We start from the raw sequence: 57671 nt of genomic DNA on the forward strand, positions 1-57671 counted from the left end.
GATCCACTTGGGTGAAAAGCAATTTGGCGGGGGCAGAATCGGTGAGAAGGGCGCAACTGGAATTACTGAGGATTTGGTTGCACTCGGCTTTGAGTCCGGAAGGATGAAGACCGGAACGCCTCCACGGGTGGATGGAAGGTCATTGGATTATTCTAAGATGGAATTGCAAGATGGAGATGAAAACCCAAGCAAGTTTTCTTATGGTAATACGGAAGCGTTAAAAGTTCAGCGTGCATGTCACATTACTTATACCTCTACCCTCACCCATGAATTGTTACGGGAAGGTTTTGATCGTTCACCGATGTTCAATGGGGCTATCAAAAGTAGTGGGCCGAGATATTGTCCGAGTATCGAGGATAAGATTAATCGATTTGCAGATCGTGATAGACACCAGATTTTCGTTGAACCGGAAGGATGGAATACTGTTGAGATCTATGTCAACGGTTTTTCTACCAGTTTACCTGAGGATGTCCAGTTAAAGGCTTTGCGTTCTATTCCCGGATTTGAACAAGCAAAGATGTTTCGTCCGGGTTATGCAATTGAGTATGATTACTTTCCTCCCACACAACTAAAACATACGTTGGAAACAAAATTGATTGATGGGCTCTATTTTGCAGGGCAAATCAACGGGACAACCGGATACGAGGAGGCGGCTTGCCAGGGATTAATGGCTGGAATAAATGCTGCCTTAAAGGTGCAAGAGAAAGACCCGTTTATTTTGTCAAGAAGTGAAGCTTATATCGGGGTGTTGATTGATGATTTGATTACGAAAGGAACTCAGGAGCCATACCGGATGTTTACTTCACGTGCTGAGTATCGTATTTTGTTGCGCCAGGACAATGCAGATGTTCGTTTGACACCTGTTGCATTTGAACTCGGTTTGCAGGATCAGGATGCAATGGACAGGGTAAACAGAAAAGTGAATGCCGCGAAAGAACTGATAGGTGCTTTGCGTAAAGAGGGTGTTAGCCCGGAAGTGGCAAATCCGGTTTTGGATTTGGTTGGAAGCTCTCCGCTTTCTCAGCAGGTCAAATTGGCTTCTGTACTTACCCGACCGCATGTCACGATGGAACATGTGTTGGAAATGAGTCAGAGTGTGCGTGAGTTGGCTGATAGGTTACACGTGGAACATGAGGATGCGGTGGAACAAGCTGAAATCCTTCTCAAGTATGAGGGCTATATTGCGCGTGAGGAAGAAGTAGCGCTAAAGCTATCCAGGTTAGAGGAGGTCTCTATTCCTGCCGGAACAAATTATTCGCTGTTAAAATCCTTATCTACGGAAGCAAAGGAAAAATTAAGTAAGATTAAGCCTGTAACGATTGGTCAGGCATCAAGAGTTAGTGGGGTTTCCCCTAGCGATATTTCAGTTTTATTAATTCATTTAGGAAGGTAGTTTCACGTGGAACATTTAAATCAAACCGCTTGCCCTTCATGTGGAGCGCACTCGTTTAGTACATATTTAGCCGTGAAAGATCATTTTCTTTCGAAGGAAGAATTCAAGTTGGAATTGTGCGATTCCTGCAGTTTGTTGTTTACAAATCCCAGACCAAGTCTGGATAGAATCGGTGATTACTATAAGTCGGAAGCGTATGTTTCGCACAGCTCTACCAAGAAAGGATTCGTTAATAAGGTTTACGGTTGGGTGCGGACATATACCTTAAAGAAGAAAATTGCTCTTTTGAAGGGACTTTCTAATGGAAAGAATTTGTTGGACATTGGTGCCGGGACCGGTCACTTCCTGGCCGCAGCGAAAGAATCCGGGTATACTGTTTTGGGATTGGAGCCAGATGAGGATGCTCGGAGGGTTGCACTATCGGAAAATGGAATTGAGCTGAAAGATCTTAGCTTGCTTCATGATTTGAGTGAATCATTCGATATCATTTCTATGTGGCATGTGTTGGAGCATGTTTATAACCTTCAACCGGATCTGGAGAAGATCACTTCATTGGTAAACCAAAATGGAGTTTTGATTATAGCCGTTCCGAATTATACCTCTTTTGATGCACAATACTACAAAGAGTATTGGGCGGCCTATGATGTTCCACGACACTTGTATCATTTTTCTCCAAAATCAATTATTCCTTTAGTTGAATCCAAAGGGTTGAAATTTGAGAAAATGCTTCCGATGAAATTCGATAGTTACTATGTTTCTATGCTCAGCGAAAAATACCGGGGCGGTTCCTTGCTGAAAGCCATGAGAATTGGTTTTTTATCCAACCTAAAGGCTAAGGAAGGTTTGTCGAGCTCTCAGATCTATATTTTCCGCAAGAAATAGTGTTTTTAAGCCCTTTGAAGGGTTTTTTTTGTGTTTGGAAGGGAAACACCTTGTTACAACAGAGAAGTGGCAGGAAATCAGGTGAAATTTTTAACGTTTTGAGCGGTTTTGTAGTTTGATCCAGATTGAACACTATTTGCCAGATGACTTTTCCGGTTGGGGATTTATTTGTTGAAGATATCGTTTCATGAGTTGTTCTAACAAAATATTTTCGTGTTTCAATTGGTCTATTAGAATTTGGATGTTTTCTGATTCTGATTTTAGTGATTCCAATTCTTTTTCAAGGGATCGAATCCTTAGTTGGGTCCTTATCAGCTCAACTGAATCCAATTTGATCTGTTTTTTGTAAGTGTCGATGGAATTTGTCTGGCTGTATGTGTCGATTGAAATGAACAGAATAAAGTATAGAAATGCTTTCATAACCGTTAGAATTTTTCAGTTTTATTTGTTCGGTTCAATCCAATCTCCGTGTTCCCGGATCAGTTGGATCAAAGCATCGACAGCTTCTTTCTCGGACACATTTTTTTTCACGACGGTTTTTTCTTTATACAAGTTGATTTTTCCGGGACCGGTTCCCACGTATCCGTAATCTGCGTCGGCCATTTCTCCCGGGCCGTTCACAATACATCCCATGATACCAATTTTAATTCCTTTCAGATGAGATGTCCGTTCCCTGATCTTAGCAGTGGTTTCCTGTAGATCAAACAAGGTTCTTCCGCAAGAAGGACATGAAATGTATTCTGTCTTGGAAATGCGTGTGCGTGTAGCCTGAAGAATTCCGAAAGAAAGGCTGTTGAGATCAATTAATGACTGAGGAGCCGTGATCCAAAGACCGTCGGCAAACCCATCAATAAAGTGAATGCCGGCATCGGAACTGGCATATAGTTGTAACATCTCCAGCTCTTCAAGTTCATAACTCAATTTGAGAATAATAGGCACTTGATTTTTTGATTCCGCTAATTCATGTTGAAATTTGCGGATAATCTGTGTTTTTTGATGCTTTTTTGTTTCGATGATGTAGACGGTCTGCTCCTTGGGAAGTTCGGAAACGTTGATTTCTACATCAAGGTCAAGAAGTAAAAAGATCAATCCGACCGGTTTGTTTTGACGGTACTCTTCCAGTGTGCAAAGCGGATAGGCGTCCGGCCTACGGTATTTTTTCCAGGTATTGTAGTTTTGAATGAGGCGCAGTGTTCCGGGAATTTCAAAGTCGATCGATCGATCTCCAAGGTAAACAAAGTCGGCTGCCTGGTCAGAAATGTTCCACTTGTCTAGTTGTCTGGAATAAGTGTAACCAAATCCGAAAAAATTAGTTGAAACGATGTTTTCTTTCTTTGACAGGTCGGAAAAAACAATTGAAGTATTACTTCCACCGATATTTAATAATGGATTGGTTAAGCGTTTGTTATGCTGAAAATAATCCAGTTTTATTTTGGATGAATAATTTAGTTTGTAATCCGGTTTTGACTGAAATTTTTGAACAAGCTTCCGGGCAACCGGAATTTCGAATTCAGGATCTTCGGTTAAAGAAACCCGAATCGTATCTCCCAAGCCATCTTCCAGTAATGCACCGATTCCAACCGCTGATTTAATTCTTCCGTCTTCCCCGTCGCCTGCTTCGGTTACTCCCAAATGTAAAGGATAATTCATTCCCTGCTCTTTCATTGTTTTTACCAGCAACCTGTAAGCTTGGACCATCACCAGGGTATTGCTTGCTTTCATGGAAATAACCAGGTCATGATAATCATTTTTTCTACAGATGTCAATGAATTCCATGGCCGACTGAACCATCCCTTCCGGGGTATCGCCGAATCTGCTGAGAATCCGATCAGAGAGAGAACCGTGATTGGTACCTATCCGCATTGCGGTTCCATGTTCTTTACAAAGCAAAACAAGCGGGGTGAATTTTTCTTCAATTCGTTTTAACTCCGCCTGGTAACTTGCTTCGGTGTAATCAATTTCTTCAAATTTCTTTTTGTCTGCATAATTGCCCGGGTTGACACGCACTTTTTCAATCAGTTTTGCGGCGATTTCGGCAGCGTTTGGGGTAAAGTGAATGTCTGCCACCAATGGGGTGTCGTAACCGCGTCTAACAAGCTCGTTTTTGATTGCACGTAAATTTTCAGCCTCTTTTTTGGAAGGTGCTGTCAAACGAACCAATTCGCAACCTGCATCAATCATCCGGATGGATTCTTCGACAGAACCCATGGTATCCAACGTATCGGTGGTTGTCATTGATTGGATCCGGATAGGATTTTTCCCACCGATAGCCGTTTTCCCGATGATTACTTCCCGTGTCTCGAAGCGCTCGCGATTAAATAGATCGTTACAGAAAGTGACTTGTTCTGACATTCTTAAAGAAATTGTACCATGCAAAGGTACGGAATGAATTTTACTGATAAATCCATTGTACTGTTTGAACGAGTTTATTGTTCAAAAAGAAAAGAAGGTTTATCCGTTACAAGTACTATTTTTTTTCTGTTTCTATACAGTTTGAATTTGTAATAGCAGACAATGTCCTCTTTTCCGTCTATACTTCCCCAACCATAAACGAATATTTCGTATTTCTTTTCGGAGCGGAAAGTGGAATAAGGATAGATCAGATAATGAACCGGGTCATTTTTTTTTGTAAATGTCGAATCCAGCCTGGAAATATACTCCAGGGCTCTTATGTGTGAGATGAATTTTTCTATTAGTTCTTGTTCTTTTTGGGTTTCTTTGTCAAATAGTTGCTGCCAGTTTTTTCCATACTTCAGAGCGATTAAAAGATCTGAATGATGGTTGAAGACTTCTACGCTATCTTTCAGTTCTTTCGATATCAAGCATTGTGCAATACGCTTGAAATGAATACCCCACCTGTCTGCGACAATGTATTTGGCATTTTCATAGATTTCGCCCTTGTTCCTGCCATACTCGAGAATTTCAAAACAGGGAGCCGGTTTCTTTTGTCCATTTGCTGAACAGGTAAAGAGCGCGCCTATCAGAAGAAAAATGCGGTAGAACTTCACAGACGATTTGAGGTTAAAGTACTTCAAATAGGACAAAAACACCCTTACCTGTCTCCGATCAAATGGTAACTGTAGCTTTCACCCAAGGGACCTGGCTGACAAGTATCGTCATTGTATTCGAACTCGAAATGATTAGTAGTGAAACTGCCAATTTCAACAGAATCGCAGAAAAGTATTTTTCCGGATTCGGTCACTTTAAATTCGTGATAGGTGTTATCATTCCACAGAAATTTCAGCGTATTTGACGCGTCTCCAAGCATTACCTGACTGGTATACGTATACGTCGTGTCGAAAGTAAAGCCTGACATTTGCCAGTAAGTGGAATGCCAAAGAGTCGTGTAATTTCCTGTGTATTGTTCGCGGTAATCTACCGGTGGGGAGGGTTGCTCGGGTTCTACCTTTTTTTTGGAACAATTGGCTGCAAAAAGAGCCATGAATGAAAGCATGATGATGGATAACCGGTGCATAAGATTGAATTTATATCCGAAAGTTAACCAATTTCCCGGCTAAGAAAAAGGATTAAGCACCGATTTTTTTTGTATAATGCACGCTTCCACAGCAATGCTTAAATTTTTTGCCACTGTTACAAACACAGGGATCATTTCTTCCGATGGTTTTTGCTCTTCGCGTGATACTTTGGTCGGCTGGTTGCTGATTGAAGATTTTTTCCAATAATGCATACAGTTCCGGGTGCTTTTCCTCCAATAATTTCGGACGTTCGAAAAAGTATTCGCTGATTACGGACAAGAACTCAGCGCGATTGGTAGCTCCGTATGGATTAATGTCCGATTTCCCTTCGTAAATCCGCTCAATTTCTTTGTTCATCAAATCAATCCAGGGAAGAGCATATTTCCTGTCCATCAGCACTTTCGGCAGTCCGTCAATTTCACCGTCCGACTTATCAATTAAGTGCACAAATTCATGAATGGCCGTGTTGTGTTTGTCTGATTCGTTTTTAAAGCCCAATCGCAATGCTTCTTTCGACAGGATCATGATTCCTTCCATGCTTTGGTTTCCTACCATTCCCAAAATTCTGCGGTCCGATTCTCCCTCGAACTGATAGTTTTCATCAAACATTGCCGGGTAAAGCAATACTTCCCGGATATTGGTGTATTTCCAGGAGTCAAAACCAAAGATCGGAATGATTGCGCTGGAAGCCACGAGCAGTTTGTCTGTTAAACTCACCTCGGTTTTTATCCCGGTGATTCTGCAATTGAGTAAAAATTCCTGTACTTTGTATTCAAAACGCGTTTTTTCGCTTTCCTCTAACGAAGCATAAAACAATACTTCCGAGTTCAAAATCCCACGCCATTCTAACGGAAAGGGTTCTTGCGGAACCAGCCATTTCGGGTGAGCGGCCTTGCGATAGGATTTCCATCCCAGAAACAAGAACAAACAAACTATGGAGATAATACCGATTGGGACCATATGAAGAAGACTGGAATTAAAAGTCCTGAATTTAGTATTTTAATCTGCGATAGCTATCGGAATTGGAATTCTATTTACCTTTCCGACATGCATTTTGATGAATTAATCCATTTCTGTTTTCAGCTTCCCGGGGCTACGGAAACTTTTCCGTTTGATAAACGCACGCTTGTAATCAAGGTGCAAAACAAAATGTTTGCGTTGGTGGATGTGGAAGATCCTACGGGAATCAATTTAAAATGTGATCCGGAAAAGGCCATTGAACTGCGTGAGCGTTACGACGGGATTCAGCCGGGTTACCATATGAGCAAAAAACATTGGAACACCGTTTCACTTGAAGGATTGGTCGATGACTCACTCATAAAAGAGTTGATCGTACATTCTTACGATTTGGTGGTTTCGTCGTTGCCGAAAAAATTACAGGATGAGCTTAAGAATAGATAAATACGTGTGGTTTGTGCGCCTGGCGAAAACCCGGACACTGGCCACAGAACTCGTTCAGCGAAATAAGATCAAGTTGAACGATATGCCCGTAAAACCTTCCAAAGAAGTGAAGATCGGTGATACGGTTTCAATTATCAAAAACAACGCAACATTCAGCTACAAGATCAAAGATCTGCTGGATCGGAGAGTTGGGGCGAAATTGGTTGCAGATTACTTGATTGATATTACGGATCCGTTGGAACTGGAAAAATTCAAAACATACCAGGCGGCGCAAAGTGTTTACCGTGAATATGGAACAGGGCGTCCTTCACGTAAAGACCGGGATAACCTGGATTCGTTCTTCGAATGGCTGGAAGAGGATGAAGACGAAGATTGAGATTCATTAACTGCCGATAAACCGCTATTCATGTCAAAACCCATTTACGTCCTGGGAACAGGACTTTCACACAACGGATCTGCTGTTCTGCTAAAGGACGGAGTTGTTTGTGTTGCGATCGAAAAGGAACGCATTACCCGCATCAAGCACGATGGCGGAAACGATACGGATGCCATTCAATACTGCCTGGATACGGAAGGAATTTCCCTGGAAGAGGTAGACTTGGTTGTTCAAACGGCGAATTTTGAAATTCCGGACCGGGATAGGTTTCACGGGAAACGGTTGTTTGCCGGAACAACTCATCCGAAACTAATCAGTATTTCACACCACTTAGCACATGCTTATAGTGCAGTCGGAACGTGTGATTTCGACGAATGTGTGGTGATGGTTATCGATGGTTGCGGAAGTCCTTATCAGCAATGCATGGATGTTTCACACGGAACAGTTTACCCGGAAAACCTGGAAGATTTGGCGCAAAAAAACCTGTGGTGCGAGAAGGATAGCTTTTATCATTTCGACGGACAAAACCTGGTCCCGCTTTTCAAGGATTTCAGCCCGGTTGAGTCCGGTTCTTCCGATGTTCTGAAACTTCCCGTTACCAGCCATTCGATCGGTGGATTTTATGCTGCAGTCAGTCAGTATGTTTTCGGAAACATGGACGATGTGGGGAAGTTGATGGGCCTGGCCCCGTATGGAAAAGAAGGGTTGATTGAAAAAGAAGCCTTCGAATTCAGTGAGGGCTCGTTACTGGTCCGCACCGACTGGCAGGATGCGTTGAAAATGCCTTCAACAGGATATTCCTTTTTCAAAGCGCATTTCCAATATTATGCAGATGTAGCATATTGGGCCCAGAAACAGGTTGAAAAAGCAGTCACAGCCTGTTTTAAAGACCGCCTAAAGCGTTTTCCGCATGAAAAGGTGTGTTATAGTGGCGGTGTTGCCTTAAACGCAGTAGCGAACGCTTTTTTGCTGAATGACGGAATCGTACATAATTTTTACCTGGAACCGGCTGCGGGAGACAATGGTTTAGCTCTGGGTTGTGCATATTATGGCTGGCTGGAAGTTTTGAAAAAAAGGAAAGTAAAGCATCACGGAAATACGTGTTTCGGTAAAACCTATTCGAAAGAAGAAATCCGGAATGCGTTGAAGCTGGTGCCTGAAAACTGGACAATCCGGCAGCTGGAAACAAAAGCAATGCTTGCGGTAACCGCAAAAAGTTTGGCGGCAGGAAAAACGGTCGGTTGGTTCCAGGACTGTTGTGAGTTTGGGCCGCGTGCCCTGGGACATCGCTGTATCCTGGCACATCCGGGAATCGAAGGATTGGGGGATCACATCAACGCAAACATTAAATTCAGGGAAGATTTCCGCCCGTTTGCCCCGGCTGTTCTCCCTGAATTGGCTTCAAAGTATTTTCGTTCGGGAAGGAAAAGTCCGTACATGATTTTGATTGATCACACCAAACCCGAGTACCTGGAAGAGTTGAAAAATGTGACTCACGTAAATGGAACAGCACGTGTACAAACGGTAGATAAAAATTGGAATCCCCTGTTCTACCGGTTGATCCGGGCTTTCCAGGAAGAAAGCGGCACAGGAGTTTTACTCAATACCAGCTTTAACAAAAAAGGCATGCCGATCGTGGAAACTCCGGAAGAAGCAGTGGCCTTATTCCGGGAATCCGCCTTGGATGTATTGGTTCTGAATGATACGCTGGTCAGTAAGAAGTAGTTTTACCAACCGCCACCTCCGCCACCTCCGCCGCCACCTCCGGAAAATCCACCACCGCCCGAGAAAGATCCTCCGGAAGAAGAGCTCGGTGGTGTAGCAGATGAAGAGATTGCAGAAGAAAAACTGTTCGAATTAAAATGAGAGAATCCGTACATTCCCATTCCGGCATACCAGTAACCGGTCATTCCGTAACCCCTTTGCAATTCCACCGGATTAAACTGACCTTCCCATTCTTTGGCTAAACCTAAAACAATGGCATAGGGAAGAAGCCGCTCGAATGTTTCGAAATTGAGGTCCGGAGGATTGTTGAATTGAATGCGTTTTTTATCAGCGTATTGAATGAAGAGTTTCAACCCCAATATGTGATCCATGACTTTCCGGCCCTGCGGTGTCGGTTGCTCCAGCAAATACCCGAAAAGCAAGTTGATCCCGATGCCAAGTACCGCCATAACTCCAATAAGCACATAAGATCCTCCAAACAGGAATTTCAGACCAAAGGCCAAAAGAATGAATCCGAATAAATACAGGTATTGGGTTCCGTTAATGTGTGCATTTAGTTTCCGGTATTTCTCCTTATGACTTTCGGCAATGTTTCTTTGCAGGTCATCCATACCCTTTTTCAAGTGGGCATTGTATGTGTTCTCGTAAAACGTAAAGGAGTCTTTATTTGAGAAAAATGCCTGATACACCTGGTTTTCTGCTGAGGTTAAATTCTGTTTCGGGTCCTCGGATTTGGTAAACGTATATTGGGGTGAACCTTGCTTGTTTTCTTGTTTGATTTTCATCCAGCCTTTTGTTCCCAAAGAAGCGATTTGCCCGGTGAATGCAGTAGAAGTAACTACTCCCCGGTTCATAACCGCGTATACATCTGCCGGTGAAAATCCTTCGGGAGCGTCGTATTGCGGCATAATGGTTCCCGGTTTCGGATCGCGGCCATAACGATGCCATAAAAGCAGGCTGCGCAGTACCATAAAAAACACCATGAATAAGAGTAATACCCACAGTGCATGGGATTTGACCCAATACAGGAAATTATCCATGGGAGTAGGATATGTCAATTTGTTTTTGTCCCAGGAAGCCGCAAAAGTTAATCCTTCGTTCCATAATAGCCCCTTGGTTCTGTAGACCAATTCATTGTCTTTAGTCTGAACCACGGAAAAATTCTTTCCGGCAGCTCCCGCTGTTCCCGTATATGCGGTGAATTTGTTGAATGCGATTCCGGCAGGCAACTGCACGGTTGCGCGCAAAGAATCGATAGTAAATAACCAGCCGTTCCCGTTGGTGTTCCAGTACAATTCGTCGACATCTTTTAAAAGGCGCAACACGTGATTTACTTCGTAAGTAAATTCATAAGTGTGCTTTCCTATGGATAAGGTGGTTTCTTTGCTTCCGAAATAGGTTCGAAGGCCATTATCCATGTTTTCTGTGTGATAATCTTCAGTCTCACCGTCGCGTTTCAGAGAGATGAAGTTAAAATCCACATCTGTTCTTCCTCCTTCATAATCGTAACTCAAAGGGATATCGCGGTAAATTCCATGATTGATTTGGTCTAAACCGCAGTAAATCGTAATCCGTTCTGTAATACGCATACTGCAATTTTGCTGCACCTGGTATACGGCATCGAAATAAATGATGCGTTCTCTTTCTTCATTCTGGGCACTTGCCTGAACGCTTAGCACCAGGAGTAAACCTGTAAAGAGGGATCGAAGAATCTTAAATGGGGTATTTAGGGATCTCATGTTGTTCGGATTTTGCTTGAACGTAATTGCGTTTGGTGTGTTGATTGCTTTTGGCGAACCAACTGTATGGAATTTTTTCCTGCAGGGAGTTATACGCTTCCACAGTACCGTTGTAAAATTGCCGGGAGTAAAGCAGGTGATTTTGTGTTTCTGTGATCTGAAAAAGCAGTTTTTCAAAAGTTTGATCGGCTTTCAAATCAGGATAAGCTTCCTTAATCGCGTTGATTTTAGTTAAAATTTGCGGAAACTGATCGTCTTTGTCCCAAATTCCCGTTCGCTTCTCTGCAAGTTCTTCCAATAAAACAGCTTCGTGTTTGGCATAACCGGCTGCAATCTGAACCAGCTTCGGAATCAATTCATGACGCTTCAGCAATTGCACATCCATGTCTGCGAAAGCCGCGTCCACCAGGTTCCGGGAGCGGATCAGCTGATTGCGTAGAATCAGGAAAATTAGAAGAACGGCGAATAAAAGAGCGCCGCCGGTAAGTAAGAAAATCATACCGAAAAGTACTACAAATAATCAAAAAGCCCCTTAAAAAATGGATAGACATCTTTTAAGGGGCAGTGTGAGATGTGATGTGTGTCCTTATGGTTCTGTGCGTAATTGCTCAAAAACACTCACATATTCCTCTAATTTTTCAAACAATCCTTTCAAATCGCCCGGAATGGCTTGCGGGAAGAGCTTTTGGATTTGCGTAACCCCTTCTTTGGCGGCTTTTTCGGCTCCCGCTTTATCTCCGGAAGTGAATTTTTCGGCCATTAGTTTCATGCTTTGGTTTACGATCGCTACAGCCATCATGCGCTTGTGATTCATGTCAAGCGTCATATCCAGCAAACCGGTTGCCGTGCTCCATTCAGGGGACAGTTCTTTTTCCACCACTTTTTGCTTCTTACTCACCGGATCGGTATAGGTTAAGCGAGCGAGTACTTTTTGTTGCTCGATTGCCGGAGTGGAATGGATGATATCCATTTTCACGAGAGCCATTTTTTGTAAACCCGGGAACAAGTGGTCGATGTCAACCGTTACTTTTCCTGCATTTACTTTCGCATTTTGATATCCCAGCAATTGGCGGTAAACAATTTGATCATTGAACAGGATTTCGAGTTTGACATCTGTCCCGATCGGATCAATAATCCCATCAAAGGTTTTTAAGAATGCCTGGTTGTAGTGTGAAGGATCTCCGGCCATCTGCAAAGTTCCGCCTCCGATGGTTGCCAATTGTTCCAACAGGGCCGCATTGTAATCATAGCCAACACCGATTGCCGAAATTTGCAACCCTTTTGCAGCATAAGTTTTTGCCAGGTTTACAGATAGTTCGGGTTCATCACCGCCATAACCGTCCGAAAGTAAGATCAGGCGATTGACCATGTTTGGTTTTTTATTGGCTTCCAACTGCTTGAGTCCCTCTTCGAAACCAATGGAAATAGTGGTTCCTCCCATCGGCTGCAAAGCACGGATAATATCACAAATAGCTGTTTTGTTGGTGATGAATTGAGAAGGCAGGGGTTTGTACACCTGATCGTCGAAAGCCACAATGCCGATTCGGTCTTGCGAAGACATCCGGCCGATCAATTCAATGAGGGTGTTTTTCAACAATTCGAGCCTGTTGTCATTCGACATGGACCCGGAAACATCGATTACAAGCAGGAGGTTCTTTGGAACGAATGCTTTTTTGTTTTTGGCGTTCACTTTAAAACCAACTTCCAGGACAGCTTCCTTGGAAGAAGCATTGAATTTATTCCCCCATTTTAGGAACAGGTCGACCTCGTTATCACTTGAAGGGTATTGAGCTGTTACAAAATCGTTGACGTCCAAAGCTACCAAATCCTTTACCCGCGGAATGAAGGATTCGATGTTTTCCAGGCGTGGATCGGGAATGTAATTAATCGTTTTTCCCATAGTGGCAAATCCTTTCATTCTGCTTAAATCCAATACACTTGCATCACGTTGAAAAGTAAAATCAACCACGTATTTAGTTTTTAAAGGAAGCATGAATACAACTTTCCCGCTTGCGTCTGTTTTCCCTTTATATTTGATCGAACTGCCGACCGATTTCAAATAAACTGGCTCGTTGGCAATTGGATAACCACCTTTGCGAATGGTTAAATCAACAGTCGCATGGGAACTGCTTGGTTTAATTCCGGAGGGAAGGATTTGAACCGTATACTTTCCTTCCTTTTTTTCTGTAAATGCCTTTTTTTCATAAGTGAGGAAAGCTGTTCGTGCCATAGATTCATCTCCAAAATCTGCCCAATCCATGGAATTGATATCAGCTACGTCAATTTCGTAATCGTTTTTATTCGGAACAAGAAAAATGCATTCTCCGCTGGCATTGGTTGTGCCGGTGAATTGTTCCGCCAATGCGAAGCAGGTGAGACTTACCGGGACATTTGCCTGCGGTTTGTTTTCCCGGCTGGCCACGACGATTTTTAATGCACAATGTGCGGCGTCCGGACGGGGCATAGAAGGATATTTTTGAGGTGTTTTTTTAAACACGATGGTGGATCGATCCGGTAAGATGCGGTTTTCGCGTTCCCAAACTTCCAGGTCGTAGGTGATGTGGCTGCTTGCTGTTCCCTTCCCCCGGGATTCCACCCAAAGGCAATTATTCATCTCACCAATGGACCCGATCCACAATTCGCCATGATCAAAAACCAGGTCCAGTACTCCGGAAGCATTGGTTTTGTTTTCAATGCGTTCAAAAGTGGTCGATTCAACAAACCGGACAGAAAGGTTTGCGGCAGGTTGGTTTTGATTGGTTACAACCTGTAAGTGATAATTGGTCTGGGCGCTGACTACAGGAAGGTAGCAAAGCGTTGCCAGCAGGAGTCGAATTGGTTTCATAAGTTTTGGAAAATGGGTTTGTCTAAATCAAACTCCGGATTCTCGGATTGGTTACAATTTTGCTTTCCCGAGGCATGTTCGCGATATTAAGAATAACCCTTTGCTGAAAAGGAATTCCGAAGGATTTATTCTGTAAAATTTGTCGTCAGTGAACCGCGCTTTTTGCGTTTGGATTCAAGCCGCATTTCTCGCAGCCCGACTGCTTTTTCCGCTGAGAGGTCAAGTAGAACCGGCGAATCAAATAGAAAATCGCTGCGGAAACGGTTACGATGACTAAAACGATTTGCATCAGCTAAATAGATTAAAAGTGATATACGCGCCAAAATAGGCCAAAACCCCCATATACCCAACTTGGATGATGGGCCATTTCCAGGATTTTGTTTCCCGTTTGACAACCGCAAGGGTAGCCATACATTGCATTGCAAAGACATAAAAGACCAATAGCGAGAGTCCGCTGGCTAAAGTATAGGTTGGGGTTCCGTCCGTCCGTTTTTGAGCTTTCAGTTTATCTATCAATTGCTTGGGATTATCGTCTGCTTCGTGCACGGAATAAATGGTGGCCAGCGATCCGACAAATACTTCGCGGGCAGCAAAAGAGGTGAGTAATGAGATTCCCATTTTCCAATCATACCCCAAGGGTTCAATGACGGGTTCAATGAATTTTCCGAGGTGTCCCATGTAGGAATGCTCCAGTTTGACGGAAGCTACCTTGCTTTCATAATCGGCCATTACTTCTTCGGTTTGAGCACGCGGTGCAGGAACTGTTTTTGCATACTTTTCCATGTCTTTTCCGGGACCAAAGCTTGCCAAAGCCCACAGGATAATAGAAATGGCCAAGATGATTTTTCCTGCGTCCAGAACGAAAATTTTCACTTTTTGAAAGACCTCAATCCCCACATTTCCCCAGCGGGGACTTTTATATGGAGGCATTTCCAACAGGAAAACGCTCAATTCCTTCTTTTTGAAAAATTGTTTGATTATCCAGGCAACAAGCAAGGCAGAAACAACGCCAAGCAGATACAATCCGAAAAGGACCAATCCCTGGAGATTCAGAAATCCGGCCAGCGTTTTCGAAGGAATGACCAATGCAATTAACAAGGTGTAGACGGGTAAGCGGGCGGAACAGCTGATCAGGGGTGCGACCAGAATCGTTGTCAGCCGTTCCTGCCAGGAGCTGATCGTTCGGGTAGCCATAATTCCCGGGATTGCACATGCCGCACTTGATAACAAAGGGACCACACTTTTCCCGTTGAGTCCGAATGGACGCATCAGTTTGTCCGTAATAAAGACCACGCGTGCCATGTAACCCGTTTCTTCCAGGATGGCAAGCATGAAAAAGAGCAATGCAATTTGGGGAATGAAGATCAAAACGCCGCCGATTCCGGGAATTACTCCATCAACTATCAGGGAAGTAAACACTCCTTCCGGCATCATTGTCCCCAACCAGGAGGCTAGCGATGAGGTGCCCAGATCGATCCAATCCATCGGATAGGATGCCAGCGTAAAAACAGTTTGAAAGATAGCCAGCAGGATCACCAGGAAAATCAGGTAACCAAAAACCGGGTGGATGAGCCATTTGTCCAGTTTCGTGGAAAAGTCTGCTTCCGATACGTTCTTATTCACCACCTCTTTTACCAGTTCTTTTATGCGCTTAAAGCGGACGTTGGTATCGGCTATCTGGCCTTGAAAATCATCTTTTGCCTTTAAGGTATCCAGCCTGGTTTCACGCGGAACACTTTCTTCTGCCATCCATGCTTTCAGCTCCGTAAGACCGGTTCCGATCCGTGCATTGGTGCGAATGATTTTCGCGTCCGGGAATGCTTCTTGCAAAACAGCGGAGTTGATCTCAAAACCATTTCTCGCTGCAACGTCGGTCATATTCAGGACCAATGCAGTATTGAAACCAAGATCGTATATTTGAGTAAACAGTAAAAGGTTACGTTCTAAGTTGGTGCTGTCTAACACCACAATGGTTTTTTCTGGAAAATTAGGGTCTTTGGTATTGGAAATGACATTGTATACTACTTCTTCATCCTTGCTTCGCGGATATATACTGTACGTACCGGGGAAATCAATTAATTCCAGCTCCTTTCCGTCAACAGTCAAAAAACCGGAATGCTTGTCGACGGTTACTCCAGGGAAATTCCCTACATGCTGACGTAACCCCGTCAGTCTGTTAAACAGGGAACTTTTCCCTGTATTGGGATTTCCGAAAAGAGCGATTTTTTTCATTACTCGACTTCGATCAGGTTGGCTTCAGAAAGACGCATGGATAAAGTGTAACCCGAAATGTCCACAGCGATCGGGTCTCCGAAAGGTGCTTTGAACAGGACTTCCACTTGTTTCCCGGGATAAAGTCCCATTTCCAGTAACTTGGGTTTGAGCTCACCTTCGGCAATGCCGAGCACCGTCATTTTTTTATGCATGGGAATCTGTGCAAGTGTTTTCATGGAATCGAATGGATGTTGAAAATTTTGTGAAGCAAAATTAGTAGAAGTAACTGATAGATTCCATACCGTGTTTGTGGTATATCTTACTGGTCGGATTTGAGATCGTTCAGGATCTGCTGCACGTCGTTTTCGGTGGATGTCAGCTTGTTTTTGCACATTTGGATCAAAGCAGCGGCGCGTTTCACTTTTTCAGAGAGCAGGTCCACGGAAATCTCTCCGGATTCGATGTCCGCAATGATTTGCTGTAATTCTTCGTAAGCTTTTTCGTATGTTACTGCTTCTTCTTTCACAATGCAAATTTACGGAAAAAAAGGAATTTGGGTACCGTGACGTAATATTGCGTTATAACGTCAAATTTAAGGGGTCACTTCACGTCCGCATCCAGCTGTTGTGCTTCCGTCACAATTTTCAATGCTTCTCCGCTCTTGGCCAGGTTTTTTGCTGAAAGCACTCCTTTTTCATTGGTAACGATGGCATAACCGCGTTGCATGACTGTCAAAGGGTCGAGTAATTTCAGGTGGAATTCTGCCTGTTCCAGTTTCGTTGCTTCGGACTCAAGAATCCGGGGAAGGACACGGATCAACTGATTTTCCTGGTTGTGAAGAGTTTGTTTGCGGCTGTTTACCAGGGACTTGCTGTGAATCTGGAGCAGATTAACGGTATTGGTTAATCGGTTTTGCTGAACATCGAACAGGTAAGAAGAAGAAGAACGTATTTGATTACGAAGTTCCAACAACACCTGGTTCGAATGAGTCATTTTGTGCTTTACCCGGAACTCAAAGTCCTTCACGGTATTTAGGAATATATTCCTTTCAGATTGAAGGGCGGTTTGAACTTCTTGCCGAAAAGTGCGGGTTAACTGTCCGAACTGATTGTTTACTCCCTGTATGAAATGCTGGATTTGTTTGGGAAGTTTCCATAAAATCTCATCCAATGGTTCATCGAGTTCTTCAAAAATGCGAAGCAGGAAATAAGCCATGTCGGAAGGAGTAATCCCGTTCCGGAAAGCGATCATTTCGCACACGGTGAGGTTGGTCGAGTGACCGATACCTGTTAACACCGGAAGCGGAAAGGTTGCAATGGCTTTTGCCAGATCGTAATTGTTATAGCAATGCATCCCGATTTCACCGCCGCCACCCCGGATGATCACAACCGCATCAAAATGCTGCTTTACTTTCTCTATGCGCTTCAATTGATTTTGAATGGAAGTAATGGCGGCGTCACCTTGCAGCGTTGCTTCAAACAGGAATGTGTTGAAGTGATAACGCTTGGGGTGTCCGTTCAGCAAGGTCACAAAATCGGAATAGCCTTTGCTGTCGGCTTGGGAAATGATGGCTAAACGTTTGGGGACCAATGCCATTTCCAGGTTTTGGTTGGCATTCAGGATTCCTTCTTTGTTCAGACGTTCAAGAGTTTCCTGGCGTTCACGTTGCAAAGCACCCAGTGTATAATTCGGATCAATATCGATGATTTCCAGCCCGATATTGTAGAGCGGGTGATAAGTGATCTTCACGTGGAACAGGAGTTCCATTCCGTCGTGCAACGGTTCTTTAACGATCTCAAAGAATTTTTGCTGGATGCGTTCGAAGTGCTGTTTCCAAATCGTGCCGCGCATTTCAACGATGATGGATTCGTCTTCTTTCTGGACCAACTCCGGGTAACAGTGTCCTTTGCGGGTTTGGTTGAGTTTGTGCATTTCGGCAGTTACCCAATAGGTGCGCGAATAGCGTTCGGCAATCGTTTTTCGGATTGATTCTGCGACTTGTTTGAGGGTAAAATGCTGCGGGCTTTCCATTACCTAAAAATACAAAAAAGGAGAGTGTCCGGTAAGAAAACAGTTATTGATCCAGCAAATCTTCCTGTTCGCGTTTCTTTAAATAGTGTTTCCGAACCTGTAAAAAAGTAAGTCCATAAGCTGCTGTGAGAATAAATCCGGGGATACCCAGGATCATTCCTTTTCCATGATGTTTATGACCGCCGAACTGGAAAAGAATGATTCCTGAAACCAGGAGGACCGATCCGATGATGAGACGGGTAACTATTTTTTTCATGGGTTGACTTACTTGAATTGAAACGTGTATGTGGTTGTTTTTCCGGATTCCAGGTCGGTTTCCAATACCTTCAACGGAAGCCCGTGATTGTCGTAATAGAATAGTTGTTCGGTGGTTTTTCGCTCTTTTTCTTCCGGTATCGTTTTTGAATAGGTTTCCGTTCGGATTACTTTTCCCTCTTCGTTGTAATACAAATTCAGTCTGTTTCTGTAATCTCTTCTACTGATCAATTTTCCTTTGGGATTGGAGATATAGATGTAAGTCGATTGCGCATCGTCGCTGTATTTATAGGGATAATTCCCGTCCAATTGGTACTGAATGTATTTATCTGGATTTTTTAAACGATCGGCTCTGAATATGGAGTCATCCGTGAATGATTTATCGATCAATGCTTCATAGTTTCCCAGAGTTATCACGGAATTACCGTTTTGATCCGTTCTCCTGATTTTATAAGTAGCAGAAATACCATCCATTTTTCCATTTTCATCAAACGTAACGTGTTCGGAAATCTGCAAAGAATCTCCTTTTTGAACATACCGTGACATTCTTTTTTCTGAAAACGAACTGCTTGCCTGGGTTTCAGTTTCGATAAGCAGAAGTGTGTCTTTTACGTAGGTATAGGCATAAGTTGTTGTACTTAGCAGCTTGATTCCCTGGATAAAGTATTCCTTCTTGAAATTCATGGAATCGGTGTAGGTATAAACCGACTTACTTAATATCATGGACGTGTCTTTTTCATCGTACATAATAAAGGCCGTTAGGTTTCCTGTTGAGTCAAACTCATTTTTGTGGCGTGTCCAGTCTATTCCATTGTAGTGACAGTGTTCTATTCGTAACCCGGCATCATTGAAGGTTTGAATATCCTTTAACGGATTTCCGGCATAACTGCTCCAGGTTTGATTCCAGGTAGTGATCATTTGGTGATAACCCAATTCCTTGAATTTCTTCAACATGACAGAATCCATTTGGTCTTGACTGAAAGGTTGTGCAACTAGTTTTGCACTGAAAACCAGGGTAAAAAGAATGAAAAGTCCGGTTTTTATTATTTGCATATCCAGGAAATGTAGTTATTATTGATAATCGGAATTGTTTACGTTTAACTTTTCGAAAAGTGGATTCTTCGAAAGAATCTCATCCAGCTTCAGGATATCCGCCTGATTGTTTTCACCCATGAGAAAGAAGAAATCCCATACGGTGTCTCGTGAAAGCAGGACGACACCTTGTTGGGATCTGAAAATAAAGGACCATTCGTCATTTTGCCAAATGTCTTTTAATTCGGTTAGTTTGAAACCGTTTTGTTCCAATATCAGAATCAGGTCCGTTTGCAATTCATCGGGTTGATCTTTTCCATCCAATTCGATCAGCAATTCATCGGAACCATAGCCCGGTCGAAGCTTGTAGCTGTATTTTATCGGATTCTCCATGGCGGATTCAAGCGATTTTCTCCTGCAAAAAACAGGATGAGTTGGTTTCCGTCCGGGTCTTTCAGATATGCTTCCCGCCAAAGCCAGGATTTGTCATTGGGAAGTTCGTCGAAATCAATTCCTTTTTGGATGAGGTCCCTGACTTTTTGATCCAGGTCTTCGCATTCGAAATACACAGAAATTCCTGAACCGATTGGAAGCTGATCTGTCAAATGAACGGAGAAAGTGGAAGTCCCGTCCGGGCATTCAAAACGCGCATAATGATCTGATTTGACAATGAGTTTCAATCCCAAAGTTTGGTAAAATGCAATGGATTTTGGCATGTCAATGGAAGGAACCGTTAGTTGGTTTAAGTTCATGCGTTTATGTTATTTGTAGACACCATCTCCATCTGTTTTTGTCATAAAGATACCTTCATTCCGGTTACCCGTCAGAATGTTATCATTCCCGTCTTTCAAAAGGTTTAGAGCATTTCCCCCGGTATAATCGTTAAACTTTTTGAACCAAATCTGATTCCCGTTTTCGTCGGCTTTTACCAGGATTATTTTCGTTGCACCCGTGTTTATATCGTATACGGATCCACAGATGGTAAAAGTTCCGTCCGGGTTTTGCTTAACGGAATTTCCTGTTTCTGAAATACCAAATTGAGTATTTCCGTATTCTTTTTCCCAGATCACGTTACCCAAATGATCCGTTTTTATAAGCATGACCTGGGTTTGCTGAAAAGGAAGGTATTGCTGTCCACAGATTATTAACTCACCGGATGTTGTTTCAATCGTTGAAAATCCCCATTTCCAAATAGGACCTATATTCTTTGTCCATAATTGTTGCCCGGAAGCACTGACTTTCAGCAAGTAAAGCGCTCTGCCACTACCACCTGGATCTTCGTTAGTTCCCGTAACCAGGTATTCTCCGTTTTGGGTTTCCATTAGGTGATAAGCAGTTTCCTGGTCGGGATCGGCATAACTTGCTTCCCAGATCAAATTTCCATTTACATCCACTTTGATCAGGTAAATATCGCCAAATGTTCCGGCTCCGAAACCTTCCGTTCTTGCTGAAATCAACAAGTTCCCGTCAGAAGTTGCAATGATATTATTCCCACGATCTGCCTCTGTTGTCCCATATGTTTTCGTCCAAATAGTGTCTCCGGAGGCATTTAATTTTGTCAATAAGACGTCCATGTTTTGGGACGCATAATTTCTATAGGTATATCCGCAAACAAAAATTTCCCCGTTCTTCTGAGTAATTCCGCTTGCTGAACTCGTGTTTCCGGCGTTAAAATCCGTTCTCCAGATCTGTGTCCCCGATTTGGTGATTTTTAGAACGGAAAGATCGGCCCCATTGTTCCCGCAGATCAATAAATTTCCGTCATCGGATAAACAGGTGGAATTATCTCTGATTCCAATATCCCCGGCAAATGTGTGGTAGTTTGCTGTAGGTTCGGAATTCGAATTCTTTTCTTTTTTACAAGCGGTCAAGGTCAGAAAGACCAATCCTATAAGACTTAATTGCTTCATGAAATATGTTATTCAGGTTGTTGGAGATAAATATAAGCTATTTTGTGGTTTATCTTTTTCGTAAAACGATGGAATGAGGAACATGGAGCTCTTTTCTTTTTTGAAGAAAATCGGTTTGTGAAAGTCCGTTATACACCTCTTTGTCTCCGAAATTGTCTGTGCTGTCTTTGGATACGACTAAAATTGCATACACTGTTTTGGAGGTGTCGTTGATTACCGGATTTATTTTTGCCAGGATAAAATCGTCGTTATACCCATACGAAACAACATCGGGTCCTAAAATAATGCCATAACAGGATGTGCAGCTTTTGGATTGATAACCGATTTGCAGGACCGGCTGGTCGAATGTTTCACTATCCCATACCCGGTAGTAACGGCCGGTTATGGGAGTATTTCTGTCTGAATCCGGGGTAGAAGTAGCGTAGAATGAGAAAACGGAAACACATACGATTACCGGTTTTAAGAATTGGAAGTTCCGGTTTTTTGCTTTTGCCGAATACCAATAGGAGAGTGGTAAGATGGACAATGCTATAAGATCGCTGTAATCGACTACCCGGGAAAATTCCGTGTGAAACAGTTGGTTGGTTAAAAGCAGGAAATCCGTTGAAAGGTCTGATTTCCAAAACACAAAGAATACTGTACTAAAAATGTAATTCAGTTGTATTCGTTTGGCATTGAACAGGCCCAGGAAAATAGGAAAAATGAATAATCCTGCGAAATCACTGAGTTTTCCGGTGAGCCAATTCCCATACGTTTCTTTCAGGTAAAAATCGTTTAATAGCAGGAGAAAAAGCCCGATAAGAAAACCCACAGAAGCAACTTTTGACTGTTTCATATTCGTGTTTTTAAATGGAATTTAGCGATTACCAATCTCTTTTTTCAAAAGAAGTTTGTTGTATTTTAATTGGGATTTGAATATCTCTTCATTTTTAAGATGCCAATTCTTTTCTGTTATAATTCGCTTTCTTTTTTTGTCTGCCATGCAAAAGGTTCCAAAATAATTGGTTCGGCCAATATATTCGTCACTGAACGTATAGTCGCGAATGTCGTATGATTGGTTGGTGCGCAGGTAAAACAGGTGTTTCCCGTTCAATATAAATAACGGATTTTTCAATAAAAGTATTCCGATGCTTTTAAAAATGGAATCGAGCAGCAATAAACCTCCCAAACACATTAAAAAGACAAACCCTAACGTAGCTTCATTTTTACTGTCGCGCATAAAAATGGCTATAACCACGAAAAAAAGGACGCACGCTATTTTCAAGATCAGAGAACTATAATTTCGGACCTTGTTGTAATAAACACGTCTACCTTCATATGAAGTAAGATCTAGCTGATTGAGCCTTTTTGTTTCTTTAATGTGACTAAAGAACATATTTACTTAATTCCTGCATGAATCCTTGCGGCTAACTCTTCTGCTTCTTTCTTGGTAAAGTTTCCGCTGATTTCGGTTTCACCTCCTGTAATGGCATCGTTCACCACCGGGCAGGAAAGCACGTGATCATCGATTGTAATAGCAATCGGCCGACCGATATTCTTGCGCGTCATAATTTCCCAATCGTGAGATCCCTGGTCGTTCATGGAAATCCGGATAACCGGCATCCCATTGTAGTCGGCTATAGCTGTTTCTACCGTTTCAATGTGTCTTCCATCTATTTTTGCTTTACCTCCGTCCGGAATTTTGATTGCATACAAGGAATATGTTTTTGCTCCGCTTCCGTTATCAACACTTTCTGCTTTGAAAGACCACATGAAACGCAGGTCTTTTGGGAACAGGTTCTTAATTTCAGGAATTGCCAGCATGGCATCTACTTTAGACAGATCTTCTTCGTAGACATAGCCAATCATGAATTCAGATGCATGAACCAGCCCGCGCAAACCTCTCGGATCTATTTTTAACATGCTCTCTTTTCCTTTTGAAACAGTGGTGTCGTTACCATGCATTGGATTGCAGGCTGCCTGCCAGTATGGGTAAATCTCCTGGATGTTGTAAGTCTCAAAGAACTGCAGGTTTCCGGGTTTTGCGTTTTTCAGGTTGAGTGGTTTGGAGCCCGATCCGCAGGAAAAAATGATTGATAACAGAAGTAAAGGGATGCATTTCATAACGCTACTATTTCTGCCAAAAATACAAATGATTTGATTTGAATTACGAATGATTGTGCTAAGGCTTGGAAGTATCAGAAACTGTTGCTTTTAATCTTCCGGCATTGATGCGGTCTGATACTTCTCCGGCTTGCTCCATGGTAAAGTTTTGGCTGAGTTTCATTTCACCTGAGATTGTTTCCTGAACAAGCGGGCAGCTGACAACTTTTCCGTCGATCACTACTGCTATGTAACGGTTCTCATTTTTGCGGGTAAAGGCTTCCAGCTTTTGGGATCCTTTTTTGGTCATAATCAGGTTTAGGTCCATGGTTGGGTGTTCCGCGTTGTCGGCTGGTACGGATTCAGAAACGTCGTGTGAATTTACGACTGCTTTTTTGTCTTTCGGAAGTTTGACGGCGTAGAGTAAATAGCCTTTAAAGTTTTCAAGGGGGTCTTCTTTTTCGTATTTCGACCACATGAACTGCAGGTCTTTCGGGAAGAGGTTCGCAACTTCCGGAATTGCCAGCATAGAGTCAACAGCCGGTATATCTTTCGTTTTAACCAAAGCGACGGCATGACTGTAGCCGGTGATCAGGACGGATCTCAATCCTTTAAAGGCAATTTGTTCTGCCCATTCTTTCTCGGAACTGAAATGTGGCCGCTCGGTATCATTTTCAGCAGTCCATTTGAAGGCTTCAAGCCATTCTTCCCTGATATCGTCGATGTCGTAGGTTTCAAACAGCTCCAATGTAACTGGTGCATCGACTTTCTTCTGGGGAACCGCAGGTTCGTTTCCACAAGAAGAGAGGATTACAAGTATTAGCAGAGGAAGGAATTTCATTGGTCAAAGTTTGATTGTGAAAATCATTGGTTAATTGCAAATGCTGAATTCTTATCGTTGACCAAGCTTAAATGTTTACCCGGTTTGTCCAAAAGTAAGCAAATTATTATCCGGGTCGAGGATGGAAAATTCGCGCTGTCCCCAGGGTTTGTCTTCCAAATGACCGTTCGGGTGGATGGCTGCTGTATGCCGTTCTGAGAGTTTCAGATAATCGAGGTCAATATCATTCGATCGGATGTAAACTTGTCCATAGTTTTCCTTCGGATCGAGTTCTTTAAAAAGGAAAAAGTGAATTTCAATTCCCCCCTTTTCCATGATGAGGTAATCGGGGAAATCGACATTGCCAAATTCCTGGAAACCGAGTTTTTGATAGAACTCCCTGGTCGTTTGTTTGCTCCGCATGGGAAGTTTGGGATGTATGGACGTGAGCATTTTATTAATTACGAATTCCGAGTTGTGAATGATTGAAGCTAAGATAAGGAATTTTTTACCGCAGATTCACAGATGTTTTGATGGGCGTTTACTTGTAGCCACTTTCTCCAGTGTCATTCCTGATTTAATAACTTAAGTTGACATGATGATACTCATGTTATTTATGATCTAAAATATTTAATTACTTCAGAATCTGCTTTACTTACTAATTCAGGTAACAAATCTATAAGTTTATTTACTCCTTTTCTTAATATTAAATCTGCAAACTCTAATGCAAAGCATGTATAACCGATTTCGGCTTCATTTTGGTCTCCCATGCCTCTTTCATTACGCATTGTCATAATGGAAAATGCTGTTGAGTGAGTATAATTAGAATAGAATCGATACATTGCAGTTATAGGGGCACTACCAAAGTCAATCTCTCTAAGTATTTCAAAATGACTTTTGAGCATAGAAACTTGTCCTTTTAGGATTTTTTTTCGTTTATCTTTGTGAACTTTAGAGAAATAAGGATGTGTCTCCAAATCCGAAGCTCTTTTCGGCAGTACTTCTTCAAACTCTTTTAAATCTTCATTACAGAATTTCAGTTCTTTATAGAGAGCAAACTTTTCGCAGTCCCAATGAAAAATTGCCATTTTTAATTTAAAATCATCTTCTTCGGGGTCATTCGTTTTGGAACTCATATAATGATATACAGCAAAATTCTCCATTAAGGCTCTTGTTAAGGTTGCAATCGAAAAAAAATCCAGAAAGCCACTTTTATCGTTTGGGCATAGTTTTAAAATGCTCATACAATTTAGAAGCATTTTTGTATACAAATTATGTGAAAATTGTATTTTGAATTCTACTGGAATATTTCTAGAGGATTCAGAGATTCTTACTGCATTTTCAGTAGAATTCATGAATTCCTTATATGCAATTTGGTATTCTTCAAACATGGTAATTATAAAATGCGGGGTGTATAGGTGATCTATTCTTGTTCAACTTGCAATTTGCAAACAAAACAAAAGATGACGATTGATAGAACAAAAAGAGTCATTTGTATTATTATGTGCCATAGTTGAACAGTATCGCTTGTGTAGATCAATGCAAGAATAATTAGACTTGGCACTAATCCCAATAAAATTAAAAGTGCGATTAATGCCCCAACATTATAGTGATAAACATCTGTGCCGTTTTTCCCAAGTTTTACTATGAAATGTGTTAATCTGATTATTGATTGTCCAAAGACGACGGCAGCAGTTAACGCCCATTCAGGTTGCTCAAAAATCTTTGATAAGTTTTTTTCGTTTGCAAAGATTAATGTCATAACTAAAAAGGGGAGAATGATAAAACTTAATTCACCCAGTATGTAACCAAATACTTGGACTTTTTTATTTTCCATTTTGATAGTTTAGTATTCAAGGCAAACCTAACAAGCTTCATTCAAATGATCAACCGTATTTACCACATTTTTTACTGAGAATCAATCGTGTAACACAATTATTAGCTGGTCCGATATTAGCTGATCCGAAGAACAAATGGCTATCCCTATCTTTAGTTTTCCCTCGCCTCTCTGAATCTTTGCGGGTAATTGCATCTGCGAAATTCTTATAATTACCGGGAGAAAAGAGAATCTGGATTATCCTCCTCCCGACGAGTTCCTGCCCAGAGAGGGAAGGAGCAAGCCTCTTTATTCTTCCTTTCTTTACGGTTTATTAAATCCGCGTAATCCGCGCAATCTGCGTGAGCTTTATTTCCTATTTTTGTGTCATGAATAAATCGAAATTTACCGTAACAGCTGCGCTCCCATATGCGAACGGACCCCTTCATTTAGGACACGTTGCCGGTGTTTACCTGCCTGCTGACATTTTTGTGCGCTTCCTGCGTTCGAACGGACACGATGTTGCTTTCATTTGTGGGTCGGATGAACACGGCGCTGCGATCACCTTGCGCGCGAAAAAAGAGGGAATCACCCCGCGTGAGATCGTAGACAAGTACAATAAGATTATCGGTGATTCATTCAAACAGTTCAATATCTCCTTCGATATTTTTCACCGGACCTCAGCCCAAATTCACATCGAAACGGCACAGGATTTCTTCAAGGTGTTGGAGAAGAAAGGGAAGTTTATCGAAGAAACGACAGAACAATATTACGACGAAGAATACCAGCAATTTTTAGCTGACAGATACATCACAGGAGAATGCCCGAATTGTGGAAACCCGAATGCTTACGGAGATCAATGCGAGAAATGCGGGTCGGATTTGAGCCCGACGGATTTGAAGAATCCTGTTTCCACTTTGAGCGGATTGAAACCGGTTTTGAGAACAACTTCTCACTGGTTCCTGCCAATGGACCGTCACGAAGAATGGCTGCGTCCGTGGATCAAGGAAGGAATCCTGGATGGTAAAAAACAGCACGACCCGAAAACGTGGAGAAACCAGGTGATTGGTCAGTGTATGTCTTGGATTGACGGCGGATTACACCCGCGTGCCATGACCCGCGACCTGGACTGGGGAGTTCCCGTTCCACTTCCGGGAGCAGACGGAAAGGTATTGTATGTGTGGCTGGATGCACCGATCGGGTATATTTCTGCTACCAAGCAATGGGCTCTGGATAACGGAAAGGACTGGAAGGATTACTGGTGCAACGAAGACCGTAAATTGGTCCACTTCATCGGGAAAGACAACATCGTATTCCACGCCATCATTTTCCCGATCCTGTTGAAAGATCACGGTGGATTCATTTTGCCTGACAACGTACCGGCTTACGAATTTCTTAACCTGGAAGGTGACAAATTCTCCACTTCCCGCAATTGGGCTGTTTGGTTACATGAATACCTGGAAAGATACCCGGACAAAATCGATGAATTAAAATATACACTGACCTGTATTGCTCCCGAAACGAAGGATGCAGAGTTTACCTGGAAAGAATACCAGGCACGTGTGAACAACGAATTGGCAGATATCCTGGGGAATTTCATCAACCGTGCATTGGTGCTGACTCAAAAATATTACGAAGGGAAGGTTCCTGCATGTGGTGAATTGACACCGGAAGATCAACAAGTGCTTGACGATATGAAAGCCATTCCGCAACGCATTGCAAACCTGGTTTATCAGTATAAATTGCGTGATGCGCAGGCAGAAGCCATGTTGTTGGCGCGTATCGGAAACAAATACCTGGCGGACAACGAACCGTGGAAGTTGGTGAAAACCGATCCGAAACGTGTGGAAACAATTATGAATATTGCGTTGCAAATTACGGCAAATCTTGGTTTGGTGTTGGATCCGTTCTTGCCCGAAACGGCTGCCAAAATTCGCGGATTTGTCGGAACACAACCGCAATCCTGGGATAAAGCAGGAAGCATTTTATTGAATGCAGGTGACCAGACGAATACCCCAACGATTTTATTCCAAAAAATCGATGACGAATTCGTAGCAAAAGAAGTCGAATATTTGCACGCCTCACAACCGCAAGCTGCAACGAATTTCCCTCCGCAAAAAGAGGAAACTTCGTTTGATGATTTCACGAAAATGGATATCCGATTGGGAACGATTACCGATGCGATCCGTGTTCCGAAGGCAGATAAGTTATTGCAACTGACAGTCCATACCGGAATTGATACACGCACGATCGTTTCCGGGATAGCCGAACATTATACTCCGGAAGAAATCATCGGGAAAACGGTGGCAGTTTTGATGAACCTGGCCCCAAGGAAGATCCGTGGAGTAGAATCCCAGGGAATGATCTTGATGGCAGAAAACGAAGATGGAAAACTGAGCTTCATGATCCCTGAAAAAGGATTCGAGGCCGGCGGAGAGATTCGTTAAAGGTTCCCGCAGATTTCGTTAATTGTGCAGATAAACTATTTTGGAGGGTGTGAGTGATTTTTATAGCTTATTTACTTTTCTGATAATATTACTATTTAAGTGAATAGTATTGAAATTGACCAGAATTCCTAATTTTAAGTTTGAAATCTTGAGATAGGTAATTACTTGTTTATGATGTTTTAAACACTTGATTATTAAGTGTTTTTTGATTGTTTTATAATATATAGCTGTGAAAATCTGCGTTATCCCCGTTATCTGCGGGAGATAAGTTAGTAGATTTGCGGTATGACAGAAAGAGAACGGATCATCCTGTATAATGATGTGAAACTGGTCATCGTTTCGATGGGAACAACTTTGATCTGCTGCATTTTGGCTTTTGTGCTGAAGTGGCTGACCGAACTGTTTCAGCATCGTCTTTTTACATTTGTTACAGGAACCAACCTTATCTGGTTCCTTGTGCTGCCGACTTGTGGGATTACCACAATTTACTTTCTGCGCAAGTACCTTTTTCTGAACCGCAAGAACAAGGGAATTACCGAAATTTATAAAACCCTGGACCATCGAAAGGACCATCTGCCCCTGTTCAAAGTCCCTTCTCATTTGATAAATGGATTTTTTACAGTGGTCTTTGGCGGATCGACCGGAATTGAAGTGTCGACGGTTGTTGCAACGGCAACAGTGGGGAATGAGGCTTACAAGCGCGATTTTTCTGCCAAGATGTATAAGCGCGAATTGGTCAGTGCAGGAGTAGTTGCAGGAGTAGGGGTGCTGTTTGAAAGTCCGTTGGTGGGAATATTCTTTGCGCTTGAGGTCATTGCACGAAAGATGAACAAATCTCTTTTGATCAGTTGCCTTTCAGCCGGATTGGTGACCTGGATGTTTATTCTGAGTCAGGATAGTAAGCCGTTACTGTCTTTTGAAGTTCAGCATTGGGCCTGGGAAGCATTGCCATTCTTTGCCCTGTTGAGTTTATTCGGGGCGTTACTTTCGGTTTATTTTACCATCCTGGTTATCCGCGTCAAGGACTTTTTCGCACGTATTCCGAATAATTTCCTGCGTGTGAACCTGGGAGCATTGTTGGTAGGTTTTGCGATTTTATGCCTTCCTTTTCTTTATGGGGATAGTTATCACGGACTCACGGATTTAATCAACCAGGTATTGGACAAAGAACCGGTTTCCCTTCTGATTTTAGCTTTGTTGATCCTGATCAAACCATTGGTAGCGGCACTTACTTTAGGTGCCGGCGGAGATGGCGGCGTATTTGCTCCGAGCATTGTTGCAGGAGCTGTTCTGGGCTTATTTTTTGCGCTGATCTGCAATCAAATTTTCCACACGGAATTGATCCCGCTTAATTTTGCTTTGGCAGGAGTTGCGGCTACGCTTTCATCTGCTATTTCAGCCCCGTTTACTGCATTGATCCTGGTTTGTAACCTGGTCCCTAACGGTTATTCACTGTTTATCCCATTGTTCATCAGCAGTTTTCTGGCACAGCGTATCGCGCGATTCATTCTTCCGTATAATGTGTATACCTATGGGGGATTGGAGAATCCATCGGGAAAGTAGCCTGCTATTCTTCATCTGTTTCCTGATCAAGCAGTCCCGTTTCAGAGAATTTATGCTTCAGGTACCGAATGAGCTGAATAATAAATATGGTTATCGAATAGGTGGCTGCAATGGCCATTAGTCCAAATACCCAATAGCTGATCATCTGCCGGTAATTGTTTTTCTCCCGTGACTTTCCAGGTACGCATTCACCACCTTCGTTTGGGCTTTGCGGTTGCGCTTTACGGACCGCTGATAACTTTTCGTGGAAAGGTGTACGAATGGTTGTCCCAGATTTACAAAGAACCGCTGAATAGGAGGGAAAATCCGCCAGATTGTTTTGGGCAGCTGCATGGTCTCGCAGGAGGCTTTTCCGAGAAAGTACCAATTGTAGCCCAAATGGGTTTTATATACAAGTTTCTTTTGCCAGTTTTTATCCGGGAAAGGTCCGTCGAGGGGTTCGAGAGTCAATGCTAAGGCAAGCGCGAGAGTGTCTTCGTCTGCCGGAGCCTGCGTGATGGTCCAGGCGTAAATCGCACGAATGGCTTCCGATTCGGATTCCGGGAAATAAGATTCGGGTGTTCCCAATAAGTAACCAACGTATTTCCAAAAATGGAACAAGCCCCGAATTTCTTCTTGGGTAGGTTTCATTCCAAGCTTGCGAATACCGTCCAAAAAGATGATCGAAAAACCCAGGTTGGTTGCAAGCATGTCCCATTGGTTGAGCGGTGCTCCCCAATCGCTTTCCCGCCATTTTCCTTCGTCGAGAATGCTTACCCGTGCATAGGCATGCATCAGGCGGATCTTCAAACATTCTTTTAGGCCGTTTTGGGTACTTGTAATGGCATTTTCCCCAACGATCCTAACCCAGAATTCAGTTGTTTCTGTTAAGCGCTTAGCAGCGCCCTTTTTTAATGCTCCTGTAAAAACGAGCGGTTTGTTGATCGCGGAAGATTCGTAACCGCCCATCAAACAGTAATTGCGCAAAACCATTAACCCGATAGAACCCGATCTTCTGCAGAGTGCGGCTCCTTTTTCCAACCATTCCGGATTTAACCAGGAAGGTTTGTGAGTGATCTGAATGATGATTTGATGAAGGGATTCCGGAACATCTTTTCCCTTTTCACCATCCAACAGTTGCGTGATCCATTGGTCAGCCTGTTTAAAGCCGTGGACCTGGTACACTTCCCGGATAACACGGTCTGCGAGCTCGTCTGTTTCAAAAAGCCGGGGAATAAACTGTTCGATCGCTGCCTTTGCGGGAAAATTACCGGTTAGTTTTTCTGCAAGTTTCTTCCCGTTTCCGCTTTTCCAGTATATCGAAAATCCGGGTGAAGGATAGTAAAACCGGGTAGGCGTCATTCGTCTTTCTCTTTATGCTTCGAAAGCAGATCCTTCATTGTGTCCAGCTGCATTTTTTGCATTTCCAATAGCTCCTGTTGCTGGTGAATGATGAGGTGATCGATTTTGTCGTGCAGCAACCGGATCTCCACTTCGGATTTCAGGTTGATCATATAATCTTTCTTTGCACGTTCCCTGTCTTTTTCTTCCTGCCTGTTCTGGCTCATCATAATTACCGGCGCCTGCAAAGCTGCCAGGCAGGACAGGATCAGGTTTAAGAGAATGAAAGGATAGGGATCAAAGCCTTTGTTAAGGAGGAAGAACGCATTGAACGCTATCCAGAGCAGTAAAAAGGCCATAAAAGAAATGATGAAGGTCCAGCTTCCGCCAAAGGTTGCTACTTTATCTGCTACGCGCTGGCCCAGTGTATCCGGATCGGCCTGGTCTTCCAATTGGTCCGAAAGCAGTTTTTTCTCGTTGAGCGAGGCCAGGACTGTTTTGTCCAGGTCGGATAATTCACCCAATTGATCCTGCATCATGTCGGAAAGGTATTTTTCCCGGTAGTTGTTCAGTTCGCTGATAGACAAGTGGCATGTTTCATTGAAGTCAGGATTTTCTTTTTGGATAAGTTCCAATATAGAACCCCGGATGGTCCGTGCTGAAATGCGTTCCGAAAGCGGAAATTCTGTGTTCGAAAGATCGCTGCGAAAAGTACCCATAATTACATCAAATTTTTAGGGGTGAATTTACGCAGAAGAAATCGATTAAACTAAAAATGCCTCGATCCGTGGACTGAGGCATTCATTTTATTGGTAAAAGCAATTACTTTATGTTTTTCAGGATATATGCTGCAAGCATTTTTGCAGCCTTCGCATAAGATTCGGAGATGCGGGTACCGGTGTCGTAATCGTATCCGCCGAATTGAGATCCCGGTACATCCGGCTGCTTCAATTTAGCCATCACTTTGGATTCATTATCTGATTCAACAAAAATGTACTCAAAAGCAACCGCAGCGTTTCTGCGCACAACCCCAATATTGAACCCGGGTTCAATGAATGTTGTTTTTATAATCAGGGTATACTTTGCTTTCTCATTGTTCTGAGCGATGTGAATCTTTCCTGTCAAACCTTTATCAAACAATTCTTCGAATTTATTGGGGAACCGTTCTTTTTTGTCGCGTTCCCACGATTTTTCCCAGGTATCACCCCTTCCGGCTTCCTTTTCGTTGTATTCTTTGATTTTCTTGTTTTTGTATTCGGATTCGCTTGAGAATCCACCCACTTGAAAATCAGAGAAATCATACTTGATATTTAATTCGGTTTCTCCTTTCAAAAAGGAAAGATCCCCTGATTCCGTGCGGATCTTTTGGGCCATGGCAGTTAAATTAAACCCGGCAATCAACACGAACGCTAGTTTTAGTTTTTTCATAAAAGATTTTTTAGGATATTAAATTACAAATTTAGGGTTTAAAGCAAATCATTTGCAAGATTCGCCAGCTCGGAGCGTTCTCCTTTTTCCAGGCGGACATGTGCAAACAGGTTTTGACCTTTCAACCGGTCGATGAGGTAAGCCAAACCGTTACTGTTCTCATCGAGGTATGGTGTATCGATCTGGTGAACGTCACCCGTGAAAACAATTTTAGTTCCTTCTCCGGCACGGGTAATGATGGTTTTCACTTCGTGCGGAGTCAGGTTTTGTGCTTCGTCGACGATGAACAAAATATTGGATAAGCTTCTCCCGCGGATAAAGGCAAGAGGAGTAATTAAGATCCGGCCGCTTTCCTCCATTTCTACAATGTGCTTGTGTCTTTTTTCATTTTCCCCGAATTGGGATTTGATGAATTTCAAATTGTCCCAAAGCGGTTCCATATACGGACCAATCTTGTCTTTTGCATCACCCGGGAGGAACCCGATTTCCTTGTTGGATAAAGGAACCAGCGGGCGGGCGAGAATGATCTGTTGAAAGAGTTTGTGCTGTTCCAATGCTGCTGCCAATGCCAATAGGGTTTTTCCTGTCCCGGCCACACCCTGCAAGGCAACCAGTTTGATGTTGTTGTTCATCAATGCATTGATGGCAAAAGCCTGTTCTGCATTTTTGGGTTTGATCCCGGAAGTATACTCTTTTTCTACCCGCTGAAGAGTGTCGGTGTGCGGATCGAAATAAGCCAGCCCGGAACTTTTCCCGTTTTTGAGGATGTAGTATCCATTGGCCACCTTCTGATTGCCCAAAATACCATCTTCATCGATCGTTCCTTTCAGGAATAATTGCTTGATGGTCTCGGATTCGATGCCTTCAATCGTAGAACTGGAGGTTTGTTCCAATTCGTTGGAATGCACTTTACCTGTTTCGTAATCTTCTGCAAGGATTCCGAGCGCCTTTGCTTTGATGCGCAGGTTGATATCTTTTGTGACCAGGATTACTTCCTTTTTGGGTTCTTGCTCTTTTACTGCAAGGGTTGCATTGATAATTTTGTGGTCATTCTTTCCGGAACCATATACGGCCTCCGCATCTACTCCTTTCGGTTGTGAATCAAGCAGTACTTTGAATGCACCTAAATTTGGTCCCAGGGTAATCCATTGTTGTAAGCCTCCGTTTGCCGAGATTTTGTCAATGAAACGAATTACTTCACGGGCTGAGAAATTTTTGGTGTCATTTCCGATTTTGAATTTGTCCAATTCTTCCAAAACTGTAATTGGAATAGCGACATCATGTCTTTCGAAATGCATGATCGCGTCGTGGTCGTGTAATAGTACAGAAGTATCTAATACGAATAGTTTATTCTTTTTAGCCATGCTGAAGTATTTCTATTAAAGTACTTCTTTCCCAAATCTGTTACACCTTGAAAGAATCAAACTTATTGACAAAGATTTGTGATTAAAAAAGGGAGCTTTTAACTCCCTTTTAATCTTTTCTTTATCGTTCTATCACAAAGCGCTTCAGTGTTTTAGCGCCCAATGAGTGCAGTTCGAGGTTGTAGACTCCCATGGCAAGTTTTCCACAGTCTATTTTCGTTTGACCCGGTACCAGGGTGGAAGCTGAAATAATTCTTCCTGTTTGGTCCAGGATGCGTGCTTCAATCAATTGACTGGAGCTATTCTCAATAGTTAGGAAATCAGTTGCCGGATTCGGATAAACCGTTACCACCTGGTTCAACAATTCAGAGATTGAGTTCGGTTGCCCGGTAGACAAACGGTTATCCCGGTTGGACCTGGTGGTATTGAAATCCTGCGCCATTTTGGTACTTGAACATATGCTCGGAGCATCAACCGTAACTTCATAGTACAAACCATCTGTTGATGTTACGTTGCCATCGGTAAAGGTAAACAGGTTATTCGGCATGGTTTGAAGAGTTGTCCATCCAGCCGCATCCGTATGTTTTCTCAATACGAAGTTCGGGTAGTTAAAGCCTTCGTAGTTGTCCCAGAATAAGTTGATATCGCTTCCCAATCCATGGCTGATCACCAGGTGGATCGTTTTGTGTGTTAAACTTAATTCGGATTCGTTCCCGCAATCATCCACAGAGGAGATTTTGTATCTCCAGGAACGCACATTCGGAGATGCCACCAGATCGTTGTAAATAGATTCGTCTGTGTAAAGCACGGAACCAACCAATTGGTATAGACCGGCCTGGGAAGTTTCCCGGTAGATATTGAAGTGATCAATACCGGTTGTAATCGGCTTTTCCCAGACAACCAGGTTCGTATTGGTCGTGGAATCAACCGTAACCAAACAGATTTCAACCGGGTCCGGTAATGTTGATTCTACCGTTCCACCCAAAACAGTAACACAACCCGAAGCTCCGGTTACGGAAACGGAATAAGCTCCCGGGCTCAGATTGGAAATGTTTTGAGTTGTTGCACCGTTTGTCCACAAATAATCGGTTGGATTTCCGGAGATTACTGTTAATTGAATCTGTCCGTCGCCCGAGCAGGAAGATGGAATGATGGTATCAATTGCCAGCGTTGGTCCGAAATTATTGGATACCAGTGCAGCAGCATTGAATGTACATCCGTTTGCATCAGTTATGGTACAATTATAAGTTCCGGCACCAATATTTGTCAGCGTGGCACTATTGGTACCGACAGCTGCTCCCTGGCCATCTGTCCAGGTATACGTGAACGGGGAAGTTCCTCCGTTGAACGAGGCGACCACTTGTCCGTTTGTTGCAGAACAAGCCGGTTGTGTCACCATCATTTGGTTCAGCATGATTTGTTGTGGTTCATCTATTGTATAGGTTGCAGTAGAGACACACCCGATTGCATCTGTGATCGTTAATTCGTATGGTCCGCCGGTTAATCCGGTAATATCCTCGGAAGTTTCGCCGTTTGACCAGGCATACACCAATGGAGCGGCTCCTCCGGCAACGGTAACGTTAATGGAACCATTGTTTGTTCCGTAACAGGATGCTCCAGCCGTAACGCCGGTTTGGGAAAGCCCGTTGGAACCCACCATGGAAGTAGACGTAGCAAGACATCCGTTTGCATCTGTTACGGAAACCAGGTACTGACCAGGAGCCAGGTCGGAAACACTTGATTGGGTAGAACCGGTACTCCAGTAGATGGAATAAGGCGACTGCCCGTTCGTAATTGCTACCGAAGCGGTTCCTGTATTTTGATTACAGTTTGAAGTGGTTGTCGTAACGTTCAGATCAGGAGTTTGATTGATTGTAAATGGCAGGGTCGCTGAGCTGGTACAACCGAATTGGTTCGTTTTCGTATAACTTACGACTATTGTTGAGTTTGTCGGATAGGAAGGATAAAAGGTATTGTTGAGAATCCCTGTTCCCGACCAGGTCCCGCCGTTTGGTATTACCCAGTTATTCAAATTGATCGGATTTGCGTTTTCACAAACGGCATTGACAGGATTGGTAAAGTTGATAGTCGGTTTTGGGTTTACCGTAATTGGAATCAGAGTAGTACCGCACGAAATACCATTATCAAATAGTTCAAATTGCAAATCAACGATAGTCGGTGAACTAACATCGTTTGTATTGTTGATGTTTAGTGAGAAGCCCAGTGTTCCTGCACCAAAGACATTGATTGCCGAGTTCGGAATAATACCCACGTTTTGTGAAACACAAGTCATGGTTAAACCTTGTTGACTGAAGTTCGGGTCCAGGCAGTAAATGGAGTTGCTCGCTGAATTATTGAATACGGAAGATTCACACATGACAAATACATCGTAATCTTCAATGTTTGCCAATTGATTGTATTCTTTTACGTAGAATTTCCCCCCGTCGATATAAGCAATGACATAAATCCCGTTGTATACTTCCATTCTTAAGCAAGTAGCCGTAGATGGTGCCAAAGTTGATCCGCTGGAAATGGTACTGACTGTAGGGGTTACTGCCGATACATTGGTCACTTTCTTAAAGAAACAGGAAGTCGTCTTGTAGAATATATAAGCATCGGAAAAGTATGTGTCAAAGTCGAAGTCAGCGACTGCTCCGCTGCTGCTGACAATGGTCTGTGTGCCGAAAGTTGTTCCATTGAATGAACGCAATCTTAATGGGTATGGTGATGATGTAACAGACCAAACAGAACTGGTAACAGTAGCACCATTGGTTTTGTCGATCAGCATTTTGTAAGCACCGTCCATGTTATCCAATGTGTTGTTGGAGTAGGCCGCACCATTCACAGAAACATCCATTGGAATATAATCGGACATATCGGCTTCTTCATGAATAACATACGTAGTATTTCCATCTACACAAGAACTTAATCGGCCGGCAAAACTGGTTTGTTCCAAGTTTGGGCTGGCACCTCCAAAAACAGCACTTGTTGACAAATTGACTGTTATAAGTGCGTTATCCGGAAAATAACCGGTTGCCTGTTCATTTTCATTGAAAAATGTTAGGACCAGCTGACCCGAAGAATTTGCTTTCAGGGAATAATCATCGTTGTAATTGAGTATGTTGTAACCACCTGCATAGTTCTGATAAATCCATGAAGTACCGTTGAATTTATAGATATATAAATATTGATCCAATATGGCTGTTCCCTGTTTTGATTTTACAGCAAAAACGGGAGTGGTTTCACCAATTATCAATAGATCAAGGCCGGAAGACGTTCCCGGAATGGTTGCACCCGACATGGAGACCCATGACGAGGTAATCGGGCTCCATTTATAAACAGTTACCACTCCTGCGTTAAGCGCAGCGGCATATAAATTCCCACCGGGAGTAGTTTCTATATCCACTTCAGTGGCATTGGCAATTCCGGTTGAACTTCCAATATAATTCCATCCCTGAGAGAAGGAAAAGGTTGAAACAAAAACAACTAGTAGCGTGAGTAGTTTTTTCATAAGGATTTTTATGTTAGCAATTCATAAGCAGCAAAGGTAACCAAATATAGTTTGGACATTTAAAGATACTCGTGTCTTGCAGTTCTCTTTGAGTGTTTTCGGTCTTTCTACAAATGGTTGGTAAAAAAAGTGTCCCGATTCACCTAAATGAACCGGGACACCTGAATTACTAAATCAATATAGTTTAATATTTACACATACGTTTGATGACTTTCGAATGAGCAGAACGGATCTCAACCAGGTAGATACCGGCTTGAAGATCATTCAATTGGATGGAAATTTTGGATTGAGCGCTTGTCGTCATGCTCACAGCTTTCCCGGAAAGATCTGTTATTCGGTACGTAATGGTTTGGTTCCCGTCCTGGACGAAAGTCACCTCTCCGTGAGTAGGGTTCGGATAGAAGGTTATTCCATTCAAATAGTTCTCGTCTACTCCGTTGGATGAAGCTCCGTCTACTCCGTCTCCGGCTGCAAATTGCCCGCGCTCACGGTTGGAGCGTGTGGTGTTGAAATCCTGTGCTTTTTCAGCTGTACACGGTGAGTTCAACACCATTTCAATGTAATAATCCACTCCGGTTGATCCTGCCGGGGGAGTATCGTTGTAGAAAGAAGTTCCCAATGCGATTGTCGGGCTGACAGCAAGCCAGTCTACCTGGTCGGTTTTTCTCCAGACAACATAGCCATTGACGTTTCCTGAACCTTCGTAATCATCCCACAGGACATCAAAGGACCCGTTTCCGACATTCAAAATGGTATTCAGGTGCAGTGTTTTGTGTTCGATAGAGATCGGACCTTCTGCTCCGCAAGCATTTACCGCGGAAAGTTTATAACGCCAGGAGCGGTTCATCGGTGAAGCAACAACATCATTGAAGTAAGATAAACTGCCTGCATCGACTGTATCGATCAACTGGTAATTTCCTGCCAGGTCGGATTCCCTGTAAATGTTGTAGTGATCAATACCGGAGGTTTCGGTCCTTTCCCAAACAACCAGGTTGGTTGTTGTCAGGGTATCAACCGTCACCAGGCAAATCGGTTGTGCCAATGGAGCTTTCGATCCGACAAAAATTGTTTTTTCGGAGTAACAGGGTTGTGCCAGCGTACCACTTATGGCTGTAATGGTGTAAGATCCTTCGGCCAGGTTGAAATTGCTTTGAGTGGCTGCCCCGTTCGACCAGGACCAGGAAGTTGGGAGGTTTCCCCCGTTCGGATCAGTTACGAAATCAACAGAAATACCACCTGTACTTTGATTGCAGTCTGTCTTTAAAACAGTAGTGTTGATATCCGCTGCAAAATGGTCGTCCAACTGGTACATGAATTGCTTGATACAACCGTTTCCATCTGTTACCTTTAAGGTATATGATCCGTGTCCGACACCGTTTAAGGTAGGACCGGTCTGGCCAGTACCTATCCAGTCGTAAACAGGGGATGAAGCGCTTACAGAGGCAAGAATTCCACCGTCAGTAGCACCGCAAGTCGGCTCAAAACCGAACAAGTTTGCTGTGATAGGAGCCGGTTCTGTGATGGTATAAGAACCGGAAACCTGGCATCCGTTGTTATCCCATACGTTTACGGAATAAGATCCGGGAGCCAAATTGGCAATAGAGGATGTTCCATAACCATTGGACCAAAGGAACTGATAAGCATTCGGGTTCACGATGCTGATCGAAATGGATCCGTTATTCAGGCCGTGACATGTCACGTTGTTAATCGTTGGTGTGATCGTTACTCCAGTTGCTTCAACAGATGTAACCCCGGTGAGGTGACAATTGTAATCGTCCGTTGTGCTGTAATAATAAGGTCCCGGTGCTAAATTGGAAATGGTAGTGGTTGTTTCACCCGTCGACCATTCCAGGGTATAGTTTGTTGAAGCACCTGCTGTGAAGGTAACTGTTGCAGTTCCGGTTGAAGAACCGCAAGCACTCGGTGTAGAAACAACAGAAGTACTCCCGAGAGCCGGAAATGTTAAGGATGCGGATGCGGTAACCATACACCCGTTGATTTCGTCATTTAATGTAATGGACCCGCCTGTAAATCCAACGGACACAACAGTTCCGTCGATGGTTGTTCCCTGCACGGGATTTCCGTTGATCTTGAAGGTTCCGTGATCGTAGTAGTTAACGTAATTCGAAAGATCGATCAAATTGTCGTTGCTGCATAAATTCAGGGGATTGGAAGAAAAAGTCACTACCGGAGCAGAAATTGCTCCGACAAGGATATTGGGCAATGTAACAGGAGTAATACTGTAGCCATCGAACAACTGGAATTGAATATTTGCGTTTCCTCCTGAAGGAATATACCCATAGATCGCATATTTGGTTACCGACGGGGAAACCGAATTATCAAAATAGATCAATTGTGCGGTCATTCCGGTAATGGTCCCGCTTCCATCTGTCAAGTTCAGAAGTTTTAGCGGGCCATCCTTATTGTCATCATAAAACTCCAGCGCATGATAGATCAGGTTTTGGCTATTGAAACAGGTTCCACCGGTGGGAACGATTGAAGCAGGATTGATTTCCGGTTTGGTATTGCAGACTTTGTAATAGTAATAGCCGTCATTTTGATAGTTGATGGCCAGATGTTCTCCGTTTTGGCCCAATGACAGCATGAACAAATCATTCAAGCCGGCTGTAAGCGGGATTTGAATTCCGAGCGTATCCCAGGTTCCCGTTCCCCAGTCTTTCTTGAAAACATAGGAATCTCCCAAAGAGCCGTTTCCGGCGGCACTAAAATTCGAAAGTATGAAGGAGTAACTCGCATTTTGGGTAGTGGCAGAACGGATCGTATCAAAGTTAAAGAACAGAGAAGGATCCGTTGTTGTATTTAATTGCACATTTCCGGTCCCCGATAGTGACTTTTCGTAAGTCTTTTGGTCACTGTAGTTTCGCATGAGGATGCTGGGCTGGCTTTGTCCGTTCCCAACGAGGAAGTAACTTCCGGAGATGAAGTTGGTTCCGGTATTTGTTTTTAACCGCCCGTCGTTTGCTCCGCTTGAATTGTAATAAGTCAGGGCATACGGATTCGTGATGGGTGCAACTGCCAGGCGATTGTTGGCCGCTCCCGAAATCCCGTAGTAAATAGAACTCGATGAAAAATAGATCAGGAATTTTCCGGATGTACTGAATCCCGGATCAAGCAGGCTGTTTACTCCATATTCGGAGTCCCAGGTGTTGGTAGTTGTGTTAAAGGTACAAATACTTGTATTCGTATTTTCCGTAAACATCACGACGATTGTTCCCGATACCGGATCCGCTTTAAATTCCCACGACCCGGGCCCGATGGTAGCAATCAATGAGTTATACCCCACAATTGTATTAGTCGTAAAATCAAACATGTGTACAAACAAACCGCCAAAACCGCCGGTTACGAAATAGGCCTTGTTGCCGATCACTTCCCCTTCGATGCGTGTCATAGCTGAAATGGGAGTGTTTTCGGCATCCAGCCAGATCCAGTTCCCAATTTCCGGATTATACATCGTAACACGGATGTAGTTCCCGATCGAATCACTGAAATGGTATAGTTTGCCCTGGTACATAAGTGATTTCACTTGTCCGGCAGACACATAAGGATCGGCAGGTAGTGCTGAAGACCAGTCATAGGTTTGTCCCTGCGCGTTTACAACACTTAGCAGAAGAACAATTAAGAACAATAACTTTTTCATCATTGTAGAATTAAATAGTGTCAGAAAAAAAATCATTGCACCTGAATGGAACAATGATTTTATATGTTGTTATGTTCGGGCAGCTTAAAGTTTAACTACCCGTTTGATGATTTTAATATCATTCAATTTCAGTTCTACCAGGTACACTCCTGCATTCAATTGGCTGAGGTCAAGAACTGTATTTGCCTGGTTGCTTTGACTTGTTTGCATCAATTGACCGGATAGGGAAAGAATGTTGTACGTAATTTTCTCGTGACCATCCTGTACAAAAGTCAATTTATCAGAAGTCGGGTTCGGGTACATTCCGATTGCATTCAGGTAATTTTCGCCGATTCCGTTGGATGAGGCGTCACCCACTCCTTCTCCTGCTGCAAACTGACCTCTTTCGCGATTGGACCTTACGGTATTAAAGTCTTGTGCTTTTTCGGCCGAACAGAACTCAGTTAATAAAAATTCAACCATGTAGTCCAATCCGGGAGTAGTGTAATCTACCCCATCTGTAAAAGTCAAAGTGGAACTTGGAACTGTTCCTGCTTGTTCCCAACCGTTCGCTGTGGTATATCTCCATACAATGTAATCCGTAAATGCAGTCGTTCCTTCGTATGCATTCCAGTTGACCTGCACAGAATTGCTTCCCAAATCCAACAGATCAAGGTGGATTGTACGGTGTGCAATACTTAAGGGGCTTTCTTCACCACATACGTTTACAGCGCCGATTTTATAGCTCCATGAGCGTTCCGACGGAGATGCAATCACATCATTGAACAGGGAAATGTTGTCGAAGTCTACGGTATCAATTAATACGTATTCTCCTTGTGTGGAGGTTTCGCGGTAAATAGTATAATGGTCAATTCCTACTGTTTGCACTTTTTCCCAAACCAAGAGGTTGGTTGTGGTAAGGCTGTCTACTGTGATGATACACAAATCCTGTCTCAAGGGTTTTACAACCGGGATATTCCAGCCTTTAATCGCCTTGCATCCGGTATTGGCTACCGTTAGCGTACAAACATAGTTTGCAGCAGGAACATCCGTTAAGTGTTGCGTGGTTGCTCCATTAGACCAAACAATAGACTGAACCGGATCTCCGGACCAAATCCAAAAATCGGTAAAGATTTTTCCGTCGTTTCCGCCACAGGCAGCCGGAATTACGTTTCCGGAAATATCTGCCGAGTTATTTTCACTTAAATAAACCGGTTTAATGGCCATACAATTATTTGCATCCGTTACGGTAGCGGAATATATACCAAACGATAAGTTGGAATTGATCTCTCCGGTGGTACCGTTTGACCAGATTGTTGTATAAGGTGCAGTTCCTCCGCTGATTGCATATACTTCGACTTCCCCGTCGTTTGAACCACAAGTTGGCTGTACGTTATAATCCGCTTGAAAAGTTAATTTTTCCGGTTGTGCAACCGTAATTGCCTTTGAGATCATACAATTGTTGGCGTCCGTTGCATAGACAGTGTAGGTTCCTGCCAATAATCCGGTAACAGATGTACCCGTATGACCCGAAGTCCAAACATAAGTTACCGGAGTTGTTAAACCGGTTTGGGAAATCGTAATTGCCCCGTTTGCCTGGCTGTAGCAGGTTACGTCGGTTACGGTCTCATTGATTGAAACCCCCGCCGGATCAATTCCAAATGCTGCTGAAGTAGCACAATGATTGGTATCAGTAAGGTAATACATGTATTGTCCTGCAGCCAGGGTGGATATGCTGGCTGTTCCGGTAACACCATTGGACCAGCTTTGGCTCAGAACGGGTGCTCCGCCGGTAACCGTAGCAACAGCCGCTCCTGTTGAAGTTCCGCAGGAAGTTGGTGTAGTGGCAATGGAAACGGAAGGAGAGATAAACAAATTAAGAGTCAGGAAATCGTATGCCGGACAAACACCCTCGGAATACGTGTAGTTGATACCAACTACGTCGTTCGCAGTGTATCCCTGATCGAGCATATTGAATTCGGCATTCGGATAGATCATTCCGTCATTATCAAACACTCCGCCGGCAGGACTAACGAACTGATTGAGATCAACTGTTCCTTCACTGGAACAGATTTGCGCATTATTTACGAAGGTAATTGTCGGAGTTTCCCCGATAACAACCGTTGGAAGCGTAAGGAATGCCGTGCCGATACCATCGCTTACTTCCAGGGTAATCACTACTGATCCTGAAACCGGAGTACCGTTTGTTGCATACAGGTAAGTATTCAGTGTAGCAACACCGGAAGTGGTTGCAGCATACATACCGGCATCAGGAATAATGGACTGATTGGAGGAAGTTATTGATACAATGGTAATGGGATCACCATCGATATCCGTTATTTCTAAGGGCTGAAAAAGAGCGGTTTCCCAGTTGTTTCCAGAGCAAAGTTGTGGATTGAGAACAGTTTGAGATAAGTTTAGTCCCGGTAATGTGTTTACTGCAAAAGACACAGAACACATCAGTATTCCGACAGTGGTAGCTAATATTCTCATTATGTAGCGTTTTAATTTAGAAAGTTAAAATTAAGGAAACTATTAGAATAGAACTCATTGGAATAAATAATTTCCAAGTTAGAGTGTGTAGCTTACAAAGTATCGGTTGTTTTATGCGAATAAAGCTTTTAAAACTTCGTCAATTCTGGAACATGGCACCAGTTCGATCTTGAAATTGGATTGTTCGATTCCCTTGTTGTGTTTCGAAATAATGATCTTTTCAAATCCCAGTTTTTCCGCTTCGCGGATGCGCTGATCGATTCGGTTCACCGGACGGATTTCCCCGGACAAACCCACTTCAGCGGAACAACAAATTGAACGGTCAATGGCAATGTCCGCATTACTGGATAATACGGCTGCTACCACTGCCAGGTCAATGGCTGGATCGTCTACGCGGATTCCTCCTGCGATGTTCAGAAAGACGTCCTTTGCACCTAATTTAAAGCCACAGCGCTTTTCCATTACGGCAAGCAGCATGTTTAATCTGCGCAAATCGAATCCCGTAGATGAACGTTGCGGCGTTCCATAAGCGGCGGTACTTACCAGGGCCTGGACCTCAATTAATAAAGGTCTTAGTCCTTCCAGGGTTGCAGCAATCGAAACACCACTCAATTTACTGTCACCGGCGGAGATCAGAATTTCCGACGGGTTCTCTACCGTTCTTAAGCCCGAACCGTTCATTTCGTAAATCCCCAGTTCATTGGTGCTTCCGAAGCGATTTTTAATCCCCCGAAGCAAGCGATAAACATGGTGCTGGTCGCCTTCAAACTGCAATACAGCATCCACCATGTGTTCCAGTACTTTCGGACCTGCAAGCGACCCTTCTTTGGTGATATGACCGATCAGGAAGACCGGAACTTCAGTCATTTTTGCATAGCGTAGCAGCTGAGCCGTACATTCGCGGATTTGGGAAATACTTCCAGGTGCGCTTTCGATCTGGGAACTGAATAGGGTTTGGATGGAATCCACGATCAATAGTTCGGGACTGGTTTCTTCCGCTTGTTTGAAAATGTTTTGGATGTTTGTTTCGGTCAAAATGAAACAGGAATCATTCTTTTGACCGATGCGTTCGGCACGCATTTTTATTTGCTGTTCGCTTTCCTCTCCTGAAACATACAACACACGTAACGATGTTTGTACGGCCAATTGGAGTAATAAAGTGGACTTTCCGATTCCCGGTTCACCGCCAAAAAGGATGAGTGATCCCGGGACCAAGCCGTCTCCCAATACGCGGTTGATCTCGCTGTCCGGAAGAACAATTCTTCGCTGTCCGTTTGAAACAATTTCCTGCAGAACCTGCGCCTTGGCGGTCCGACCGGATGAAGTAGAGAAAGCAATGACCTGCGGCAATTGTTTTTCAACCAACTCTTCAACAAAGGTGTTCCATTCCCCGCAGGAAGGGCATTTCCCTAACCATTTTGGAGTTTCGTACCCACAATTTTGACAGAAAAAAGCTGATTTGATCTTTGCCATAGTACAAAATTAAAAAAAGCTGTCCGCCTAAGCAGACAGCTTTTTATTTATTGCTAAATTGTTTATTTAATGATCAATTGTTTTGTACTGGTACCAAGCGCATTCTTCATTTGTACGAAATAAACACCTGATGACAAATCAGAGATACTCATATTGGAAGAAGTCCCGTAAGTACTCATCTGCTTGACAATTGCTCCCTGGGCAGTTATCAGTGTGATTTCTTTAAGTGAATTATCGTTGCTTAGCCCGAACTCAACCAAATCAGTAGCCGGGTTAGGGTACAAGCTCCATGATTCCTGCAGATCATGAACTTCCTTCAGCCCGGATGTACCCACACAAATAATAGAAGTGTGACTGTTTCCAAATCCTGCATCTGCCGTGGTTAATTCGGCCAGCGTATCGGAACCCGATATCAGTTCGTAATGTCCGGCGGGATTTCCGGACATCCCATCTCCGAAATCGTCAGTAATGATGAAGTGATAGCATCCATCTGCCAGGCAGAAAGAAGCGTTATAAGTTGCTCCGGTCCCGCTCGCTAAATCAGCATATGGCCCGCCGGTATAGAATGTTACATTCTCAGCCGTATTTGTCAGTGCCCAGGTTATTTCACTTCCCCAGCGATCCGTCGTCAAAGACAGGTCAACAATGGTTGGATTTACAATAATGGTGAAATTGGATTCTATGGTGTCATTGTTGTTGTTTTCATCTGTTCCTGTATTAGGACCGGAAACGTATGTATTGAAAACGTGAGCTCCGCCTGCAAGGGTAGCAGAAGGTAAAGCAATGACCTGGCTTTGGTATTGATTTAATGAACCCGTCCATGCATAAGTCTGACTAAAATCACCGTCATAACCATAATGGACGGTTGCACTTGTTAGCGCAGTGCTGCCATTGTTTATCAATGTGAATGATGGAGAAACCGAAGCTGAACAAATTGTTCCCGAAGCTCCTGAAATAGTAGATAATGCAGCATCTAATGCAACCCCCGGACCAGCCGGATCAACACCGTCAATGGTTAAGCTGCCTGTATTTGACGGATCCAGCCAAAATTTAAGTTGAGATGCATTTGTACCGCCACCTAACCAGGAAGTATATAGTTTTCCGTATTCATCGGACAAATTTGATCCTCCGCACACAGAAGCACCTCCGTGCAATTGACCAACTGTTCTGTGATTTTGGTCAAATAAAGGGGATCCTGATGAACCTCCTTCTGTTACTCCGTTGTCCCAACTTGTCACACCCCAATGGCTGTCAGGAAGACCGCCATTAAATGTGGTGGAGATCAAAGGCGTGTTTTCAAAGGATATTTTTTTGATATCGCCGGCAGGATGGTGAATTCCAACTGCAGATGTTGCAGGAATGTCTGTAGCGTTAAACCCATTGTAATAAACACCCCAAGCTGGGTCCGGAGCAGAATTCAGTTCCGTTAAAGTAAAATCGGATGGGGAATAATTTGCTTTTAATACCCCACCGTTTATGTTCATAGTTGTCGGACCGTTATTCGAGGTGTTATTTGCAGTAGCACAAATTGCCGTAGCAGGAGTTCGTTCCCATTTGAAACGAAATACCCAGCTTCCGGGTGAAGTACCACAGTGGTTCGCAGAAAGGAAATAAGGAATGATTGTTCCTGAAGTATTGTTGATTAAGGATCCGGTACAAAAACCTCCGCCGTTCACCATCATTGCAACGGAATTTCGCTGATTTTCCCATCCTGCTCCAATTGGGCAGTTCACATCGTACTCACAGTTTCCGGAACTGCCAAGTGCTTTCACTTCTGATTCCAGGTCAAAGTAACCATGGACCACAGTTCCCAAATGCAATTGGGAAGTCCCAGCTTCTTCTGCCGGCTCCTGCAACTCAATGATAACGACATCGTCATGAATTAATTCTGTTCCAAGCATGTGGTTCTCATTGTTGTTCAAACTGGTATGAGCACCTATAAATTCTTTCTTTTCGCCATCCGACAAGTAAAGCCGGGCATTTTTGGAAAGTTGAAATTGATCGAAAATCAAGTTGATCGATAATGCACCGGCTGAATTTATTTTTAGTTGGCGAACGACAGTTCCATTAGGTAAAACCTTGATTTCAGCAGTTGACATAAAATCAATATTAACGGGCAACTCTTTTCCGAAGCGCATTTCTTTTTCCAAGGTGCTTCCTCTTCTGATCATTTCATTGGTTGCTTCGATCTCGTTGTCCACAGAGACCATTTGAATCCCTTCCTTGGGCATTCCGACCTTATCTTTCCAGGAAAGAGGTGTTCCGATTTGCTGCACTTGGGAAATTCCGGAGAAGGAAATACACAACAATGCAACACTGAGTAGTTTTTTGTTCATCGTTTATTTTATTTGGAGAGTTTACTTTTTAACACGTTTAATACTGCAACCTCTTGGTGGGGTAGTATTAACAACAATTTCCTTCCCCGAAGCGTTTGCTTCGATTGCGTTTTTCAGGTAGCTTTCGTCCGAACTGCGTTTACCGTCCTCTTTGTTGTCGATTGCCCCGGTATATACCAGTTCCATTTTATTGTTCAAAAGAAAAATGTGCGGAGTTGTTCTGGCCCCGAATGCATCGGCAAGCTGAGAGTTTTTATCTATCAGGTAAGGCATGGAGTATCCTTTTTCTTTGGCCCGTTTTTGCATGGCTTCCGGGGAATCGTCGCTATTTCTTTTTGCCTCATTGGAGTTGACCAAAACCATGTTGTATCCATGAGCGGCAGCAAACCTGTTCAGATCGTTGTATTGTTTTTCCCAACCTTCAAAATGGTCGCTTCCTACTACAAAAGGACAGGTGTTGCAGGAGAAAACAACCAGCAGCCCCTTCTCTCCGCCTGATGTGCCCAATTGCATCATCTTGCCATCCAGGTTTTCCATTTTATAGTCCAACATGGGAACAATCTCACCGATCGGAAGTGTTTTCAGCTCTTCACTTTGTGCAAAAGAAAAGGCAGTCACCAAAAGAAAAATTCCGGAGATGGTATTTTTAATTGTACGGGAGAATAACATATTCAGTTGAAATATTTTACATTTATCTGCCAATTTACGCTTTATTCCCAATATGAAAAAATCTTTAATCATTCTTTTTACGTTAATCAGCATTTCTGTTTACGCTCAGAATTTTGAAATTTCGCCATTGAAACAGCCTTATTATGACATACTTGAGTGGAAAGGGATCGGTGCGCTGGCACTTAGCCGTGACCCGTCACTGACCCAGAAACAAGTTGATCTGACAATGGTTTCGGGAGACAGTAAGAGTGCATGGCAGCAGGTCTATAATCCGATGGCAAAGGAAACATTCTTTATTTCAGAAGATGGTGGGAAATATGCTTACTTTCTTGAAAACCTGGAATTGAAAGACAACAAAGTTTTTATTCATCAGTTGAGTGCTGCGGGGAATATCAAAGTCATGAACCTGAATTTTCTCGCTCCCATAAAACGCTTGGGAGGTTTCAGCCCGTCGGATTTATACTTAACGGATATCATTACAACCGAGAAGGCACTGCTTTGGATGTTCAGGCACCGCGACAAGGAAAAACTGACAACTATCGCGGTTTCCATGACCCATCACAACTTCAACATGTATGCTTTTATCGTGTCAGAAAATGTGATCAGTTCTTCCAAAATAGAAGACCAGATCTCGTGGTACATTGCCGGGGAAAAAGGGGAGAATATTCTCTTTGCTGCCCGTTTGCATGCCGGTAAGGAAGCCGGTTGGAGAGTAAAGGAGTACAATCCGAAAGGTCAGATGGTAGGAGAACAGGTACTGGAACAGCGGGGAACGAATTTCATTGCACATACACGCGTAGGTTTTGGAAGAAGGGGAAGCGCCCTTCTGAAACGAAGTGAACCCAATGAAAAGGGAACGCTGGTCTTTGCCAACGGGGATTATTATGTCGGTGGGATAGAGCTGGACGGCACAACGGCAAATCTGATCAGTTACAAGTTGCAGGGAAAAGAGTGGAGCAAAGTCTGTTCATCCGCCTGTGCGGCATACAATGCCAAAAAAGACTTAGAGGTGGGGTGTTTCCGGATGGATGAAGGAATTGGCTGGTATGTGAATTCTTCCAAATCCGAAGGACATTTCCACAGCTTTGCTTCCGGCACAGGTGTTGTATCGGGGAGCATTGATCAGGCAACTTCTAATCCCAGTCGTTTGCTTACTGCGGAATTTCCAAGTAAATTTGTAGTTGAATTGAACACAAAATGGCTGGTTTTCGACACAAAACAATTGCCGACAAAAAACAGTTTAACCTTCGAATATAAGCAAAAATGATTATTGGAATTTGTGGAGGCAGCGGATCCGGAAAGACAACACTTTTAAAACGTCTAGCGTCATTTTATGGGGAACTTCACCCCACGGTTTTTTCCATGGATAATTATTATCTGCCGATTGATCAGCAGATCCTGGATGAAAATGGTCATGTCAATTTCGATTTGCCGACCGCATTGGATAAGGAACGTTTGGTAGCTGATCTGAAGGACCTGAAAGAAGGAAAATCGATTGAAGTGAAGGAGTATCATTTCAATGCACCACCCAATAAAAATGTACTGATCACATTGGATCCTTCTCCTATTATTATTGTTGAAGGCTTGTTTTTGTTTCAATATTCAGAGGTTTATCAATTATTGGATTTCTCCATATTTATGGATGTTGATCCGGATGTCCAATTGGACAGAAGATTGTACCGGGATCTGGAGACCAGGGGATATTCGCGCGAAGAAATTATGTACCAGTGGAAGCATCATGTGATCCCTTGCTATGAGAAATACCTTAAACCATACATGCACCTGGCAGATTTTGTCTTTGAAAATGATCAGCAGGCAGATTTGGAATTTGAAAGGCTCATTCACATGCTGACTCCCAAATTATTATGTTTAAAAGAATAATTCAATTTTTTGCAAGAAGAGGATATGCCTTGTTATTGAGTGCATGTTTTTTGTTGTTAGCCGGATTGTTATTCAATTTAAAAAAATCCGGCTCGGAAGATATTGAATCGTTTCAACGTGTTTTTTTATCCCAGGTTGCGAAAGCCAAAGATCAGCTGCGATGGATTCCTAAAGATTGGAAAGAGCTGAGTAAAGGTGATTTTTCAAAAAAATATAACCACCTGGAGAATACCCTTTTTGTACATGTTTATCAGGGTGATTCGCTGGTGTTTTGGAATACCAACAAATGTCCGGTAAACCGTTTTGCAGATTTGCATTTTCCCTCGCAAGGAGTTATCCAATTGCAAAATGGATGGTATTATTCCCAATTGCAGAAATCCGGGTCGGATATTTTCGTGGTTACCTTTGGCATTAAACGTGTTTTCCCAATTACCAATGCTCAGTTGAAAGACTATTTTTTCAGACCCTTCCCTCCGGTCCATGGCACGGTTTCGTTGGTTACCGAAAAGAACCATACGGTTTTTGATGAAAGAGGGGAAGGTGTTTTTGGTATCGGAGAGGTGAACCAAAGTCCGGATAACGAGCGGTTGCTGACACTTATTTTTACGGACGTCCTGGCCATTCTTTTCCTGATTTTTTTTCGGATCAACCGGTCCTTAAAGACCAATACAGCACGATGGGCCTTTGTATTTGGCATTCTTTTGCTGCGCTACCTGTCCTTGCGTTTCGACTGGTTTGAGTGGATGGCGAACACCTCTTTATTTGATCCGGGCCTGATGGCTTTGAATAACTGGATACCGGATTTCGGGGAAATTCTAGTCTGGTTTGTTTCTTTGCTTATGATTTTCCCTTCCCTGGGGAAATTGGTCCGTCAGGCAAACAACAAGTACATAGTCTACCTTTTGTTGCTCCTGGTGCCGGTTTTGATGATGGTATATCCGCAACTTATCAAGTTAATCATTGTCAATTCTACCATTCCGATTCATTTAAGCGAACTTTTGAAACTGAATGTCTTCTCCATTGTTTTTATTTTCCTGATCGGGTTGAGTTCTCTGTTCCTGATCCAATTTTACCAGTTGGTCATGGAGAAATGGAGGGCTATGAATCCGGGTAAAGTGGAAAGATTCGGAGTGTTGACTGCCCTGTTTTCTTCGGTGATTATTGCAAACGAATGGATTTTCAGGCTGCATGGGTTTTGGATTATCTGGATGTTTGCCCTGTTGACTGTTTCCCTGATCGTGAGTTTCCGTTTTAACGGGACATGGAACTTTACCTTTTACCTTTTGGCAACCTTTCTTGTTTCTTTTGGGATTACCATGAATCTCGAAATGGAAGCTAAAAAGAAGGAGCGGGAGGAACGGTTACTTTTTGCCAACCAGCTGGCGGATGATCGCGATATCAATGCAGAAGTTGATTTTACACGGGCGAAAGAGAAATTGATTACGGAACCATTCCTGAAACGCTTATTCCATCACGATACCAAACCCAGTTTTTCCGAATTAAAGGAAGCAATGGAATACCAGGTTTTTAAAGGTTATTGGGACCGGTATGATGTTGATTTTTATTATTACCTGGAAGACAGTTTGGGAGTTCGACTGAATGGGATGTACAAAAAACAATTGGACGAATTGATTGAAAGGCATGGACTTCGTTCCGAAATTGATTCCAGTTTGTACTATGTGAAGGATTATACCAGCCAGTTTAATTACGTATTTTCCCTGCCTATTGAGAGAAACGGGGTAAAGGTAGCTTTTTACGGTACCATGAAATCGAAACGGATTCCGGAGAAGATCGGTTTCCCAAGGTTGCTGATTTCGAAACAAACGGCGGTTTTTGAATCCCTTGAACGGTATTCGATCGCGAAATATTTTAATAACCACCTGGTATTGAATTATGGAGCCTACAGTTATCCGACAAGTCTCCGGATCCTGGGTGATAATGAAGAGCAGGGGCATCAATGGTATGAAAAAGACGGTTTTGAGCATTTGATTTTTAAGAAATCCATGACGGATGCGATTATTTTGAGTAAAACCATCCCCTCCTGGTTATCCTATTTGACCACAACTTCCATTTTATTGGTTTGCTTCGGTGCGATGCTGACACTTGTTTTATTATTGAAGCAATTAAATCAGGTAAGGGTTTCCAATGGAATTTCCATGATCACGAAGATCCAATTGGTTCTAATCGGTTTGATTGTGATCTCCCTGGGTGGATTCAGTATTGCGAGTACGACCATGTTGAGCGGTCAGTATCGCAGTTATTCCACGGACCAGATCCGTGAGAAAGAGAAATCAGTGATCAATGACATCAATTCCAGACAACGGTTTACTTCTGAAAAGTTTAGTGACAAAAACCAAGAGGAATTGGATTACCAGTTAAGAAGGTGGTCGAAAGTTTTCCTGGCAGACATTAATTTGTACCAATCGGACGGAATTTTGGCGGGAACTTCGCGAACTAAGATTTACAACATGGGCTTGCTGAGTGAACAAATGAATCCAAAAGCATTGTATGAATTGCAGTTCAGCATGCGTTCCGAATTTATCCACGAGGAAAATATCGGCTCATTGGTATATTTATCCGGGTACGTGCCCGTATTCAATCACGAAAATGAATTGTTGGGGTATTTGAACATCCTTCATTTTGACCAGCGAAATGTTTTCGAAGAACAGTTAAGGCAATTTTTTGTGGCAATCCTGAATGTATTTATGCTTCTGTTGGTTTTATCCATCCTTGTTGCGTTACTGGTTTCTTCCTGGCTTACAGGCCCATTGATGTTATTGAGAAAAAGCTTTTCCCAGTTTGAATTGGGAAAAAACAGTTCCCAGATTAATTACAAAGCGCAGGATGAGATCGGTTCGTTGGTTGCAGAATACAACCATAAATTGAACGAACTGGCTGAAGCAGCGGCTAAATTGGCACAATCGGAGCGGGAAAGTGCCTGGAGGGAAATGGCCAAGCAGGTTGCGCATGAGATCAAAAACCCGCTGACACCGATGAAGCTGAGTATTCAGCACCTGCAACGTGTTTTTGATCCCAATGATCCGAAGGCAGCTGAGCGGATTGAGCGGGTTACGGGTTCTTTGATCGAACAAATAGATGCATTGACGCATATTGCGAATGAGTTCTCCAATTTTGCCAAACTTCCTCAGCCGGTCATTGCTGAAATTGATCTGATAAGCTTAATTGAAGCGGTTGCTGCATTATTTGACAGCGATACGAGTATACAAGTCGAATGGGAATTAACCGGGCCTGAATCGAAGATTTTGATCCCCGGAGATAAGGAAATGTTATTGCGTGTATTGAACAATGTGGTTTCAAACGGAATTCAGGCTGCCACTCTGACTCCTGCGCATATCGTGATTTCCGTCGAAGCTAATGAAAACCTGGTTTTTATCCGGGTTAAGGATAACGGGACCGGGATTCCAGAAGACCAGATCCAAACGATATTTGAACCGTATTTTACCACGAAGTCCAATGGAACCGGTTTGGGTCTGGCAATGGTAAAGCAAATCGTGGAAACGCATCATGGCTCGATTGAAATCGAAAAGACATCTTCGGAAGGAACGACGGTGTTGATTACGCTTCCGAGATTGAAAAATGAGTAGAAGCGCGATTTATCGCGCTTCTACTTTAATACCGAACCATTTTTATTGGATGACAAATCGGATCACCTTAGTACGCGATTGCAGGTAGTAAGAACCCGTTCCCAAAATGCTTAAATCAATTTGTTTGCTGATTCCGGCAACAACCTGTTCTTTTCTTACCACGTTTCCGATGATATCTACGATCTTCAGTTCCTGGGAAACAGAAGACTGAATGGTTAAATTTCCTGTAGTCGGATTAGGGAATACGGAAAGGTTGTCAATTTGATCGAACTCTTCCAATCCAACGGTGGTGATGTCGATGCACGAAGACTGCTTTGAACAGGATCCCAAGCTGGAAATGACCGCATAACTTCCATTTTGAGTTGCTTCATAATACGAATCGGTTGCACCCGGAATCGGGGTGTTCCCGTTTGTACAATCCACCCATTGGTATCCGTCTGCACCCAGGTCGGCAACGAGTGTCAACCCGATTTGCTGAATCTGGGAATCGATATCATCCTGGAAGGTCAATTCCGTAGTAATGATACTATCACAATTGGAAACACCGCTGAGTGTATCGATATACGTTCCGTTTAATGTATAAATATGTGTTCCTACCTGGTAGCTCTCGCCAAAACATTTGTGAACGGTTCTGGTCAGGTACGCAGGAGTATGGAAAACGATCTGGATGGAATCGTAACTCTGGCAGCCGTTGTTGTCTGTTGTTTGGACATGATAGGTTGTCGTTACGGATGGCGATACTACTAATGAATCGGCTGTTGAATTGTCATCCCAGACTGCGCTGTATAGGGTGTCCACTGTTAGTTCGGACCATTCTCCGTTACAAACAATTGTTGCAGTAGCCTGCAGGTTGGCTACCGGAAGCGCTCCTACGTTGAAAGTAATGGAGTCCGTATTTGTGAAACCACAGAGATCGGTTATGGCTACATGATATTCGAGTGTGTCGGAAGGAAAAGCAATGGGTTGGAGGATGGTATCGGAGGAGATTTCCGTTCCGGTCCACTGAATGTCAAAAGGTGCCTGCCCGCCCAAAATTGTCAGGGGCAGGATAGCTGAATCACCCATACAAATGAAATAATCATCAGCCATGTTTGTGATGAAAGAACCCAACTGATATGTTGGAGCGGGATCTACATTGTTTTTGGAATAGTACCAAAAATCAGGATACCCGTAATGAATGTTGTTGAGATAATTTCCTGGATAGGTATTTTGATCACATCCGTTGCAATAGCGCATATCCAGGTAGGTGAAATGCTGGCCAATTTGGGAAGTGGAGGGGCCAAAGTAATAACCATCCGTATTGTCCTGGTACATTTCGAGGACATATTGAGTATCCTGAGTTAACCAAATGGGTGATGACAGGTCCTGGTAGCTGTATTGAGCAGCCGGCCCGCTTACTTGCATTTGTCTTAAAATGGCCTGTGTGGTAACATCAAAAAGAGTGATGTAGCGGATTGATCCATTGGGTTCGTTTTTTCCAAAAGCGGTGACAAGCAAGTCTTCATTTGCTGCAAAGCGGATTCCGCGCTGCGAGTTTGTTACACCACCTGTTGCTCCTCCGCTGACGCTGTCAGTACACGATTGCGGCCCGATGAAGGTTCCGTTAATGGCGGATATGGATGGGGCAGAAGCGTTCCCATAATTCAGATAAATCGTTTTTCCGCCATTTGCCGGAATCGAGTCTACTTTTACCCAAATTTGGGTTGCTGCTGTGTTTATATCGGATTCAATCCAGTAATTTAAAAGATCTCCGCCGTTGCACTCGGTTGAAAACCGGATATCGTCACCGTTTGCCAACATGTCCCCAGTTGAAATGGGTGTTTGCGTATCAATGGTCAATTTTATTTGGTAGTTAGTAACCAGATTACCCGAGTGTTCCAGAATGGTAATCGGCTGACTGTGATTCCAGCCCGGGATTTGAGATATTCCTGAAAAGGAGATGAACAGCAGTGAGAAAAGGATTAGCGAATGTTTCATAAGTAAATTTTTTTGCGAAGATACTAAATTCCGGTTTCAGGATAATGATGTGAGCAGGTGACATAAAAAAACCGATTCGTCAGCTGACGAACCGGTTCCCAATTTTGTTGAATGTTGATTATTTGGACACAACCACGTTAAAGCGGCTTGTAGTACCGTTTGAATAATCAAGTGTAAATACGTAAGTACCAGCGTTCATTCCCGCAACAGAAGTTTGGAATTGACCGTTTTCAATTTTAACTTGTTGAGTAGAAACCTGACGACCAGCCATGTCTACAATTTTCAATGTTGCATTACCTGCAGCATTTACTTTTACAGTAATGGTTTCTTTTGCCGGAACAGGGAATGCAGAAGCATCTACCAATTCGTTTTCAGACACACTCAAGGTTGCTCCCGTTCTGATCGCAATAGAAGGAACAGGTAAACCAACGAATCCTGCAGGAGTAAAGTCACCTACATCGGATCTGTTAGGGAAACGAACTAAATCATCAGAATCAATTTGTTGATCGTAATGATCTCTTTCGCTATATGCCATGAATAATTTCGGTTGGAAATTCTCAATACACAATAAATATTGCTGATCATTAGTGAATCGGTAGTAAGATGTTCCCTGATCACCACCTGTTAAAGGCATAAAGATTGTTTCTCCTGCAAGCGGATCTCCATTGGAAGGATACGTAAACTGACCAAAAGCAACCTGGCTTAAGATATCAAACGATCCGTTTGAAATAGTAAAGTCTGCATCATCCCATGTGTACAAAGACCAAAACGCTTCGAAATCGTCCAAGTGAACTGTTGCAGAGTCAGCTGTGCTAACAAAGAATCCACCAAAGTAAACACCATCCATTGCCACTCTTCCTGCATTCGTGTTTTTAAACGCGATACAAGATTCGAATTCTGTTGTTGGTAAAGTTGCAGGGCGTACATATGTTTGTTTAGTAACGACAGTAGTATCCAAACTGCATAGTGACCACAATGAATCACTTAATGAGAAGTAATTGGTATTGGTGTTGTCACTTGTGTAATCGTCTGTTGCCCCGGAACTTACACTGTAAGTAATTTCATAATCTCCAGCCTGGTGAGTTGCAGGAGAGTAAGTTGTAAGTGTGAAAAACATAGAGTCTCCTGCAACGATAGACGCCGGAGAAGAGTTTACGTTGTGAACTTCTGTACCATCGCGGTTAATCGTAGCATTCAAAACAATATTTGTCAAATCATTTTGTCCCTGGTTGAAAACCCATGCTCCAAGAGGAACAGAGAATTCAGTTCCGTTTTGTGCTAAAGAAATTGGCAAAGACCCGACATTTGCTCTCATTGAACCGATATCAGTTAGCGCTAAATCGTTAGCAAAAAAACCGGATTTGTTTCCGATGTAGAATTTAACCGGACCACCCGTCATAGTTGCGCGAACGGATGCACCATCAGCCTGGGAAATCATAACAGCCGGAATGCTAATCGGTCCTGTAGGTGTTCCTCCCATAGTAATCGGAGCTGTAGCAACATTGTTCACAATAATTACACCAACTGCCCCAGCAGCAGCAGCATTTTCAACCTTCACGGTAAAATTACAGGAACCGCGATAAATGACGGCAATTTTACCTGATACTGAGTTGCTTATCGTAGTACAACCCAATGTATCGGAAGCAACAGCAATTGTATCATGTACAAAATTACCGGGAATGCTCATATCCATTCCCCAGCCACTTGCCTGAGTAAAGGAATAAACCGTAGGGTTTGGAGATGTTTGATTACAAATCACCTGCCCGAAAGAATAGGTCGTTGCTACAAACAGTCCAAAACTGAGTAAAAGTTTTTTCATAACATAAGTAAATTAAAGATGGACTAAATGTAAAGAAAATTTAACAAACAAAAAATTTTTGTTTTTATAAATGCATTATTACAAAGCTGATTTTGAGTGATTAGTTACTTTGAGGATACAAAACAAAAAAGGCCTCTATCAGAATAGAAGC

At 43.1% G+C, this 57671-nt stretch carries 47 protein-coding genes (1 of these 47 only partly in view); 10 read left to right on the top strand and 37 right to left on the bottom strand.

Features of this window, described 5'->3' with window-relative positions; translation table 11 throughout:
• Together mnmG and FO442_RS04165 are read left to right on the top strand one after the other, a co-directional pair.
• A protein-coding gene (gene mnmG, locus FO442_RS04160) for a tRNA uridine-5-carboxymethylaminomethyl(34) synthesis enzyme MnmG (protein WP_144331896.1) crosses the window boundary here: on the top strand, nucleotides 1-1393 show its 3' portion. Its footprint begins 479 nt before the window's first position; the window shows 1393 of its 1872 coding nt (coding positions 480-1872); the start codon falls outside the window, past its left edge; its stop codon occupies nucleotides 1391-1393.
• Nucleotides 1394-1465: 72 nt separating this feature from the next.
• Nucleotides 1466-2275, top strand: coding sequence for a class I SAM-dependent methyltransferase (locus FO442_RS04165; RefSeq protein WP_186279884.1), 810 nt, complete (start codon nucleotides 1466-1468; stop codon nucleotides 2273-2275).
• A gap of 441 nt (nucleotides 2276-2716) precedes the next feature.
• On the opposite strand, the gene ispG is transcribed toward FO442_RS04165, so the two are convergent.
• The 4 genes from ispG to FO442_RS04185 all read right to left on the bottom strand — a co-directional run bounded on the left by ispG (nucleotide 2717) and on the right by FO442_RS04185 (nucleotide 6711).
• A complete protein-coding gene (gene ispG, locus FO442_RS04170) occupies nucleotides 2717-4627 on the bottom strand; it encodes a (E)-4-hydroxy-3-methylbut-2-enyl-diphosphate synthase (RefSeq protein WP_186279886.1) in 1911 nt (636 codons plus the stop codon).
• 74 nt (nucleotides 4628-4701) lie between these two features.
• Nucleotides 4702-5283: a hypothetical protein gene (locus tag FO442_RS04175; protein ID WP_144331899.1), complete on the bottom strand. Its 582-nt coding sequence runs from the start codon at nucleotides 5281-5283 to the stop codon at nucleotides 4702-4704.
• 44 nt (nucleotides 5284-5327) lie between these two features.
• Nucleotides 5328-5750, bottom strand: coding sequence for a hypothetical protein (locus tag FO442_RS04180; RefSeq protein WP_144331900.1), 423 nt, complete (start codon nucleotides 5748-5750; stop codon nucleotides 5328-5330).
• Between the two features lie 52 nt (nucleotides 5751-5802).
• Nucleotides 5803-6711, bottom strand: a complete 909-nt coding sequence (locus FO442_RS04185) for a zinc-dependent peptidase (RefSeq protein WP_144331901.1) — start codon at nucleotides 6709-6711, stop codon at nucleotides 5803-5805.
• Between the two features lie 87 nt (nucleotides 6712-6798).
• On the opposite strand from FO442_RS04185, the gene FO442_RS04190 reads away from it, so the two are divergent.
• Genes FO442_RS04190 through FO442_RS04200 form a run of 3 tightly spaced genes read left to right on the top strand, consistent with a single transcriptional unit; the run spans nucleotide 6799 to nucleotide 9253 of the window.
• The gene (locus tag FO442_RS04190; RefSeq protein ID WP_144332320.1) at nucleotides 6799-7152 is read left to right on the top strand and encodes an MmcQ/YjbR family DNA-binding protein; all 354 of its coding nucleotides are present in this window, start codon (nucleotides 6799-6801) and stop codon (nucleotides 7150-7152) included.
• Nucleotides 7133-7528 (top strand): RNA-binding S4 domain-containing protein, encoded by a 396-nt coding sequence (locus FO442_RS04195; protein WP_144331902.1) that lies wholly within the window; start codon nucleotides 7133-7135, stop codon nucleotides 7526-7528. Before FO442_RS04190 ends, FO442_RS04195 begins: the two co-directional genes overlap by 20 nt.
• A 30-nt stretch (nucleotides 7529-7558) precedes the next feature.
• Nucleotides 7559-9253: a carbamoyltransferase family protein gene (locus tag FO442_RS04200; protein ID WP_144331903.1), complete on the top strand. Its 1695-nt coding sequence runs from the start codon at nucleotides 7559-7561 to the stop codon at nucleotides 9251-9253.
• A gap of 2 nt (nucleotides 9254-9255) precedes the next feature.
• Here the strand turns inward: FO442_RS04200 and FO442_RS18675 are convergent, their stop codons facing one another.
• The 19 genes from FO442_RS18675 to FO442_RS04295 all read right to left on the bottom strand — a co-directional run bounded on the left by FO442_RS18675 (nucleotide 9256) and on the right by FO442_RS04295 (nucleotide 26018).
• The gene (locus tag FO442_RS18675; RefSeq protein WP_186279888.1) at nucleotides 9256-10992 is read right to left on the bottom strand and encodes a DUF2207 domain-containing protein; all 1737 of its coding nucleotides are present in this window, start codon (nucleotides 10990-10992) and stop codon (nucleotides 9256-9258) included.
• A complete protein-coding gene (locus tag FO442_RS04210; protein WP_144331904.1) occupies nucleotides 10967-11491 on the bottom strand; it encodes a LemA family protein in 525 nt (174 codons plus the stop codon). The genes FO442_RS18675 and FO442_RS04210 overlap by 26 nt, the downstream gene beginning before the upstream one ends.
• 87 nt (nucleotides 11492-11578) lie before the next feature.
• On the bottom strand, nucleotides 11579-13837 hold the full coding sequence (locus tag FO442_RS04215; protein ID WP_144331905.1) for a vWA domain-containing protein: 2259 nt from the start codon (nucleotides 13835-13837) through the stop codon (nucleotides 11579-11581).
• Nucleotides 13838-14125: 288 nt separating this feature from the next.
• Complete coding sequence (feoB, locus tag FO442_RS04220; RefSeq protein WP_144331906.1) at nucleotides 14126-16069, bottom strand: ferrous iron transport protein B; 1944 nt, start codon at nucleotides 16067-16069, stop codon at nucleotides 14126-14128.
• A complete protein-coding gene (locus FO442_RS04225; protein WP_144331907.1) occupies nucleotides 16069-16287 on the bottom strand; it encodes a FeoA family protein in 219 nt (72 codons plus the stop codon). Before FO442_RS04225 ends, feoB begins: the two co-directional genes overlap by 1 nt.
• Before the next feature lie 83 nt (nucleotides 16288-16370).
• Nucleotides 16371-16577, bottom strand: coding sequence for an exodeoxyribonuclease VII small subunit (gene xseB, locus FO442_RS04230; protein WP_144331908.1), 207 nt, complete (start codon nucleotides 16575-16577; stop codon nucleotides 16371-16373).
• A 74-nt stretch (nucleotides 16578-16651) separates the two neighbouring features.
• Entirely contained in the window at nucleotides 16652-18082 is a 1431-nt protein-coding gene (xseA, locus tag FO442_RS04235) for an exodeoxyribonuclease VII large subunit (RefSeq protein WP_144331909.1), read from the bottom strand.
• 43 nt (nucleotides 18083-18125) lie between these two features.
• The gene (locus FO442_RS04240) at nucleotides 18126-18338 is read right to left on the bottom strand and encodes a hypothetical protein (RefSeq protein ID WP_144331910.1); all 213 of its coding nucleotides are present in this window, start codon (nucleotides 18336-18338) and stop codon (nucleotides 18126-18128) included.
• 8 nt (nucleotides 18339-18346) lie between these two features.
• Complete coding sequence (locus tag FO442_RS04245; protein WP_144331911.1) at nucleotides 18347-19390, bottom strand: hypothetical protein; 1044 nt, start codon at nucleotides 19388-19390, stop codon at nucleotides 18347-18349.
• An 18-nt stretch (nucleotides 19391-19408) separates the two neighbouring features.
• Nucleotides 19409-19762: a hypothetical protein gene (locus FO442_RS04250; RefSeq protein WP_144331912.1), complete on the bottom strand. Its 354-nt coding sequence runs from the start codon at nucleotides 19760-19762 to the stop codon at nucleotides 19409-19411.
• Nucleotides 19747-20121 carry a VOC family protein gene (locus FO442_RS04255; RefSeq protein ID WP_144331913.1) on the bottom strand — a complete coding sequence of 125 codons (375 nt, stop codon included), beginning with the start codon at nucleotides 20119-20121 and terminating at the stop codon, nucleotides 19747-19749. Before FO442_RS04255 ends, FO442_RS04250 begins: the two co-directional genes overlap by 16 nt.
• A 9-nt stretch (nucleotides 20122-20130) precedes the next feature.
• Nucleotides 20131-21279: an outer membrane protein assembly factor BamB family protein gene (locus tag FO442_RS04260; RefSeq protein WP_144331914.1), complete on the bottom strand. Its 1149-nt coding sequence runs from the start codon at nucleotides 21277-21279 to the stop codon at nucleotides 20131-20133.
• Between the two features lie 49 nt (nucleotides 21280-21328).
• Complete coding sequence (locus tag FO442_RS04265) at nucleotides 21329-22114, bottom strand: hypothetical protein (protein ID WP_144331915.1); 786 nt, start codon at nucleotides 22112-22114, stop codon at nucleotides 21329-21331.
• 21 nt (nucleotides 22115-22135) lie between these two features.
• Entirely contained in the window at nucleotides 22136-22498 is a 363-nt protein-coding gene (locus FO442_RS04270; protein ID WP_144331916.1) for a hypothetical protein, read from the bottom strand.
• 158 nt (nucleotides 22499-22656) lie between these two features.
• Entirely contained in the window at nucleotides 22657-23382 is a 726-nt protein-coding gene (locus tag FO442_RS04275; RefSeq protein WP_144331917.1) for a SecDF P1 head subdomain-containing protein, read from the bottom strand.
• A 58-nt stretch (nucleotides 23383-23440) separates the two neighbouring features.
• The gene (locus tag FO442_RS04280; protein ID WP_144331918.1) at nucleotides 23441-24202 is read right to left on the bottom strand and encodes a SecDF P1 head subdomain-containing protein; all 762 of its coding nucleotides are present in this window, start codon (nucleotides 24200-24202) and stop codon (nucleotides 23441-23443) included.
• A 75-nt stretch (nucleotides 24203-24277) separates the two neighbouring features.
• A complete protein-coding gene (locus tag FO442_RS04285; protein WP_144331919.1) occupies nucleotides 24278-24634 on the bottom strand; it encodes a bleomycin resistance protein in 357 nt (118 codons plus the stop codon).
• 161 nt (nucleotides 24635-24795) lie between these two features.
• On the bottom strand, nucleotides 24796-25536 hold the full coding sequence (locus FO442_RS04290) for a DUF5677 domain-containing protein (protein WP_144331920.1): 741 nt from the start codon (nucleotides 25534-25536) through the stop codon (nucleotides 24796-24798).
• 68 nt (nucleotides 25537-25604) lie between these two features.
• Nucleotides 25605-26018, bottom strand: coding sequence for a hypothetical protein (locus tag FO442_RS04295; protein ID WP_144331921.1), 414 nt, complete (start codon nucleotides 26016-26018; stop codon nucleotides 25605-25607).
• Between the two features lie 368 nt (nucleotides 26019-26386).
• On the opposite strand from FO442_RS04295, the gene metG reads away from it, so the two are divergent.
• On the top strand, nucleotides 26387-28444 hold the full coding sequence (metG, locus tag FO442_RS04300) for a methionine--tRNA ligase (protein ID WP_144331922.1): 2058 nt from the start codon (nucleotides 26387-26389) through the stop codon (nucleotides 28442-28444).
• 60 nt (nucleotides 28445-28504) lie between these two features.
• Here the strand turns inward: metG and FO442_RS04305 are convergent, their stop codons facing one another.
• A complete protein-coding gene (locus FO442_RS04305) occupies nucleotides 28505-28855 on the bottom strand; it encodes a GxxExxY protein (RefSeq protein WP_246073810.1) in 351 nt (116 codons plus the stop codon).
• On the opposite strand from FO442_RS04305, the gene FO442_RS04310 reads away from it, so the two are divergent.
• The gene (locus FO442_RS04310) at nucleotides 28787-30007 is read left to right on the top strand and encodes a chloride channel protein (protein ID WP_246073811.1); all 1221 of its coding nucleotides are present in this window, start codon (nucleotides 28787-28789) and stop codon (nucleotides 30005-30007) included. The genes FO442_RS04305 and FO442_RS04310 overlap by 69 nt on opposite strands.
• Nucleotides 30008-30011: 4 nt before the next feature.
• Here the strand turns inward: FO442_RS04310 and FO442_RS18680 are convergent, their stop codons facing one another.
• The 11 genes from FO442_RS18680 to FO442_RS04360 all read right to left on the bottom strand — a co-directional run bounded on the left by FO442_RS18680 (nucleotide 30012) and on the right by FO442_RS04360 (nucleotide 48310).
• On the bottom strand, nucleotides 30012-30152 hold the full coding sequence (locus tag FO442_RS18680) for a hypothetical protein (RefSeq protein ID WP_186279890.1): 141 nt from the start codon (nucleotides 30150-30152) through the stop codon (nucleotides 30012-30014).
• The gene (locus FO442_RS04315; RefSeq protein WP_144331924.1) at nucleotides 30149-31348 is read right to left on the bottom strand and encodes an oxygenase MpaB family protein; all 1200 of its coding nucleotides are present in this window, start codon (nucleotides 31346-31348) and stop codon (nucleotides 30149-30151) included. The genes FO442_RS18680 and FO442_RS04315 overlap by 4 nt, the downstream gene beginning before the upstream one ends.
• The gene (locus FO442_RS04320; protein ID WP_144331925.1) at nucleotides 31345-32046 is read right to left on the bottom strand and encodes a DUF1003 domain-containing protein; all 702 of its coding nucleotides are present in this window, start codon (nucleotides 32044-32046) and stop codon (nucleotides 31345-31347) included. Before FO442_RS04320 ends, FO442_RS04315 begins: the two co-directional genes overlap by 4 nt.
• Before the next feature lie 103 nt (nucleotides 32047-32149).
• Nucleotides 32150-32755: a hypothetical protein gene (locus FO442_RS04325; RefSeq protein WP_144331926.1), complete on the bottom strand. Its 606-nt coding sequence runs from the start codon at nucleotides 32753-32755 to the stop codon at nucleotides 32150-32152.
• A gap of 38 nt (nucleotides 32756-32793) precedes the next feature.
• A complete protein-coding gene (locus tag FO442_RS04330; protein WP_144331927.1) occupies nucleotides 32794-34119 on the bottom strand; it encodes a PhoH family protein in 1326 nt (441 codons plus the stop codon).
• Nucleotides 34120-34240: 121 nt separating this feature from the next.
• The gene (locus FO442_RS04335) at nucleotides 34241-37630 is read right to left on the bottom strand and encodes a T9SS type A sorting domain-containing protein (RefSeq protein WP_144331928.1); all 3390 of its coding nucleotides are present in this window, start codon (nucleotides 37628-37630) and stop codon (nucleotides 34241-34243) included.
• Between the two features lie 184 nt (nucleotides 37631-37814).
• Nucleotides 37815-41288 carry a T9SS type A sorting domain-containing protein gene (locus tag FO442_RS04340; protein ID WP_186279892.1) on the bottom strand — a complete coding sequence of 1158 codons (3474 nt, stop codon included), beginning with the start codon at nucleotides 41286-41288 and terminating at the stop codon, nucleotides 37815-37817.
• 84 nt (nucleotides 41289-41372) lie between these two features.
• The gene (locus FO442_RS04345; protein WP_144331930.1) at nucleotides 41373-43760 is read right to left on the bottom strand and encodes a T9SS type A sorting domain-containing protein; all 2388 of its coding nucleotides are present in this window, start codon (nucleotides 43758-43760) and stop codon (nucleotides 41373-41375) included.
• 111 nt (nucleotides 43761-43871) lie between these two features.
• Nucleotides 43872-45233 (bottom strand): DNA repair protein RadA, encoded by a 1362-nt coding sequence (radA, locus tag FO442_RS04350; RefSeq protein WP_144331931.1) that lies wholly within the window; start codon nucleotides 45231-45233, stop codon nucleotides 43872-43874.
• A 62-nt stretch (nucleotides 45234-45295) separates the two neighbouring features.
• The gene (locus FO442_RS04355) at nucleotides 45296-47569 is read right to left on the bottom strand and encodes a T9SS type A sorting domain-containing protein (RefSeq protein WP_144331932.1); all 2274 of its coding nucleotides are present in this window, start codon (nucleotides 47567-47569) and stop codon (nucleotides 45296-45298) included.
• A 21-nt stretch (nucleotides 47570-47590) separates the two neighbouring features.
• Nucleotides 47591-48310, bottom strand: a complete 720-nt coding sequence (locus FO442_RS04360; protein ID WP_246073812.1) for a thioredoxin family protein — start codon at nucleotides 48308-48310, stop codon at nucleotides 47591-47593.
• Between FO442_RS04360 and FO442_RS04365 the strand changes: the two genes are divergently transcribed.
• From FO442_RS04365 to FO442_RS04375, 3 genes are read left to right on the top strand one after another with little or no spacing between them, the layout of a single operon-like run.
• Nucleotides 48291-49505, top strand: coding sequence for a hypothetical protein (locus tag FO442_RS04365; protein WP_144331933.1), 1215 nt, complete (start codon nucleotides 48291-48293; stop codon nucleotides 49503-49505). The genes FO442_RS04360 and FO442_RS04365 overlap by 20 nt on opposite strands.
• A complete protein-coding gene (locus tag FO442_RS04370) occupies nucleotides 49502-50119 on the top strand; it encodes a uridine kinase family protein (RefSeq protein ID WP_144331934.1) in 618 nt (205 codons plus the stop codon). Before FO442_RS04365 ends, FO442_RS04370 begins: the two co-directional genes overlap by 4 nt.
• Nucleotides 50104-53724 (top strand): sensor histidine kinase, encoded by a 3621-nt coding sequence (locus FO442_RS04375; protein WP_144331935.1) that lies wholly within the window; start codon nucleotides 50104-50106, stop codon nucleotides 53722-53724. Before FO442_RS04370 ends, FO442_RS04375 begins: the two co-directional genes overlap by 16 nt.
• Before the next feature lie 42 nt (nucleotides 53725-53766).
• On the opposite strand, the gene FO442_RS04380 is transcribed toward FO442_RS04375, so the two are convergent.
• Both FO442_RS04380 and FO442_RS04385 read right to left on the bottom strand, forming a co-directional pair.
• Nucleotides 53767-55701 carry a DUF2341 domain-containing protein gene (locus FO442_RS04380; RefSeq protein ID WP_144331936.1) on the bottom strand — a complete coding sequence of 645 codons (1935 nt, stop codon included), beginning with the start codon at nucleotides 55699-55701 and terminating at the stop codon, nucleotides 53767-53769.
• A 118-nt stretch (nucleotides 55702-55819) separates the two neighbouring features.
• Nucleotides 55820-57520, bottom strand: coding sequence for a PA domain-containing protein (locus FO442_RS04385; protein ID WP_144331937.1), 1701 nt, complete (start codon nucleotides 57518-57520; stop codon nucleotides 55820-55822).
• Nucleotides 57521-57671 lie beyond the last annotated feature (151 nt).

Origin of the sequence: Fluviicola chungangensis, from assembly GCF_007558725.1 — a bacterium.
Classification (GTDB): Bacteria; Bacteroidota; Bacteroidia; order Flavobacteriales_D; family Crocinitomicaceae; genus Fluviicola; species Fluviicola chungangensis.

Coding starts and splice junctions, on each gene's coding strand:
- FO442_RS18680 (WP_186279890.1), bottom strand. CDS start 30,152: ATGATCAGCTATTGGGTATTTGGACTAATGGCCATTGCAGCCACCTAT.
- FO442_RS04180 (WP_144331900.1), bottom strand. CDS start 5,750: ATGCACCGGTTATCCATCATCATGCTTTCATTCATGGCTCTTTTTGCA.
- feoB (WP_144331906.1), bottom strand. CDS start 16,069: ATGAAAAAAATCGCTCTTTTCGGAAATCCCAATACAGGGAAAAGTTCC.
- FO442_RS04185 (WP_144331901.1), bottom strand. CDS start 6,711: ATGGTCCCAATCGGTATTATCTCCATAGTTTGTTTGTTCTTGTTTCTG.
- FO442_RS04275 (WP_144331917.1), bottom strand. CDS start 23,382: ATGAAATGCATCCCTTTACTTCTGTTATCAATCATTTTTTCCTGCGGA.
- FO442_RS04210 (WP_144331904.1), bottom strand. CDS start 11,491: ATGATTTTCTTACTTACCGGCGGCGCTCTTTTATTCGCCGTTCTTCTA.
- FO442_RS04240 (WP_144331910.1), bottom strand. CDS start 18,338: ATGAAAAAAATAGTTACCCGTCTCATCATCGGATCGGTCCTCCTGGTT.
- FO442_RS04270 (WP_144331916.1), bottom strand. CDS start 22,498: ATGCGCGACAGTAAAAATGAAGCTACGTTAGGGTTTGTCTTTTTAATG.
- metG (WP_144331922.1), top strand. CDS start 26,387: ATGAATAAATCGAAATTTACCGTAACAGCTGCGCTCCCATATGCGAAC.
- FO442_RS04380 (WP_144331936.1), bottom strand. CDS start 55,701: ATGAAACATTCGCTAATCCTTTTCTCACTGCTGTTCATCTCCTTTTCA.
- FO442_RS04370 (WP_144331934.1), top strand. CDS start 49,502: ATGATTATTGGAATTTGTGGAGGCAGCGGATCCGGAAAGACAACACTT.
- FO442_RS04355 (WP_144331932.1), bottom strand. CDS start 47,569: ATGAACAAAAAACTACTCAGTGTTGCATTGTTGTGTATTTCCTTCTCC.
- FO442_RS04305 (WP_246073810.1), bottom strand. CDS start 28,855: ATGCTGAAACAGTTCGGTCAGCCACTTCAGCACAAAAGCCAAAATGCA.
- FO442_RS04375 (WP_144331935.1), top strand. CDS start 50,104: ATGTTTAAAAGAATAATTCAATTTTTTGCAAGAAGAGGATATGCCTTG.
- FO442_RS04250 (WP_144331912.1), bottom strand. CDS start 19,762: ATGGAGAATCCGATAAAATACAGCTACAAGCTTCGACCGGGCTATGGT.
- FO442_RS04225 (WP_144331907.1), bottom strand. CDS start 16,287: ATGAAAACACTTGCACAGATTCCCATGCATAAAAAAATGACGGTGCTC.
- FO442_RS04365 (WP_144331933.1), top strand. CDS start 48,291: ATGAAAAAATCTTTAATCATTCTTTTTACGTTAATCAGCATTTCTGTT.
- FO442_RS04310 (WP_246073811.1), top strand. CDS start 28,787: ATGGGAACAACTTTGATCTGCTGCATTTTGGCTTTTGTGCTGAAGTGG.
- FO442_RS04195 (WP_144331902.1), top strand. CDS start 7,133: ATGAGCTTAAGAATAGATAAATACGTGTGGTTTGTGCGCCTGGCGAAA.
- FO442_RS04340 (WP_186279892.1), bottom strand. CDS start 41,288: ATGAAAAAGTTATTGTTCTTAATTGTTCTTCTGCTAAGTGTTGTAAAC.
- FO442_RS04245 (WP_144331911.1), bottom strand. CDS start 19,390: ATGCAAATAATAAAAACCGGACTTTTCATTCTTTTTACCCTGGTTTTC.
- FO442_RS04190 (WP_144332320.1), top strand. CDS start 6,799: ATGCATTTTGATGAATTAATCCATTTCTGTTTTCAGCTTCCCGGGGCT.
- FO442_RS04260 (WP_144331914.1), bottom strand. CDS start 21,279: ATGAAGCAATTAAGTCTTATAGGATTGGTCTTTCTGACCTTGACCGCT.
- FO442_RS04335 (WP_144331928.1), bottom strand. CDS start 37,630: ATGAAAAAACTACTCACGCTACTAGTTGTTTTTGTTTCAACCTTTTCC.
- FO442_RS04320 (WP_144331925.1), bottom strand. CDS start 32,046: ATGGGTACTTTTCGCAGCGATCTTTCGAACACAGAATTTCCGCTTTCG.
- FO442_RS04200 (WP_144331903.1), top strand. CDS start 7,559: ATGTCAAAACCCATTTACGTCCTGGGAACAGGACTTTCACACAACGGA.
- xseA (WP_144331909.1), bottom strand. CDS start 18,082: ATGGAAAGCCCGCAGCATTTTACCCTCAAACAAGTCGCAGAATCAATC.
- FO442_RS18675 (WP_186279888.1), bottom strand. CDS start 10,992: ATGAGATCCCTAAATACCCCATTTAAGATTCTTCGATCCCTCTTTACA.
- FO442_RS04295 (WP_144331921.1), bottom strand. CDS start 26,018: ATGGAAAATAAAAAAGTCCAAGTATTTGGTTACATACTGGGTGAATTA.
- ispG (WP_186279886.1), bottom strand. CDS start 4,627: ATGTCAGAACAAGTCACTTTCTGTAACGATCTATTTAATCGCGAGCGC.
- FO442_RS04255 (WP_144331913.1), bottom strand. CDS start 20,121: ATGAACTTAAACCAACTAACGGTTCCTTCCATTGACATGCCAAAATCC.
- FO442_RS04385 (WP_144331937.1), bottom strand. CDS start 57,520: ATGAAAAAACTTTTACTCAGTTTTGGACTGTTTGTAGCAACGACCTAT.
- FO442_RS04345 (WP_144331930.1), bottom strand. CDS start 43,760: ATGAGAATATTAGCTACCACTGTCGGAATACTGATGTGTTCTGTGTCT.
- FO442_RS04215 (WP_144331905.1), bottom strand. CDS start 13,837: ATGAAACCAATTCGACTCCTGCTGGCAACGCTTTGCTACCTTCCTGTA.
- radA (WP_144331931.1), bottom strand. CDS start 45,233: ATGGCAAAGATCAAATCAGCTTTTTTCTGTCAAAATTGTGGGTACGAA.
- FO442_RS04265 (WP_144331915.1), bottom strand. CDS start 22,114: ATGAAACAGTCAAAAGTTGCTTCTGTGGGTTTTCTTATCGGGCTTTTT.
- FO442_RS04285 (WP_144331919.1), bottom strand. CDS start 24,634: ATGCTCACGTCCATACATCCCAAACTTCCCATGCGGAGCAAACAAACG.
- FO442_RS04325 (WP_144331926.1), bottom strand. CDS start 32,755: ATGAAAAAACTAAAACTAGCGTTCGTGTTGATTGCCGGGTTTAATTTA.
- FO442_RS04280 (WP_144331918.1), bottom strand. CDS start 24,202: ATGAAATTCCTTCCTCTGCTAATACTTGTAATCCTCTCTTCTTGTGGA.
- FO442_RS04330 (WP_144331927.1), bottom strand. CDS start 34,119: ATGGCTAAAAAGAATAAACTATTCGTATTAGATACTTCTGTACTATTA.
- FO442_RS04290 (WP_144331920.1), bottom strand. CDS start 25,536: ATGAATTCTACTGAAAATGCAGTAAGAATCTCTGAATCCTCTAGAAAT.
- FO442_RS04315 (WP_144331924.1), bottom strand. CDS start 31,348: ATGACGCCTACCCGGTTTTACTATCCTTCACCCGGATTTTCGATATAC.
- FO442_RS04360 (WP_246073812.1), bottom strand. CDS start 48,310: ATGATTAAAGATTTTTTCATATTGGGAATAAAGCGTAAATTGGCAGAT.